Origin of the sequence: Mesorhizobium sp. B2-4-14, from assembly GCF_006442155.1 — a bacterium.
Classification (GTDB): Bacteria; Pseudomonadota; Alphaproteobacteria; order Rhizobiales; family Rhizobiaceae; genus Mesorhizobium.
Genome location: NZ_VFVA01000006.1, coordinates 1 through 55,665, shown reverse-complemented (window position 1 = coordinate 55,665; position 55,665 = coordinate 1). Strand labels below are relative to the sequence as shown.

Sequence of the window (55,665 nt, the reverse complement as noted above, 5' to 3'; positions counted from 1 at the left end):
GCGCTTCGATCGCGCCATAGTTCTTGGTGACGTTGTCGAGCACCAGCAGAGGTTCGCTCATGCCGCGATCTCCTTTATTGTCAGAAGATCGCGACCGCGTTCGCGCTCGGCCGCGAACATCTGGCCGAAGCGGGGCGAAAGCACTCCGGAAACCGCGAGGGCGGCGGCGCCGCGCAGCACCGAATGTTGACCGCCGCGCGCGACCACGACCCGCGGCGTCGTCCGGTCCTTGCGCGCGGAAACGGAGTTGTGCAGGCCGTTGGTGGAACCAGCCAGCCGCTCGAGCAGATCCGTGGACGCCAGCCCGCCGAGGATGACCGTTTCGGGGTCGAACAGGTTCTCGATGATAGCGATGGCATTGTGAAAGATCGGCGCGACATGCGCGACCCAATCGGCCTCGCTGCCGTTCCAGCGCCGGAGCGCCTCGAGCGACAGGTATCGTTCGAGGCAACCCCGGTTGCCGCAGGGGCAAGCCTCGCCACCGGGAACGACCGGGATATGGCCGATCTCGCCGGCATTTCCCCAGGCGCCGCGCAGCGCGCCGCCGTCATGGACCATGACGCCGCCAAGGCCGACGCCGAAATAGAGGTAGTAATATTCGGAGAATTGAGCGCCGAGCCCGTAGAGACGCTCGCCCATCGCGGCCGCCGCCATGTCGGTCTCAAAGAAGGCCGGCAGCCCGGTCGAGGCCGCCAGCCGCTCGCGCAGCGCCACGTCCTTCCAGCCGGTCATGGTGGTCGGGCCAACAAAACTCATGGATTCCACACCGAACGGCCCAGGCAGCGCCATGCCGACCCCCAGAACCCGTCCGCCGACCCGCAATCTGGTCAATTCGACCACCATTGCGCCGATCAGGTCGAAGGCATGGTCCGGCGTCACATTGGGGGCTTCGCGGTAGGTGCTTTCGACCACGTCGCCGCTCAAGTTGGTCAGAGCGGCACCGATGCCGAGCGGCGTCAGGTGGATGCCGACGGCATAGCCACCTTCCGGGTTGATGCGCAGCGTCGCCGGAGGCAGCCCGCGTCCCTTGGGCTCCTCGCGCAGGGACAGGATATAGCCCTGTTCCTCCAGTTCGCGAACGATGGTCGACACCGTCTGGACGGTGAGGCCGACATGTGTGGCGATGTCGCCACGCGCAATGGGACCGTGCCGGCGGATGGACTCCAGCACGATGCGCCGGTTGTAAGGCCGCCCGAACTCCTGATTGGTCCCCCGCAATGCCATGCTTGCGCCCTCGGTTGACGCAAGGTTCGCACCAAAGATTTATTCAGTCAAATGGAATTCAAAAATAGATCGAGCCTAACACCGATGAAATGCATGTTCACCGGGGCGCGGTCGCAGTGGGGGTTGACGATACTGCCATGGTCGTGGGGCCAGTCGTCCGCCGGTCGGTCGAAACGGAGGCCGCATGGATGAGGAGTAACCGGCTCGCCGGATTGGCCGCGGAGCGGGGCAGACTGTTCTGAATTCCCAGGCGGACGAACAGACCAGCGCCTCAGAGAAACTGTGCGACCTTCTTGCCGACTGTGAGAAAGTGCAGAGGATCAATCGCCTCGCCATTGTGGCGGACTTCATAGTGCAGGTGCGGGCCGGTCGAGCGGCCGCTGCTGCCGGTCTTGCCGATGATGGCGCCTGCGTCAAGTTTCTGGCCTACGCTGACGTCGATTTCGCTCAGATGCCCATAACGGGTCGCAAAACCGTTGCCGTGATCGACTTCCACCATGCGGCCATAACCGCCGTTCCAGCCGGCCTTGGTGACGACACCGGGCGCGGTGACCCGGGCGACCATGCCGATGGGCGCCCTGAAATCCATGCCCGAATGCAGCGCGGCGGTGCCGAGGATGGGATCGGTGCGCACTCCGAACGGGCTGGTGACGGAATGGCCGGGAGCGGGGTTGGCAAGCGGCAGCTGGCGCGCTTCGTTCTTGAGATGATCAAGCGTGTCCAGCGCTTCGTCCAGTTCCTTGACCTTGCTGTCGAACATCATTGAACTGTCGAGCGGGATCAGCGGTCCGCCGACATCGCTTTCGTTCTTGCCGAAATCGTTGTCGACCGGCAGTCCGGCCGCCTGCAGCGCCTGCTGGATGGCATCGGCGCTTCTATAGGCATTGTCCGCGAGCGTGCTGATGCGGGTGAGTTGGTCGTTCTCGATGGATTTCAGCGACTGATTGATCGAGACGAACAGCTTGTCGGCACGATCGGCGGCTGAATCGCTGGGCAGCGGATCGGTGCGGGTCGACCACAGGGAGAACGGCCTCGTATCGGCAGCGCCCAGGTCGGCGCTCAGGCTGGCGACCGCATAATTCCGCGCCGGCTGGTTGATGCTGCCGGTCACCTCGGCGCGCTTGTCAGTCTTGGCAGCCGTTGCCGGATCCTCGGCGGGCACCGCTCCGACCTCGTTCTCGGCGCGTTCGAGCAGCGGACCGAGACGGCCGTGACGCTGGCTGAGCTGCGTCTGGCGTTCAAGCAGTTCGCTGACTTTGGTCTCCATCAATTGTTGGTCGAGAAGCTGCCGGCTGGTGATGCGGTCGACCTGCGCACGAAGCGCCGAAATGCGGTCTTCGTAGGCTTGCTGCATGCGCGCCTGGCGCGCGGTGGTGGCGCCGATCAGGTCATCGCGCAGCACGAGATAGGACGTGGCCAGGAGGTAGCCGATGGCGATGGCGGCCAGCGCGGAACCGATGAATGCCGCGAGCCAGGGCCGGATCGTGAAGTGCCGGATCTCGTTGCCCCGTGCGATGATGACCGTGTAGGGTTCCTTGCGCCTGCCGAAGACTGCGGACTGACCGGTTGCGTTCACGGGACCAAGCTTTCGTTTACGACACCACGACAGCTGGATTACACATTATTAGGGTTAACAAAGGCTTGCCGGACCGAATGCGTGGCAACGAATGCACGCCGCGCGGGCGGAAGGTTGCATGAAGACCGCCAACTTGAGGCCCCGGTGTCGCGAAATCCCTGATGATCGGCACCCATGTGCTGGCAGGAGAAGCGACTGTCGCTCGCGCGATAGGGGTTAGTTTCTTAACTGTTTTCGATTGCTTTTAGTTGACGGTTTTCGAGTAAAAGCGTGCCGGGATTTGGGATTCATCATGGCGGTGGGAATACTGAGCGATCTGGTTGGCAAGATCCTCGACAGGATTTCGGGCACTGGTCTGCTGGCGACGGGGCTTTTGCTGCTGACTGCCTTTGTCAGTGCGCTCGTGGCCTATTGGCGCACGGTCGAGAATAAGAGCTGGAAGGAGTTTTTCGAGTTCGTCATCCCGCACGAGGTCATCACCCATCCCTCGGCGAAGGCCGATCTGCTTTTCTGGGTGACGAAGAAGGCCCTGATGCCCTTCCTGATGCTGCCTGCCGGCATTGTCTTCGTCACTGCGGTTGGCTACGCAACCAACTGGCTGTTTTCGACACTCTTCCAATTCCAGCCGCCTCTGGTCGAGGGGCCGGCGGGGCCGGTGATGGTGCTGATCTTCACCATCACCATGCTGCTTGCCTATGACATTTCCTATTATCTCTATCATGTTGCCCAGCATCGCTATCCGCTGCTTTGGGAGTTGCACAAGGTGCATCACTCGGCCGAGGTGATGGTCGGGATCACCAAGGACCGGGTCCACCCGCTCGACGAGCTGATGAATCGGGCTTGGGACGGCCTCATCGTGGGAGTCTGCTTCGGCATCTGGTCGCTGATCTCGCTGAACCTTGTCGAACTGACCGTCTTTGGCGTGAACGTCTATGTCATGCGCAACATCCTGATGATGGATTTCGTCAGGCACACGCATTTCAAGATCTCGTTCGGCCGGCTCAACAATGTGATCCTGTGTCCTCATTGGCACCAGTTGCATCACAGCACCGATCCACGCCACTACGACAAGAATTTCGGCCTGCTGTTCTCGTTCTGGGACCGGCTGTTCGGAACATTGTACGTGCCGAAGCCCGACGAGGACTTCAAGTTCGGACTGATCGACCGCGATGTGCGCGATTATCAGTCGCTCGCAGGCCTCTATGTCATGCCGCTGAAGCGGATGTGGAGGCATATCGCCAGGCGCATGCGCCCTGGAAAACCACGGACCTCACGATCATCGGAAGGGACACGGCCATGAACGCTCCTCCTTTCGTGCTCGCTATCCCGCCGACACGCACCTTCGAAGTCGTAACATCGGCGGAGCGGCTGGCCGAGATCACGCCGGCCTGGAGCGCACTTTGGCGGCGCGTCGGCGGGCTGGTTTTCCAGCACCCAGAATGGATCGCGGCCTGGTGGCGCACGACCCCGCACCAGGAACTGCGCACGCTCAGGATCGGACTGGCCTGGAACGGCGACCGGCTCGATGGCGTGATTGCGCTCGCCACTTTCAAGCGCTCCGGCATCCGCATGCTCGAATGGGCGGCGAAGGATCACAGCGACTATGGCGACGCGCTGTTGGCTCCCGACAACGACCCGCAAGCGCTCTCCCGGCTCTGGCAGTATGTTCTTGATCAGGGTGGATTCGACCTGATCTATCTCAACCGTCTGCTGCCGGATGCCAGTGTTCGTGCTCTGCTGAACCCGACCTCGCGCCATGGCAAGGCGCTACGGCCCAACCACCGCAGCGAAATCAGCTACCGTGTCGCCGGTCCCTGGCAGGGTGGGGCGAAATGGTTCGAGACGCTGTCCAAGAAGGCCCGGCAAAACTACCGTCGTGGCCGCAAGTTCATGGGGGAAGGCGGCGAATTGTGTTTCCGCCTGCTGGATGCGGACGAGCCGCGCGAGCCTGTGCTCGCGCGGGTTGCTGCGCTGAAGCGCCTCTGGCTCGCCCGGCATGGCCGCGTCTCGGACCTGTTCGACGAGGGCTCGCCCGTTCTCGCCGCGCTTGTTTCCGTGCTGGCCGAGCTCGGGCTGTTGCGCATCTTCGTGCTGGAGCTTGACGGCACGATTATCGCCGTCTCCATCAATTTCGAGCAGCACGGCACGATGATGGCTTTCGTCACCACCTACGATCCCGAATACGAGCGCGCCTCGCCGGGTATGGTGCTGATGATGGACTATATCCAGTGGTCGCTCGACCGCGGCTTGGCCAAGGTTGACTTTCTCTGCGGCGGCGAGGACTTCAAGCGCCGCTTCGCCACGCAATCAGTCACGCTATGGTCGATGATGGGCGCGCGCGGTCTGCGCGGCCATCTCGCCGCGCTGGCCGATCATGCGAACCATGTTGCGAAATCCTGGCGGGCGCAGCGGCAGCCGAAGGCGGAAACACCCGACGAGTAAGGCCGGCTCGTGTGAACGTGGCATCGCCGCGCTCAAAGGGCGCGAACCGCCGCGAGCACTTCCTCGGCATGGCCCTTGACCCGGACCTTGCGCCAGATCCTGGCGATCCGGCCGTCGCGGCCGATCAGGAACGTCGCGCGCTCGACGCCCATGTATTTGCGGCCATACATCGATTTTTCGACCCACAGATGGTAGGCCTCGATCACCTTGCGCTCCTCGTCGGCGGCGAAGTCGATGGTGAGGTTGTATTTCGACTTGAACTTGTCGTGCTTCCTGACGGGATCGGGCGACAGGCCGATCACGACGGCGCCGGCCTTCTCGAATTCCGGTTTCAGCTGTGAAAAGCTGATTGCTTCCTGCGTGCAACTCGTCGTGTCGTCCTGCGGATAGAAATAGAGCACCACCGGCTTGCCGGCGGATGCGGCAAGGCTGAGCGAGCCGCCACCATCCCGCGGCAGGTCGAATTGCGGCGCAAGATCACCCACGTCGAGGTCAGCCATACCGATGCCCTTGTTTGAGGTTACGCGCGAAGCCACACCGATATAGTGTCGACCGGGGATTCGTCCACGAGCGAATTTGTACAACGGAAGATTGCGTGGATCAGGAGCAACCGCAGCACGAAAAGATCAGGTTCCGGCGGGATGAAATCACCGACCTGGGGGCCATGCCGTCCGCGTGCCGCGTTCCGCCGCTCGGCCAGGCGTCGATCGGCCGCGGCTTCCGCATCCTTTCGCGCGTGTTCGCCGGCGCGGTCGCGCTCACGCTGCTGGCCGCGGTGGGCGTTTATCTCATAGGCCTTTCCGGCATCGGGGCAGACCGGCTGCGCATCGAGGCGGAGAGCGCCATCGAGAGGCTGGCGGGCGTCGATGTCCATGTCGCGATCGGGCTTGCTCGCATCACGCTCGACGGTTCGAGCTTCATCGCTCTCCAGGTGAGCGATGTCAGTCTGAAGGCCAGCGACGGCAACGCCATGGCCGATGCGGGGCGCGTGCGCTTCGGCGTTCGCCTTGTGCCGCTGCTATGGGGTGAGGTGCGGCTGACCAGCGCCAGGATCTCCGATGCGCGCATCGTCACGGCGGCCATGCCGTCGGGCGGCGACTGGACCGCTGAATTGCGCAATGGCGATGGGCTGATCGACCCGGAAAAACTGTCCGATGCGGTGTTCGGCAACATTGGCAATGCACTCGATGCGGTGCGAGAGGAATCGATGCATCGCATCGATCTTCACAATGTCGAATTCGTCTTGCCCGAGGCTGGTACGATCAAGTCGATCAAGGTGGCCGACGCCACCGTCGTTCAATCCGGGGCTGGCGGTATCGAGCTGTCGTCGCAGGTGGATCTGGACGGCAAGGCGGTGACCATTGCCGCATCCGCGGCACGCGATGCGATGACCAGGCGCGTAACGGCACTGGATGCCACGATCGGGATTGCCGGCGACGGCAACGAAGTCGCGGCGGCGGGTGGTGGCAAGCTGGGCGCGCTCACTCTGAAGCTCAAGGGAGCGCAAGGGGCGGGCGACACCGCCGCGCGGCTGAAGGCGTCCCTGTCGTCCACCGGCTCGGTCCTCGATCTGGGCCCGCGCGGGCTGCTGCCGGCCGATCTCGATGTCGATGCTACGCTTGTCCACGGCAGCAACAAGATTCAGGTCGACCGGCTGTTGCTCAAGACCGGTCGCTCGACCTTCGATTTCGCCGGCTCGATCGGGCCTAAGCCCTCGACTGGCGCCGCGGGCGAGGAGCCAGCCTACCGCTATGACCTGACCAGTGACGGCTCTACACTGGCGCCTTCGGAATCACCCGAGCCCGCACTGACCTTCCTTGCCCGCATCGCCGGCGTCTATCAGACGAAAAGCCACAAATTGGTGGCCGAACAGATCGCCGTCCGGTCCGCCGCTTCCAGCGAGGTGCTTGGCACCGCGGCCGTGGAATTCGTCGACGGCAAGGCTCCCGGAATCAATCTGGCGCTCAACGTCCACGATATGCCGGTCTCTCACGTCAAACAGCTTTGGCCGTGGTTTTCGGCGCGCAATGCGCGGCTCTGGGTGCTGGACAATCTGTTCGGCGGCCGCGTCGTCGATGCCAACCTCCAGTTCCAGGTCGTGCCGGATCGCCTGGGCAACGGCGTGCCGCTTTCGGCGGACGAGGTGTTCGGCCGCTTCCAGATCGAAGGGTCGCGCTTCGACACGGCCGGCCGCATTCCGCCGATACGCGATGCGGTGGGCGTCGTCGGCTTCCACGGCAATGATGTCGATCTCGCGCTCTCTTCGGGCACCGTCTTCATGCCCAGCGGCCGCACCGTGGCGGCGCGCAACGGCACGCTGACGATCAAGGCGGCGAACCGCCCGCCGGTCATCGGCGCACTCGACATCGACGTTGCCGGCGATGCATCCGCCGTCGCCGAACTTGCCTCCTACGAACCGATCAATGCCATGCGCCATGTCGGCTTGCTGCCCGAAGACCTCTCCGGCGGCGTCACCGGTCATGTCAGGGCGGATATCCCGTTGCAATTCGGCGTCGATACCTCGAAGCTCGATTGGCTGGTGTCGCTCGACTACACCGGCCTGTCCCTGGCCAAGCCGTTCGAGGGGCAGACCGTGACGGCTGCCGACGGCTCGATCACGGTCGACCCGGAAAAGGCTGTCATTTCCGCCAAGGCGTCGCTGAACGGCATTCCGGCCGAACTCGATCTCGTCGAGCCGCTGGCGGATGATGGGCCGGCGCGCAGCCGCAAGGTGGCCCTGGTGCTCGACGATAAGGTCCGTGCCGCCGCCATGCCCGGCCTGACGCCGCTGCTCGGCGGAACAGTGAAGGTCGCGATCGACAAGAGCGGCAGCGGCAACCAGAACGTCTCGGCCGACCTGACCAACGCCAGGCTGGACATTCCCTGGGCCGGCTGGAGCAAGGGGGCAGGGGTTCCCGCCAACGTCACCTTCGTCATGACCAAATCCGGCGACACCACGACGCTGTCCGACTTCAACCTCGACGGCAAGACATTCTCCATCGACGGCGGCATCGTGTTGGTCAACGGCGCCCTGTCATCGGCAAAATTCAGCAAGGTCACCTTGAACAGGGGCGACGATGTCGCGGTTTCGGTGAAGCGATCGGGCAAGGGCTATGCGGTCAACATCAGCGGCAACGCCCTGGACGCCCGCTCGCTGATCAAGCAGTTCACCTCGGATGTGGATACGGCCACCAAGACCACTGGCGCTGACGCCATTTCGGTCAGCGCCGATGTCGATCTACTCACCGGGTTCCACGACGAGCAATTGTCCAACCTGAAGCTCGACTACAGCGCGGCCGGTTCGAGGGTGAACGGCCTCAAGGTCAGCGCCACGGCGAGTTCAGGCGCCGCCATAGCGGTCAGCAACACGACCGGCGACGGCCGGCGCGCGCTCAACGTGCAATCGGCGGACGCCGGCGCGATCCTCAGGTTCCTCAACATCTACGAGCATATGGAAGGTGGCTCGATCACGTTGGCGCTGACGGGGGCCAGCGACGGGCCGATGAAGGGCAAGGTCGACACCACCAATTTCTTCGTCGTCAACGAACCGAAACTGGCCTCCATCGTCTCGACTACGCCGGCAGGCGACAGCCGCAGCCTTAACCAGGCGGTCAAAGGCTCTCTCGACACCTCGCGGGTCAAGTTCGAGCGCGGTTATGCCGAGATCGAGAAAGGCAGCGGCTACCTGAAGCTGGCCAACGGCGTGCTGCGCGGCCCGCGCATCGGCACGACGTTCCAGGGCATCCTTTATGACCAGAACAACAATATGGACATGACCGGCACCTTCATGCCGGTCTATGGCCTCAACCGCATCTTCGGCGAACTGCCCATCGTCGGCGCGCTTCTGGGCAACGGCCGCGACCGCGGCCTGATCGGCGTCACCTACCGGCTGAGGGGCAACGCCAACAAGCCGGTGCTCGACGTCAATCCGTTGTCGGTGATCGCGCCGGGCATATTCAGATCGATCTTCGAATATCGGTGAGGGGCCCTCAGACTGGCCGCACCAGGACGTGTTTTTTCCTGCCCAGTGAAAGCTTTACCACGTTTTCCGGACTCAAATCCTGGAGTGTGACCATGCGGCGATCATCGCTGACCGACTGATCGTTCAGGCGCACGGCGCCACCCTGGATGTGCCGCCGCGCCTCGCCATTGGACGAAGCCAACCCAGCCGTGACCAGCAGCGACAGGATGCCGACGCCGGCCTCCAGAGCGGTCTTGTCGGCCTCCACGGTCGGCAATGTTTCGGCGAGCGCGCCTTCCTCGAACGTCTTGCGCGCTGTCTCTCCGGCTTGTTCCGCGGCGGCGCGACCGTGCAGCAAAGCGGTGATTTCGGTGGCGAGGATTTTCTTTGCCTCATTGATCTCGGATCCACTGAGCCGCTCAAGCCGCGCGACCTCGTCCAATGGCAATGTCGTGTAGAGTTTCAGGAAACGGGCAACGTCGGCATCCTCGGTGTTGCGCCAGTACTGCCAGAACTCGTAGGCGCTCAGCATTTCCACATCGAGCCAGACCGCGCCCGAGGCCGACTTGCCCATCTTGGCGCCGGACGAGGTCGTCAGCAGCGGCGTTGTCAGCGCGTAAAGCTGCGCATCCTCCATGCGGCGGCCAAGATCGATGCCGTTGATGATATTGCCCCACTGATCGGAGCCGCCCATCTGCAGGCGACAGCCGAGACGCTTGTAGAGCTCGACGAAATCATAGGCCTGCAGGATCATGTAATTGAATTCGAGGAACGACAGCGACTGCTCGCGATCGAGCCGGAGCTTGACGGAATCGAAGGCGAGCATGCGGTTGACCGAAAAGTGCCGGCCGACGTCGCGCAGGAAATTGACGTAGTTGATCTCCATCAGCCAGTCGGCGTTGTTGATCATCACCGCGTCGTTGGGACCACTGCCGAATTTCAGGTATGGCATGAAGTTACGGCGGATGCCGGCCAGGTTGTCGTCGATGTCCTGGGGCGTCAAAAGTTTGCGCGCCTCGTCCTTGAAGGACGGATCACCGATCATCGAGGTGCCGCCACCCATCAGCGCGATCGGCCGATGACCGGTCTTCTGCAACCAGTGCAGCATCATGATCTGGATGAGTGAGCCGGCATGCAAGCTCTTGGCGGTCGCATCGAAACCGATATAGGCCGTTACCGTCTCCGTGGCGAAAAGCTGGTCGAGACCGGCATCATCCGAGGTCTGATGGATAAAGCCGCGCTCGCTCATCGTGCGCAGGAAGTCGGATTTGAAGGCGGACATTTTTTCTTTCCCGAGAGCGTCGGCGCAACCCGGCGCGGACATATGAACGCGCGCGTTTAGCACCCAAGCGCGATCAGCAAAAGTGGAATCCGGTTTTGCGTCTGATCGCGCGCCAAGCAGAAAGTTGCGATCAGCAAAAGTGGAATCCGGTTTTGCGTCTGATCTCCCTTGTGGCCACCTCGGCAATCATCCCTTGTTGAAACGGCAGGGCGCTCCCTCCGGCACGAATGCTTGCTTCATCGTTTCGGCTGGCGTAATGAGGCGCCGCGCCACAAGGTTCCTGCAACCCCACGACCTCCAACGGCACCGCATGGCATCCATCGAATGCCATACCCGACGACAGAGCCCCACGCGACATGCCGGACGCATTGATATCCATCGTCATTCCTTGCAGGAACGAGGCGGCAAACCTGCCGCTGCTGATCGACGAGATCGAGACGGCGATGACCGGGCGTGATTTCGAACTGATCATCGTCAATGACGGTTCGACCGACGAGACCGCTGCGGTGCTTGCCGAGCAGGCGGCACGTCGGCCATTCCCGGTGCGGGAATTGCGGCACCCGAAATCCGCCGGCCAGAGTCTCTCGGTGCGTTCGGGCGCCTGGGCGGCGCGCGGCGGCATCGTGGCAACGATCGACGGCGACGGACAGAACGATCCGCAATACATTCCCGTGCTCGTCGACGCCTTGCGGCAGGCCGGCCCCGATTTCGGCGCCGCGCAGGGGCAGCGCCTCAAGCGCCGCGACAGCAAGGTCAAGCAACTGGCGTCGCGTTTCGCCAACTGGCTGAGAAACGCCATCCTGCATGATGAGACGCGCGACACCGGCTGCGGCCTGAAAGCGATTCATACCGATGTCTTGCGCAAACTGCCGTTCTTCGACGGCACCCATCGCTTCGTTCCGGCCCTGGTTATCCAGGAGGGGTATCGCGTCGTGCATTGCGACGTCATCGACCGCTCGCGCCGGCACGGGAAATCGAACTACGGCATTTTCGATCGCGGCCTGCAAGGCGTGCTCGATCTTGGCGGCGTCTGGTGGTTGCGCCGCAGGCGTCGCAGAATGCCAAAAGTAGAGGAAATCAGGCGTGGTTAACGTGTTACAGGAACTGGTAACCTGGCTTCACCAGGTTTTCATCAAGCAATTCGACGCCTGGGTTCTGCTCGGTTTCATCGCCCAGTTCTTCTTCACCATGCGCTTCGTCGTGCAGTGGCTCGCTTCGGAAAAGGCCAAGCGCAGCGTCGTGCCGGTGGCGTTCTGGTTTTTCTCGTTGTTTGGCGGCGGCCTGCTTCTGATCTACGCCATCCAGCGCCAGGATCCGGTGTTCATCGCCGGCCAGGCCATGGGCATGTTCATCTACGTCAGAAATCTCTGGCTGATCGCCAACGAGCGCAAGGCGGCGATGACCAAGGTCGATTGAACGGCCCGTCACTTTCGAAAAATGATTAGAGAGGCTGATGCATGGCGTTGAACAGGAACTACATTCTTCTCTTCCTGTTCAGCCTTTTGATGACGATGTCGGGATTGGCATCGATGCCGCCGCTCGACCGCGACGAGCCACGCTTCGTCCAGGCCACCAAACAGATGGTCGAGAGCGGCGACTATGTCGATATCCGCTTTCAGGATGCCTCACGCTACCAGAAGCCGATCGGCATCTACTGGCTGCAATCGGCGGCCGTGGCACTCAGCGGGCAAGGCGCCGGGGCGCCGATCTGGATCTACCGCACGGTCTCCGCGCTTGGCATCGCCATTGCCGTGCTGGCGATTGCATGGACAGGGACCAATCTATTTGGAGCGAGTGCCGGTATTGCCGCCGGCCTGGTGATGGCCGCGATCTTCGCCACCGCTTTCGAAGGCCGCGATGCAAAGACCGATGCGATGCTGCTGGCCTGCTGCGTGGCGGCACAAGGCGCGCTGGCGCAGATCTATCTGGCATCGCGCCGCAACGAACCGGTTGGCGGCCATCTCTGGTGGATCTTCTGGATCGCCCAAGGGGCAGCGATCCTGATCAAGGGCCCGATCGCGCCGCTGCTGTCGGCGCTGACCATCGCGGTGCTGTTCGCCTTCGAGCGTGATGGGCGCTGGCTGTCGAAGCTCAGGGTCGGGCGCGGACTGCTGCTGGTCGTGCTGATCGCGCTGCCTTGGCTCGCCGCGATTACCTGGAAGAGCCACGGCGCCTTCCTGCAGCAGGCGGTCGGCAAGGACATGCTCGGCAAGGTCGCGTCGGGCGAGGAATCGCACGGCCTGCCCCCCGGCTTCTACATGCTGACCTATTCGCTGTTCATGTGGCCGTTCGGCCTGATCGCGGTCGGCGCCGGGCTTCAGGCCCTGAACCGTCTGCGCGACGATATCAGGCTGCGTTTCTGCCTCGCCTGGTATATTCCATTCTGGCTGGTGTTCGAACTGATCCCGACGAAGCTGCCGCATTACGTGCTGCCGGCCTATCCCGGCATGGCGCTGCTGATCGGCTGGTTGCTGACATTGCAACCGCAGGACGCCAATGCACCGCTCAAGCGTTGGCAGCAATGGCTGTGGTGGTCGACCGCGTTTGGTCTGGTGGTGGTCAGCCTCGGCCTTGCCGCGGTCTGCATCGGAGCGCCGATCTACCTTACCCACGCTTTCTCCTGGTGGAGCATTCCGGCGGCAGCCGCCGCGCTCGGCACCGGGTATCTCGCGTTTTCCCGGCAGTTGCAGGTGCCGCTGCCCCGCATCGGCGCCGTCGCGGCTTGTGCCGGCATCACCTATGCCTTGCTGTTCGGGGTCATCGCGCCGTCGCTAAAGCCGATATGGCTGAGCCCGGCGATCAAGGCGGCGGTGCTTGCCAATAAACCTTGCGACACGACGGTGCTGGCCTCGGCGCGCTACCAGGAACCGAGCCTGGTGTTCCTGGTCGGCACGAAAACGGTGCTGACGGATGTCGGCGGCGTTGCGGAACATCTGCTTGCCGACCCTGCCTGCGCGCTGGGGCTGGCGCCGATCGGCGACGAGCAGAAACTCAATGGCATGCTGTCGGTGCGAGGCAAATCGGTGAACCGTGTCGCCAAGATCGATGGCCTCAACTATTCGTCGGGAGACAAACTGTCGCTCGGCCTTTACCGTGTCGCGCAATGACTTCGATGATGGTGTCGAGTTCCCAATGCTCGTAAAATCGCGTCTACCCGTTTCTGGCAAGCTCCTGGGGGTGGGGCGGCGGTCGGTCGACAATTTTCGCGACACGATGCGCATCGCGAAGAGCCGCTTTGCCGCTCGTCCTGCCCGATACCCAGATATAGTGTGGCCGGTTTGGGCAATTGTTTGGGTCTTGCTGACGGCTGCGGCGTTCGTTCGGCTCGACACGCTGGCAGGGCAGATTCATGGCCAGTGGTCGCCCGGCGTCGGCAGGCTTGCGGAATTCCTGACACAGTTCGCGCTCGGTGGCTGGTACCTGATCCCGTCGGCGCTCCTGCTTGTCGCAGCCAACCTGACCGATTGGCGGAGCCTTTCGCGCCGGCGGTTGATGCTCGTCTACAACTGGACCTGCCTGGCGTTTCTCGTGCTCGCCTCGGTCGGCCTGTCCGGCTTGCTGGTGAACGTCCTCAAATATGCGATCGGACGTGCCCGCCCGCTCTATTTCCAGGATTTCGGTGTTCTTGCGCTACATCCTTTTGCCTTCGACGCCCGCTTCGCCGGCTTCCCTTCCGGTCATGCCACGACGATGGGCGCCGTGTTCGGCATCCTGCTGCTCTTGTTTCCGCGGCGCTGGTATATCGCCCTGGCGGTGACGGCCTGCATCGCCTCGACCAGGGTCTTTGTCGGTGCGCACTATCCCAGCGACACGGTGGCCGGCTTCGGCCTCGGCTGCGCCTTCGCGCTTGTCTGCGGGTTGGTTTTTGCCCGCCTCGGCTTCATCTTCCGGCCGGCAGCGACGGGCCTGCCGGTCCGCAAATCGTCATTCCGGCTGGTTGCGCCAGAAAGATAGGCGGTGCCGGGCGCGTGGATGAGCGAAAAGCTTGCCTGATGTGGCCGGCACGCCCGCAAAGCAGATACGGCGAGGCGGACATTGTCCGCCCGCCCATGGAATGACCTGACCTCCTAGCGCAGCCGCTTCGGCCGAGGATCAGACAACTCGCCGGCGAGCCGCCGATCGAGATAGTCGGCACATTCCTCGATCAAAAGGTCTGCGTCATTGGCGAAGAAATGGTTGGCGCCGGGCAAGGTCTTCTGGGTGATGGTGATGCCCTTTTGCGTGTGCAGCTTATCGACCAGGCCTTGCACATCCTTGGGCGGCGCCACTTTGTCGGCATCGCCATGGATGATCAGGCCGGATGACGGGCAGGGCGCCAGGAACGAGAAATCATAGGTGTTCGGCTGCGGCGCGATCGAGATGAAGCCTTCGATCTCGGGCCGGCGCATCAGGAGCTGCATGCCGATCCACGAGCCGAACGAATAACCGGCGACCCAGCAGCTCTTGGAATCCGGATGCAGCGACTGCACCCAGTCGAGAGCGGCGGCCGCGTCAGACAATTCGCCGGTGCCGTGATCGAATTCGCCCTGGCTGCGGCCGATGCCGCGGAAATTGAAGCGCAGCGTGGTGAAATCACGCTTCTGGAACATGTAGAAGAGGTCGTAGACGATCTTGTTGTTCATCGTGCCGCCGAACTGCGGGTGCGGATGCAGGACGATGGCGATCGGCGCGCTCTTTTCCTTGGAGGGCTGATAGCGTCCCTCCAGGCGGCCGGCCGGACCGGTGAAAATGACCTCAGGCATAAAATACTCCACTTGGCATACGAATGCGCGGCGCCCGGAACGTGTCTTCCTCTGGCCTTGACGCAGGGCGAGCGTCTTCTTAGAAGCTAGTTTAGAACTATTCAAAACTAAGTGGCCAGACCTCGAGCCTGGCTACCGCGCCGCAAGCCGCGTAAATAGGACGGCTCGCCTTGGAATTTCAAGGAAATAACGCCATACGACAGCGGAATGGCTTCTGAAGGGACCGACTGGACGAAAATGGCCGCAAAACGCGCCTATCTCGACTACAATGCCAGCACTCCGCTGCTCGCGGCGGCACGCGAGGCTATGGTCGCGGCGCTTGACCTGACCGCCAATCCGTCCTCGGTCCACGCCGAAGGGCGCGCGGCGCGACGCCTGATCGAGACTGCGAGGCGTGAGGTTGCGGCGCTGGTGAATGCCAGGCCCGAGCATGTCGTGTTCACCTCCGGCGCAACCGAAGCGGCCTCGACGCTGCTGACCCCGGACTGGCAGATGGGGCGTGGCAGCGTTCGCATGAGCCGGCTTTACGTGTCGGCGGCCGACCATCCCTGCCTGTTGAATGGCGGGCGCTTCCCGGCAGCGCAGGTGACGCGCATCGGCGTCGATGCCAGTGGCATTGCCGATCTTGTCGCCCTGGCTACCGCGCTTGACGCTCACGACGAGGCCGATGGCCTGCCGCTGGTGGCGATCCATGCCGCTAACAACGAGACCGGCGTCATCCAGCCGATCGATCGTATCGCAGGGATCGTGAAGGCCGCGGGCGGCGTTCTCGTCGTTGATGCGGTTCAGGCCGCGGGCCGTGTTTCAATCGATATGTCAGCGGGTTACGCCGATTATTTGATTCTGTCTTCGCACAAGATCGGTGGCCCCAAGGGCGTTGGGGCCATTGTCGCCGCCGCCGATCTGATGATGCCCAAGCCCCTGATCAACGGTGGAGGCCAGGAAAAGGGCCACCGCGGCGGAACGGAAAACCTCGCCGCCATCGCCGGTTTTGGCGCGGCCGCGCGTGAGGCTTTGGCCGAATTGCAGGCTATGGATGCGGTGCGACAGCGCCGTGACGAGATCGAGGCCATCGTGAAAACGCTGGTGCCCGAGGCGGAAATCTTTGGAACCGGCGCACCAAGGCTTGCCAACACGACATTCTTCGCTATTGCGAACGTCAAGGCGGAAACCGCGCAGATCGCTTTCGATCTGGCCGGTGTGGCGCTGTCGGCCGGCTCCGCCTGCTCGTCGGGCAAGGTCGGGCCGAGCCATGTGCTGAAGGCAATGGGCTACGGCGACAGTCTCGGCGCCTTGCGCGTGTCGATCGGTTCGGCGACGGGCGCCGAGGACATCGAACTGTTCCGCGCCGCGCTGGCGGGGATCGCCGCGCGCCAAGCCGCCAGAGACAAGGCGGATAGGGATAAAGCCGCGTAGCGGTTGGGAGCATCGGACCGAAAAGTGCGTAGCGGTTTTCGGGAAAATCCGATGTTTGGGTAACGTATTCGGGCCTTCGGGCCTGGTAGAGCCGTGCGTTTCATGCTGGCCGGGTGAATTTCCGGTCGAAGCGCACTATATGAAACTTACGCTGCCGCGAATGCCCCTTTTGGTGTCCATTTCGGCGGTGCCATAGTTTGAAAACTGTCGGGCCTTGACCCCGGCGTGGATGGAGAACGCTTATGCCTGCTGTGCAGGAGACGATCGATCGAGTCCGCAAGATCGATGTCGACCAGTATAAATATGGATTCCAGACCGAAATCGCTGTCGACAAGGCCCCCAAGGGCCTGAGCGAAGACATCATCCGTTTCATTTCGGCAAAGAAGGACGAACCGTCCTGGATGCTGGAATGGCGCCTGGAAGCCTATCGCCGCTGGCTGACGCTCGAGGAGCCGACCTGGGCGCGCGTCAACTATCCCAAGATCGATTTCCAGGACATCTATTACTACGCGGCGCCCAAGAGCACGCCCGGCCCGAAGTCGCTGAGCGATGTCGATCCCGAACTGCTGAAGGTCTACGAGAAGCTCGGCATTCCGCTGAAGGAGCAGGAAATCCTGGCTGGCGTCCAGAAGACCGATGCTTCCGAACTCGAGGAAGTCAGCGACAATGTCTATAAATCGGGCCGCGTCGCGGTCGACGCGGTGTTCGATTCCGTCTCGGTCGTCACAACCTTCAAGAAGGAGTTGGCGCAGGCCGGCGTTATCTTCTGCTCGATCTCGGAAGCCATCCGCGAGCACCCCGAACTGGTACAGAAATATCTGGGCTCGGTGGTGCCGACATCCGACAATTTCTACGCCACGCTGAATTCGGCTGTCTTCACCGACGGCTCGTTCGTCTTCGTGCCCAAGGGCGTGCGCTGCCCGATGGAGCTGTCGACTTATTTCCGCATGAACGAGAAGAACACCGGCCAGTTCGAGCGCACGCTGATCATCGCCGAGGAGGGGGCCTACGTCTCCTATCTCGAAGGCTGCACGGCGCCGCAGCGCGACGAGAACCAGCTTCACGCCGCTGTCGTCGAACTGGTGGCGCTCGACGATGCCGAGATCAAATATTCGACCGTGCAGAACTGGTACCCCGGCGATGCCGAGGGCAAGGGCGGCATCTACAATTTCGTCACCAAGCGCGGCGACTGCCGTGGCGACCGTTCGAAGATCTCGTGGACGCAGGTCGAAACCGGCTCGGCCATCACGTGGAAGTATCCGAGCTGCATCCTGCGCGGCGACGATTCCTCGGGCGAATTCTATTCGATTGCGGTGTCGAACGGCTATCAGCAGGTCGACTCGGGCACCAAGATGATCCATCTCGGCAAGAACACGTCGAGCCGCATCATCTCCAAGGGCATCGCCGCCGGCTTCTCCCAGAACACGTATCGCGGCCAGGTCTCGGCGCATCGCAAGGCGACCAACGCCCGCAACTTCACCAACTGCGACTCGCTTTTGATCGGCGACCAGTGCGGCGCCCACACCGTGCCTTACATGGAAGCCAAGAACTCGACGGCGCAGTTCGAGCACGAGGCGACGACCTCGAAGATTTCCGAGGACCAGAAGTTCTACGTCATGCAGCGCGGCATTCCGGAAGAGGAAGCCATCGCGCTGATCGTCAACGGCTTCGTCAAGGACGTCATCCAGCAGCTGCCGATGGAGTTCGCGGTCGAGGCGCAGAAGCTGATCGGCATCTCACTGGAGGGAAGCGTGGGATGACAGGGGAGGCGTGGTTCAGGCCAAAGCGCTTCGGCTACGGCGCAACGCCCGGCAACTGGAAAGGCTGGGCCTTCGTGGTTGTGTTCATCCTCGTGGTTGTCGCGTTGGTGCTGGGCCATATCGCAGCAGCCCTGCCGGCTTGGCTCATTGTCCTCGTTATTCTTGCCCTGACGGGCGCAATCATACCGTTCATCAAAGCCAAAACTGACGGCGAATGACGCTGGCGCTGGCATTGAACGGAAACTTTGTGAAACGGAACGAATATGCTTGAAATCAGAAACCTGCATGCCCGCATCGTCGATGATGGCACCGAAATCATCCGCGGCCTGAACCTGACGGTGAAGGCAGGCGAGGTCGCCGCCATCATGGGCCCGAACGGTTCGGGCAAATCGACGCTGTCCTACATCCTGGCCGGCCGCGAGGACTATGAGGTGACCGAGGGCGACATCCTTTACAACGGCCGGTCGATCCTCGAAATGGACCCGGCCGAGCGCGCCACTTCCGGCATCTTCCTCGCCTTCCAGTATCCGATGGAGATACCGGGCGTGGCGACCATGGAATTCCTGAAAGTGGCGATGAACGAGCAGCGCAAGGCGCGCGGCGAGGAGCCGCTGAAGATCCCGGAATTCCTCAAGCGCGTGAAGGAAGCCGCCGCCTCGCTCAACATGGACATCAACATGCTGAAGCGGCCGCTCAACGTCGGCTTCTCCGGCGGCGAGAAGAAGCGCGCCGAGATTCTGCAGATGAAGCTTCTGGAGCCGAAACTCTGCGTGCTCGACGAGACCGATTCCGGCCTCGACATCGATGCGCTGAAGATCGTGTCCGACGGGGTCAACGCGCTGCGCTCGCCCGACCGGGCCTTTCTGGTCATCACCCATTACCAGCGGCTGCTCGAGCACATCGTGCCGGATACCGTGCACGTGCTGTACAAGGGTCAGGTCATCAAGTCGGGCGACAAGTCGCTCGCACTCGACCTCGAAGCCAACGGCTATGCCGGCGTGATCGGCGAAGCCGCGTGAAATGGCGGAGGCAAGACTGATGAACATGCACGCACAACCGCAGCGGACACCGGCCGAGACAGCGTTGATCGACGCGTTCGGCGATCGGCTGTCGCTGCTGCCGGGTGACGGCGCGGTGATGCTGAAGCGCGACGACGCCATCGAGGCGATCAAGCACGGCCTGCCGACGCGGCGCGTCGAATCCTGGCACTACACCGATCTGCGCCGGTTGTTGAACACGGTTCCGGATTTCGATCCGGCCGCCGCGGCGAAAGCCATTGCGCCAATCGTTGAAGGCTCGACGGTTCTGGCCATGCTGAACGGCGCGTCGAGCGCCAAGGCGCCCGTCGTCGAGGGCGTCAGCGTGCAACGCCTATCGGAAAAGCTGACCGACGGTAGCATTGCGCCGGGCCTCGCTCCTTATGGCAGCGACGACGCTATCGGCGCGCTGAACACGGCCTTTGTCGCCGACGGTTATTTCATCGATATTGCCGACGGCGCCGAGCTGGAAAAGCCGCTCGAATTGCAGAATTTGCAGGCAGGCGGCCAGACCCATGTGCGTTTACCTGTACGCGTCGGCGCTGGCGGCAAGGCAGTTATAGTCGAGCGTCAGGCAGGTGAGGGCGTGGCGCTGGTCAGCTCGGTGAGCCAGCTCGTGCTCGGCGAGGGCGCCGAGGTGACCTGGCTGATCGTGCAGGAGCAGCCGGACACGGCCACGCATCTGGCGCAGTTCAAGGCCCATATCGGCAAGAACGCGAAGCTGACGCTGTTCGTCATGAACGCCGGCGGCAGATTGGTGCGCCAGGAGATCGTGATCAAGACCACCGGCGAGGGCGCCGACTTCAAGTTGCGTGGCATCAATCTGTTGGCGGGCGACACACACACCGATGTGACGATGGTGCTCGACCACGCAGTCCCGCATACGACATCGACGGAAGTGATCCGCAATGTCGTCACCGGCAAAGCGCGCGGTGTCTTCCAGGGCCGCATCAACGTCCATCAATATGCGCAGAAGACCAACGCCAAGATGGCCTGCAACACGCTGCTTCTGTCGGACGATGGCGAGTTCTCGACCAAGCCCGAACTCGAAATCTTCGCCGACGACGTCGTCTGCGGCCACGGCGCGACGGTCACCGAGATCGACCACGACCATCTGTTCTACCTGATGGCGCGCGGCGTCGACGAGAAGACCGCACGGGGCCTTCTGGTGAAAGCGTTCGTCGCCGAGGTGATCGAGGAGATGGATGACGAGACGATCGTCGAGGCGCTGGAAGCGCGGCTCGATGAATGGTTCGTGACACACGGGTAAGCACTCTTCCTTCCCCCTTTGTGGGAGAAGGTGGATTGGCGCGAAGCGCCGAGACGGATGAGAGGTGCTGGACGGAATGAGGCGATGCCTCGGAAGAGCTTATGATGGACCAGAAAGTCGAAACCATCCCCTACGACGTCGAGGCGATCCGCCGCGACTTTCCGATCCTGTCGCGGCAAGTCTATGGCAAGCCTCTTGTCTATCTCGACAATGGCGCCTCGGCGCAGAAGCCGCAGGTGGTGCTGGACACGATCCAGCACGCCTATTCCCAGGAATACGCCAACGTCCATCGCGGCCTGCATTTCCTGTCCAACGCCGCGACCGACGCCTATGAAAAGGCGCGTGAGACGGTGCGCCGTTTCCTCAATGCGCCAAGCACCGACAACATCGTCTTCACCTCGAATACGACCTCGGCGATCAACACGGTGGCTTATGGCTATGGCATGCCCAATATCGGCGAGGGCGACGAAATCGTGCTGTCGATCATGGAGCATCATTCCAACATCGTTCCCTGGCATTTCATCCGCGAACGGCAGGGCGCCAGGCTGGTCTGGGTGCCGGTCGACGATCTCGGTGTCTTCCACATCGAGGAATTCGAAAAGCGGCTGACTAACAGGACAAAGCTTGTCGCCATCACGCAGATGTCGAATGCGTTGGGCACGGTGACGCCGATCAAGGAGATCGTGCGCATCGCGCATGCGCGGGGCATTCCAGTGCTCGTCGACGGCAGCCAGAGCGCCGTGCATATGCCGATCGACGTGCAGGACCTGGATTGCGACTTCTTCGTCTTCACCGGCCACAAGGTCTATGGCCCCTCGGGCATCGGCGTTCTCTACGGCAAGAAGGACATTCTCGGGGGTATGCGCCCCTTCATGGGCGGTGGCGAAATGATCGAGGAGGTGACGGAAGACATCGTCACCTACAACGAGCCGCCGCATCGTTTTGAGGCCGGCACGCCGCCGATTGTGCAGGCGATCGGGCTGGGTGCTGCGCTCGACTACATGGACTCTGTCGGTCGGGAACGCATCGCGGCGCATGAGCAAGACCTCAAGAACTATGCCCATGAACGGCTGCGCGCCATCAATTCGCTGCGCATCTTCGGCGACGCGCCGGGCAAGGGCGCCATCATCTCCTTCGAATTGCAGGGCATTCACGCCCATGACGTGTCGATGGTGATAGACAGGCAGGGTGTGGCAGTGCGCGCCGGTACGCATTGCGCCCAGCCGCTGTTGAAACGCTTTGGCGTAACCTCCACATGCAGGGCATCGTTCGGCATGTATAATACCAGGGCCGAAGTCGACGCTTTGGCCGAGGCGCTTGAAAAAGCGCGCAAGTTTTTCGGGTGACGACCATGGAAGATATCAGCACAGCCACAGAGGCCGCGCCGGAAGCCGGCGTCAATGGCGTCGTCTCCGCCACGGCCATTCCCGCCGACGAACTGGCGCGGCTGACCGACGACATCGTCTCGGCGCTGAAGACCGTCTACGACCCGGAAATCCCGGCCGACATTTACGAGCTCGGCCTCGTCTACAAGATCGACATCGAGGACGACCGCTCGGTCAAGATCGACATGACGCTGACCGCCCCCGGCTGCCCGGTGGCCGGCGAAATGCCCGGTTGGGTGGAAAACGCCGTCGGCGCCGTCGAAGGCGTATCAGGCGTCGAAGTCAACATGACCTTCGACCCGCCATGGACGCCCGACCGCATGTCGGAAGAGGCGCAGGTCGCGGTTGGCTGGTACTAGCGTTGAGCTTGGCACACTTGCACCATGGATAAAACTTCACCATTTTAGGTGAGAATCATTCGGCAGACCTTGAACCTGCACGGAATGGAGAAGGAAAAAGAATGGGACGCTTTGCCGTCATCACCATGACCGAAAAGGCCGCCGAGCGGGTGCGCGAGATCGTCGCCACACGCGAGAAGGCGCATGGCATCCGCCTCGGCATCAAGAAGGGCGGCTGCGCCGGCATGGAATACACGATCGATCTGGTGACCGAGCCCAACGCCAAGGACGACCACATCGAGCGCGACGGCGCACACGTCTATGTCGCGCCGGAAGCGGCGCTGTTCCTGTTCGGCACGCAGATGGATTTCGAGCAGACGACTTTGCGCACCGGCTTCACCTTCCACAATCCGAACCAGAGCTCGGCCTGTGGCTGCGGCGAATCGGTCGAGCTGAAGCCGGCCGACCTGAAGGCGCTGGCAGAGGCGCGCGCCTCCGCCTAAAGCACTTCCTTCGCCCCATTTACGGGGAGGTGAGGAGTGGTCCGCGCAGCGGGCGAAAAGCCAATTGCTTGGCTTTTCGAATGACGAAGGGCCCGAAGGCCGGATGAGGGGCAGCGCCAGCCTCTCCAACATTTGCGCAGTCTGCCTGCCGGCATCTTCGCCCGGTAAATGGGCGAAGAACGTTACGCAACCCACATCCCCACCCGCTTGTGCCAGTCGGCGATCGATTCCTCGGGATAGATGTCGAACGTCTTGTCGCCCTTGCCGACATCAGGCTCTACCCAGCTCGCCTTGTATTTCAGCATCAGGTGCACCTTCTCAGGTGGTTTCGGCAGGTCGCTGTCGATCGCCGAGGCGAAGGGATGCACCAGATCCGGCCATGTCGGATCGTAGAGCCACAACGCCGATCCGCATTTGCGGCAGAAATTGCGTTCCCCCGTCGAGATTTCGCATTGCAAATGCTCGTCATCCTCGATCTCGGCCCGATAGACGCCGAGGCTCCTCTTGCCCCTGATGTTGAGCGTTTTGTAGTCGGCGCCGAGATTGATGGCGAACCCGCCGCCGCCTTGCTGCTTGCGGCAGATCGAGCAGTAGCAGAGCATGAACGGCACGGGCGTATGGCTTTCCACCTCGAAACGCACGGCATTGCAGCGGCAGGATCCCTTGAGCAGAACCGGCATGATAAAAACTCCGACGAAATGTTCCCAGCCCGTCAGCATGATTTGGTTGCGCGATGACAATGTCAAATGCCGATGACATGATCGCGGCATGGACAATGAACGCATCGCCGAACTGTTCGAAGGCCTTGGCCCGGTCAGCATCCGCAGGCTGTTCGGCGGCAAGGGCATCTATTTCGATGGTGTGATCGTCGCCATCGTGCTGCGCGGCGAATTGCTGCTCAAGGCCGACGAGCAAAGCGCGCCCGATTTCGAAGCCGCCGGTTGCCGGCAGTGGACCTATACCGGTTCGCGCCACGGCAAGCTGGTCGCCATGCCTTATTGGAGCATTCCCGACAGCGCTTTTGATGACCCGGACGAAATGACTGTCTGGGCCCGGCGAGCCTATGAGGCCGGGCGGCGCGCGGGCAAGTAGCACGTTGCGGCAGTGCAGGCTTTCTCGGACATGTCGAGGCGCAGAGGGGGGGCGGGAACTCGGCTGATACGTTAATTCTTGCACCGCCTCACATTTGAACCCTACAGCGCCTTGGCGATCTTCGCCGCCAATCTTGCATTGTTCTCGACCAGCGCGATGTTGGTCTTCAGGCTCCGGCCGCCGGTCAGTTCCAGGATTTTTCCCAGCAGGAACGGCGTCACCGCCTTGCCGCTCACGTTGAGCGCCTCGGCGGCCTTCTGTGCTGCTTCGATATAGCCGGCCATCTCTTCCGCCGGGATTTCATGGTTTTCGGGCACCGGGTTGGCGATCAGCACGCCGCCGCCGAGACCGAGCGCTGCCCGCGTCTTGTAGAAATGCGCGATGTCTTCCGGTTTGTGCAAGGTCAACGGCGCGCGGAACGGCGATTGCCGCGACCAGAAGGCCGGCATTGTCTCGCAGCCATGGCCAACCACGGGCACGCCGCGCGTTTCCAGCACCTCAAGCGTTTTTTCGATATCGAGGATGGCCTTGGCGCCGGCCGAGACGACGATGACCGGTGTGCGCGCCAGTTCATCGAGATCGGCGGAAATGTCGAAACTCTTTTCCGCACCTTTGTGCACGCCGCCAATGCCGCCGGTGGCGAACACTTTTATCCCCACCATATGCGCCGCGATCATGGTCGCGGCGACCGTGGTGCCGCCGGTGCGCCCTTGCGCCACTGCAAAGCCGAGGTCGGCGCGCGACAGCTTCATCGCATCGCCGGTCATGGCCAGCGATTCACGCTCGCCGTCGGAAAGACCGATCTTGATGCGGCCGCCAACCACGGCGATCGTGGCGGGCACGGCACCGCCATCGCTGATGATCTTTTCGACATTGGCCGCCATGGCACCGTTGTCGGGGTAGGGCATGCCATGGGTGATGATGGTGCTTTCCAGCGCCACCACGGGACGCCCGGCAGCCAGGGCTTGCGCCACGGGAGCATGGACATCGATGAAGGGGTGGGCGCTCTCTGGGGTCATCTCGAATCTCCAATCGCGGCGCATCCATCAGGACGCGTAAACATCCCTGCGGCGCTGTGAATTTGCCGGTCTCATGCCATTTCCCGCGCATCCGGCACAAGGGCCAGTGCTTCCGCGAAGCTCGCCGCGGTGAATTCTGGCACGGCGTTGGCGCTTTCGATGGCCAGCGTTGCCGCCGCGACGCCTTCGCGCAAGGCCTGGCGCAGTGGCAGACCGCGCAACAGCGCCGCGACCGTCGCACCCGCCAGCGCGTCGCCGGCGCCGGTGACATCGGCGACTTTCCTCGGGGCAGGCGGCAGGATCGAAAACGCGCCTGCTTCATCGAAGCCCAGCACCGGCGCGCTGCCTGCCGTGACCACGCCACTGGCAAGGCCGTTGCATCGCAACCCGTCGATCATCTCTCGCTCGGAGGCACTCGAATTGACGCCAGCCAGTACAACGGCCTCTCGCCGGTTCATGAAGAGTTGCGCCAGTTCGCCGAGCACCGGTATCAGCCGCGTCACCTTGGCCGGCGAAATGGCAATGGCGAAAACCGGTTTGCCGGCAGCAAGTGGTAGCAGCCGCTCCAGAGCCGATGCCGGCAGATTGGCGTCACACAGGATGGCGTCGACGTCGGCGACCACCTCCCGCATCTTGGAGCGCCTGATCTGCTTGGGGAAGGCCAGGTCATAAAGCACCATGTCGGCAAAGCCGACGATCAACTCGCCCTCGCGGTCGATCAACGCCGTGTAGCTCGGCGTGGTGCGGTCGAGGAACACGGCCGACAGGTCCGAAATGCCGGCTTTCGCGATAGCGCGTGACACGGTATCGCCCGCGGCATCGCCGCCGCGGACCGACAGCAGCGAAGCCGAGACACCTCGGCGCACCGTGCTGCGCAACGCGTTGAAGACGCCGCCGCCGACATCCTCGCGCATTGTGCCGGGATTGGACGCCGCTGGCACGTACGGGCCGGCCACCTGGCCACGCCGATCGATATGGGCGCCGCCCACGGCCAGTATCTTCGCGGATTTCACCATGGCGGCGATATGACCTTTGTTATTGGCGCCACACAAGCGCTACACTGCGCGACAGAGCTTCGCATGCAAGGCAGCGATTCGGCGGATCGATACAATCGAGCCGTCTGGCCCAATGCGAGGACATCCCTGCCTCGGTCTGCGAGACAAAAAAAGAACAGATCAGGATATCTCTTGCTTTTTCAGTTGGTTGTCTCCCCTTGTCAAATGAGAACAAAAAAGGTACAAAATGGCAGGGATTGCGGATTGTCCGGCCTTCATTGACGACCAAGGGGTGATGTATCATGGCTCAGAATACTTTGCGGCTTGTAGAGGATAAGGCAGTGGACAAATCAAAGGCTCTGGATGCGGCGCTGTCGCAAATCGAGCGGGCTTTCGGCAAGGGCTCGATCATGCGGCTCGGCGCCAACGAGCAGGTCGTCGAGATCGAAACAGTGCCGACCGGATCGCTCGGCCTCGACATCGCGCTCGGCGTCGGCGGCCTGCCGCGCGGCCGCATCATCGAGATCTACGGGCCGGAAAGCTCTGGCAAGACGACGCTGGCCCTGCACACCGTGGCTGAAGCCCAGAAGAAGGGCGGCATCTGCGCCTTCGTCGATGCCGAGCACGCGCTCGATCCTGTCTATGCCCGCAAGCTCGGCGTCGATCTCGAAAACCTCCTGATTTCGCAGCCCGACACCGGCGAGCAGGCGCTGGAGATCTGCGACACGTTGGTGCGCTCCGGCGCCATCGACGTGCTGGTGGTCGATTCGGTGGCAGCGCTGACGCCGCGTGCCGAAATCGAAGGCGAGATGGGCGATTCGCTGCCTGGCCTGCAGGCCCGGCTGATGAGCCAGGCGCTGCGCAAACTGACCGCTTCGATCTCACGTTCCAACACCATGGTCATCTTCATCAATCAGATCCGCATGAAGATCGGCGTCATGTTCGGTTCGCCCGAAACCACCACGGGCGGCAACGCCTTGAAATTCTATGCATCGGTGCGCCTCGACATCCGCCGCATCGGCTCGGTCAAGGACCGCGACGAGGTCGTCGGCAACCAGACCCGCGTCAAGGTGGTCAAGAACAAGCTGGCGCCGCCCTTCAAGGTGGTCGAGTTCGATATCATGTATGGCGAAGGCGTGTCCAAGACCGGCGAACTGGTCGATCTTGGCGTCAAGGCTGGTGTGGTCGAGAAGTCGGGCGCCTGGTTCTCCTACAATTCGCAGCGCCTCGGCCAAGGCCGCGAGAATGCTAAACTGTTCCTGCGCGACAATCCCGACACCGCGCGCGAGATCGAACTGGCGCTCCGGCAGAACGCCGGCTTGATCGCCGAGAAGTTCCTTGAAAATGGTGGCTCTGAAGGTGGCGACGACGGTTTTGAGGACGAAGCCGGCGCGATGTAGGGCAATGGCCAGAGTTCGGCCATAAATTCAGCCTATCACCTGATGCTTAAGTAACCGAGTTCTTTAGTACCGCGTTCCAAACCGCCGGCCTTCGAGCCGGCGGTTTTCGTTTTCGGCAGATCGGTAAGCTCCTGGATTGGCCCAATTCCGTGTTTCTGGACAGGGTCGGGCGTGCCCGCTAAAAGGCCAAGTCTATTTTCTAAGACGCAGAGACCAGTTTCCGCCGGCTGTGCCGGCGGTTTTCGCGAAAAGGCAGCAGTCATGAGTGGCGTGAACGAGATCCGGTCGACATTTCTCGACTATTTCCGCAAGGAGGGCCATGAGGTCGTGGCCTCGAGCCCGCTCGTGCCGCGCAACGATCCGACCTTGATGTTCACCAATGCCGGCATGGTGCAGTTCAAGAACGTCTTCACCGGTTTGGAGAAGCGGCCCTATTCGCGCGCCACCACCGCCCAGAAGAGCGTTCGCGCCGGCGGCAAGCACAATGATCTCGACAATGTCGGCTATACCGCGCGCCATCTGACCTTCTTCGAGATGCTCGGCAATTTCTCCTTTGGCGATTATTTCAAGGAGCGCGCCATCGAGCTTGCCTGGAACCTGATCATCCGAGAGTTCGGTCTGAAGAAGGACAAGCTGCTGGTCACCGTCTATCATACGGACGACGAGGCGGCTGGCTTCTGGAAGAAGATCGCCGGGTTCTCGGACGATCGCATCATCCGCATCGCAACCTCGGACAATTTTTGGGCCATGGGCGACACCGGACCTTGCGGGCCGTGCTCGGAAATCTTCATCGATCGAGGCGAGCATATCTGGGGCGGACCTCCCGGCAGTCCCGAGGAAGACGGCGACCGGTTTCTCGAATTCTGGAACCTGGTGTTCATGCAATACGAACAGGTGACGAAGGAGGAGCGCATCGACCTGCCGCGCCCGTCGATCGACACCGGCATGGGCCTGGAGCGCATGGCCTCGATCCTGCAAGGGGTGGAAAGCGTCTTCGAGACCGACCTGTTCCGCCACCTGATCGATGCGGCGTCGTCCGCGCTTGGGCGCGCGCCCGACGCGGAAACGGTGGCGTCCTACCGCGTCATTGCGGATCACCTGCGCTCGTCCTCCTTCCTGGTGGCCGACGGCGTGCTGCCGTCGAACGAAGGCCGCGGCTATGTGCTGCGCCGTATCATGCGCCGCGCCATGCGCCATGCGCAGTTGCTCGGCGCCCGCGATCCGCTGATGTGGAAGCTGGTGCCGGCGCTGGTACGCGAGATGGGCCAGGCCTATCCCGAGCTGGTGCGCGGCGAAGAGATGATTACCGAAACCCTGAAACTCGAGGAAACCCGCTTCCGCAAGACGCTGGTGCGCGGCCTTGGCCTGCTGTCGGAGGCGACGGAAAAGCTCCATGCCGGCGACATGCTGGACGGCGAGACTGCGTTCAAACTTTACGACACCTATGGCTTTCCGCTCGACCTGACGCAGGACGCGCTGCGGCAGCGCAACATCTCGGTCGATCTTGCCGGATTCACCGATGCGATGGAGCGGCAGAGGACCGAGGCGCGTGCACACTGGGCAGGCTCCGGCGAGGCCGCGACCGAGACGGTCTGGTTCCCGATCCGCGAGAAGACCGGCGCCACCGAATTCCTCGGCTATGAGACAGAGCAAGCGGAAGGTCTCGTCCAGGCGCTGGTCAGGGAAGGCAAGACCGTGGACAGCGCCGGCAAGGGTGAAGCTGTTGCCGTGGTTGTCAACCAGACGCCGTTCTACGCCGAATCCGGCGGCCAGATGGGCGACACCGGCGTCATTTCGGGCGAGGGGTTCTCGATGGAGGTCTCCGACACGCAGAAGAAGGCGGATGGGCTGTTCGTGCATATCGGCAAGGTGATTAACGGCACGGTCAAGACGGGCGCCGCCGTCGAGCTGAAGGTTGACCATAACAGGCGCTCCAGGTTGCGCGCGAACCATTCGGCGACGCACCTCATCCATGAGGCCTTGCGCGAAGTGCTGGGCACCCATGTCGCCCAGAAGGGCTCGTTGGTCGCGCCCGAGCGGCTGCGCTTCGACATCTCGCATAACAAGCCGATCTCGGCCGAGGAACTCGAAGAAGTCGAGCGCATGGCCAACGAGATCGTCGTGCAGAACAGCCCGGTGACCACGCGGCTGATGTCGATCGACGACGCCATTGCCGAGGGCGCCATGGCGCTGTTCGGCGAGAAATACGGCGACGAGGTGCGCGTCGTGTCGATGGGCACGGGCCTGCATGGCGCCAAGGCTAACCGGCCCTATTCGGTCGAGCTCTGCGGTGGCACCCATGTCAGGGCGACCGGCGATATCGGCCTTGTGCGCATCCTCTCGGACAGCGCGGTCGCCGCCGGTGTGCGCCGCATAGAGGCGCTGACCGGCGAAGCCGCGCGCAAGCATCTCGACGAGCAGGATCGGCGCCTTAAGACGGCGGCGGCAACGCTGAAGATTTCACCGGCCGACGTGCCCGCGCGTGTCGAGGCTTTGCTCGAAGAGCGCAAGAAGCTTGAGAAGGAACTGACCGAAGTGCGCAAGAAACTGGCGCTGGGCGGCGGTGCCGCGGCGGGTGCTCCCTCGGAGAATGAGACGGTCGCGGGCGTCGGTTTCCTCGGCAAGGCGGTTTCCGGTGTTTCGCCGAAGGATCTGAAGCCACTGGCCGACGCCGGCAAGACTTCGCTGGGTTCGGGCGTCGTTGTCTTCGTCGGCGCCGGCGAGGACAACAAGGCGAGTGTCGTGGTTGCCGTGACCGACGATCTCGTTGGCCGCTTCAGCGCCGTCGACCTGGTGCGCGTGGCGTCCGCCGCATTGGGCGGGCAGGGCGGCGGCGGCCGACCCGACATGGCACAGGCCGGCGGTCCGGATGCGTCGAAGGCCAATGACGCGATCGCGGCGGTGAGGGCGGCGCTCGAAGCAGCATGAAAGTCCGATGAACGTCCTCGTTTTAGGCGGCTATGGACTGATCGGAGAGGCCGTCCTTGAACGGTTGCTTCAAGACGGCCACCACCTACTCGGCCTGGGCCGCGATATCGGACAGGCGCGGCGCCGCAGACCCCGCGTCCAGTGGATCGCGGCGGATATGTCGCGACTGCTCTCAGCGGCCGACTGGATTCCCCTGCTTGCCGGCGTGGAAGTGGTGGTGAACGCCGCAGGCGCTTTGCAGGACGGTCCTCGTGATCAGCTGGATGCGATCCACCGGCGTTCGGTCGCCGCGCTCATCGCCGCCTGTGAACAGGTGGGTGTGAACCAATTGGTACAGATTTCCGCGATTGGCGCAGACCTCGCTTCCGACAGCGCCTTCTTCCGGACCAAGGCGGAAGGTGACCGCGCCGTCGCTTCGTCGTCTCTGAACTGGACGATCCTGCGGCCCGGTCTTGTCATCGCTCCCGCTGCCTATGGCGGGACGGCCTTGTTGCGGGCGCTTGCCGCAGCTCCAGCGGTTGTGCCCGCGGTGCTGGTGGATCGGCTGATCCAGACCGTGTCGGTGACGGATGTCGCCGAGGCGGTATCGCGTGCGGTCGCCGGACGTCTGGCGCGCGGGCAGATTATCGATCTGGTCGAGCAACGGGCCAAGCCTCTTGCCGACGTCCTGCTTGAGTTTCGTGCTTGGCTCGGCCTGCCCAAGGCGCCGGTCGTGACGGTGCCGGCAATCGTCGGGAGGCTCGCCAGTGGCATCGCCGATGGACTTGGCGCTCTCGGGTGGCGGTCTCCCTTGCGCAGTGCGGCACTTGCCGCGCTGAAGCATGGCGTTACCGGCAACGCCAAGGCCTGGACCGAAATTACCGGCCGTCCGCCGCAGTCGCTGGAAGCTACGCTGGCGGCAATGCCCGCACATGTTCAGGAGAGGTGGTTTGCGCGCCTGTGGCTGCTGAAACCGGTCGTGTTTGCCGTCCTGTCGATGTTCTGGTTGGCCTCCGGCATCGTCGGCTTCATCAGACAGGATGCAGCTGCGGACATTCTGGCATCGCGCGGCCTGTCGCCCGCTCTTGCGCTCTGGATGGTTCTCGCCGGAAGCGTCGCCGACATCCTGGTCGGCGCCGCCGTTTTGGTACGTTGGCTGGCTCGGGCGGGGCTGATGGCGATGACTGCCATCACCTTGGTTTATCTTGGCGCAGCGACCGTGCTTGCTCCCGATATCTGGCTCGATCCGCTCGGACCGTTGGTCAAGACCGTACCCGCGCTCTGCCTCGTCCTGGTGGCGCTGGCGATCCTGGAAGAGCGATGAACCTCTGGGCCGACATTCTGCGCTGGGTGCATGTCATCGGTGCAACGGTGCTGTTCGGCACTGGCGCTGGAATTGCCTTCTTCGTGCTCATGGCGCAGCGTACCGGCCGGCCTGAGATCGTCGCCCATGTCGCAGGCACCGTCGTCATCGCCGATGCCATCTTCACCGCCACGGCTGTTGTGGTCCAGCCAATCACCGGCGCGCTTCTGGCCCGCGAGATCGGGTGGCCGCTGTCGCAGGGCTGGATCGTGCTTTCCTTGCTGCTCTATGTCGTAACCGGCGCGTTCTGGCTGCCGGTTGTCTGGATACAGTTGCGCATACGTGATCTGGCTCGGCAGGCGGCACGTGAAAACGCGCCGTTGCCGGACGAGGAAAAGCGCCTCTTCCGCATCTGGTTCGTCTGCGGTTTTCCAGCCTTTGCCGCGGTGCTTGCAATCCTCTGGCTGATGGTGACCCGGCCCGAGATCAGATTGTAGCCTCCCGCTCCTGAGCGTGGCCTCCAGGCTTGGTGCTAACCGACCTTCTCGGTTTTGGCAAAGCTCGGGCGAGCGGCGATGCGCGCATACCAGTCGCTTATGTCAGCAAACCGCGCCAGCAGCTCGCGCCCGTCGGCAACCTTGACGAAATAGCCGATAATCGGCGCCGCGTGCAGATCGGCCAGCGTCAGCTGCTCGCCAAGCAGCCAGGATCCTTGGGCCTTGAGGGAGGTCAGCACTGTGAGCACGGTTTCTGCTTGGCGCAGACCGCTAGCGATCAAAGATTCGTCCGGTCGCTCCTTCTCCAGCCGCTCGACGGCGACGTCCCACACCATCGATTTGTAACCATAAGCATCAAGCATGCCGATGATCTGGCCCATCCTGGCGCGGCCGCGCGCATTCGCCGGCTGAAGCGCCGGACCGTCGAACGCCTCGTCGACATAGCGCGCGATCGCACTGGTCTCGAAGAGACGGAAACCATCGTGCTCGAAAGCCGGAATGCGGCCGAACGGATGGCGTTCGAGAAACCACGCCGGAATGCCGTCAGCGGCGAAGATGTCGAGCGGTACGAGCTCGTAGTCGATACCCTTTTCGTCCAGCGCCATCCGTGCGATGCGCACGTAGACGCTATAGTCCGCGCCGTAGAGAACCGGTTTGGTCACGCTGCCAGCCATCGCTTTTGCTCTCGTTGGCCAAAAAGCGAAGGCTCCTTTCGGAGCCTTCGGCGTGTGGAAATTCGGGCTACGCCATCGCCCTTTGCAAATTCTCGTCGATCTTGTCGAGGAAACCGGTGGTCGAGAGCCAGGGCTGGTCGGGGCCGATCAGCAGCGACAGGTCCTTGGTCATGAAACCGGACTCGACGGTCTGGATGCAGACCTTTTCCAGCGTCTCGGCAAAACGCTTCAGTTCGGCGTTGTCGTCGAGCTTGGCGCGGTGCGCGAGACCGCGCGTCCAGGCGAAGATCGAGGCGATCGAGTTGGTCGAGGTCTCCTCGCCCTTCTGGTGCTGGCGATAGTGGCGTGTGACGGTGCCGTGCGCGGCTTCCGCTTCGACCGTCTTGCCGTCCGGCGTCATCAGCACCGAGGTCATCAGGCCGAGCGAGCCGAAACCCTGCGCCACCGTGTCGGACTGCACGTCGCCGTCATAATTCTTGCAGGCCCAGACATAGCCGCCAGACCATTTCAGGCTCGAGGCCACCATGTCGTCGATCAGGCGGTGTTCGTACCATAGCTTCTTCGCCTTGAACTCGGCCTCGAATTCGGCCTCGTAGACCTCCTGGAAGATGTCCTTGAAGCGGCCGTCATAGGCCTTGAGGATGGTGTTCTTGGTCGACAGATAGACCGGGTAGTTGCGCAGCAGGCCGTAATTCAGCGAGGCGCGCGCGAATTCGCGGATCGACTCGTCGAGATTGTACATGGCCATGGCGACGCCGGCACCGGGCGCGTCGAACACGTCATGCTCGATCACCTGTCCGTCCTCGCCGACGAACTTGATCGTCAGCTTGCCCTTGCCGGGAAAGCGGAAATCGGTGGCGCGGTATTGGTCGCCGAAGGCATGGCGGCCGACGATGATCGGCTTGGTCCAGCCGGGCACCAGACGCGGCACGTTCTTCATGATGATCGGCTCGCGGAAGATGGTGCCGCCGAGGATGTTGCGGATGGTGCCGTTCGGCGACTTCCACATCTTCTTCAGCTTGAATTCCTCGACGCGCTGCTCGTCGGGGGTGATCGTCGCGCATTTCACGCCGACGCCGTATTTCTTGATGGCGTTGGCCGAATCGATGGTCACCTGGTCGTTGGTGGCGTCGCGGTGCTCGATGCCGAGGTCGTAATATTCGAGCTTCAGATCGAGATAAGGGTGGATCAGCTTGTCCTTGATGAACTGCCAGATGATGCGGGTCATCTCGTCGCCGTCGAGTTCGACGACCGGGTTCGCCACCTTGATCTTCGCCATGGAAAGAATGCCTCGTTGCTGGGAATGTACGGCCTTGCCAGCATGGCATTCGGCCGGGGGATGCCGCCCGTATATCAAAGCGCTTTTGGCCGCGCAAACGGCGATCGGTCACGAATTGGAGCCTGGACGGTCGCCATTTGCGAATGCTTCATTTTCGCGGCCGAATATGGCAGGGGACGCTGAAATGCCGCAAACAGCAGTTCATTGACAATCATGCCCGTCACCAAAGATCCCGATAACGCTTCAGCCGCCGGTCCGGCGATCATCCTCGTCGAGCCGCAACTCGGCGAGAACATCGGCATGGTCGCCCGCGCCATGGCCAATTTCGGCCTGTCCGAACTCCGCCTGGTCAATCCGCGCGACGGCTGGCCGAGCGAGAAGGCGCGCGCCGCCGCCAGCCGCGCCGACCATGTCATCGATGCCGTCACCGTGTTCGACGATCTGGCCTCGGCGCTTGCCGACCTGAACTTTGTTTTCGCGACCACGGCCAGGCAGCGCGATGGCTTCAAAGCCGTGCGCGGGCCGGTGGAGGCGGGCAGGGTGCTGCGGGCCCGTCACGGAATGGGGCAGCGCACCGGCATCCTGTTCGGCCGCGAGCGCTTCGGCCTCTACAATGACGAGGTTGGCCTCGCCGACGAGATCGTCACCTTTCCGGTCGATCCTGATTTCTCCTCACTCAACATCGCCCAGGCGGCCCTGCTGATGTCCTACGAGTGGATGAAGTCCGGCCTGGAAGACGAGACCAAAACCAACTTTGCGGGTCCGGACATGAAGCCGGCAAGCAAGGAAGAACTGCACGGCCTGTTCGCCTATCTGGAGGGCGCGCTCGAAGCGCGCGGCTACTTCCGCCCCGCACCGAAGAAGCCGAAGATGGTCGACAATCTGCGCGCCGTGCTGACGCGGGCCGGCTTTGCCGAGCCGGAACTGAAAGTGCTGCGCGGTATCATTTCCTCCCTCGACAGGTTTTCGCCGGCGATGCCGCGCGGCGACGGCTCTCCGGGCGATGATCCGAGACGATTGCCGGCCGCCGCCGCGCGTGCGCGCAAGGCGGAGGTTGATCGCCCGGCGCCCAATGGCGACGACAACGACGCGCCGCCGCTGGGTGGCAAGGGAACCGACAATGACTGACCGGCCGATCCTGATGTTCGATTCCGGCGTTGGTGGGCTGACAGTGCTGCGCGAGGCGCGCGTCCTGATGCCGGACCGGCGCTTCATCTATGTCGCGGACGATGCGGCCTTTCCTTTCGGTGCCTGGGAAGAGCCGGCGCTGCGGACCCACATACTCAATCTCTTCGCCAAGCTGCTCGACCGCTTTGCGCCGGCAATTTCCGTCATCGCCTGCAACACCGCCTCGACGCTGGTGATCGATGCGCTACGCGACAGATTTCCTGACCATCCCTTTGTCGGCACCGTGCCGGCGGTCAAGCCGGCGGCCGAGCGCACGCGTTCGGGTCTGGTCTCGGTGCTGGCGACGCCGGGCACCGTGAAGCGGCAATACACACGCGACCTGATCAGCAAATGGGCGCAGAAATGCCATGTTCGCCTGGTCGGCAGCGACAGGCTGGCGGGGCTTGCCGAAGTCTATATGCGCGAGGGCTTTGTCGACGAGGAGGCCGTACGCGCCGAGATCGCGCCCTGCTTCATGGAACATGACGGTCTCAGGACCGACATCGTGGTGCTGGCCTGCACACACTACCCCTTTCTGGTCAACCGCATGCGCAAGACCGCGCCCTGGCCGGTCGACTGGATCGATCCGGCCGAAGCGATTGCCCGGCGAGCCCTTTCGCTGTTGCCGCCTCTCGATGGATCGCCGCCGCAAGGCGAGCCCGATATCGCAGTATTCACCTCCGGCAAGGCGGATTTCGCCGTCAGCCGGCTGATGCAGGGCTTTGGATTATCCGTCCGCCACTAGAGCAATTCCAGGAAAAGTGCGTGGCGGTTTTCCGTTCGGGATTGCGTAAAAACAAAGGGCTAGAGCGGGTCAACGACTCTATCGAACGCTGAACCGCTCTAGGTGGTGGAAACGTTCGCCGCTCAAACAGGTTCGAACACGATGCTGCGTCGGTCCGGATCGGCCAGGACCAGCCTCAGCGCAAGACCGTCGCCCTGTTTGAGCCCAGTGGCCTTTACGATGGCAACGACAGGCATATCGGAAAGCTGAACGCGCACGCCGTGGTCGACGAAGTCGGTGACAACGGCTTTGAACGTTTCCCCCTCGCGTCCCTTCAGCATTACCGCCTCCGCAAGATCGATGGCCGCATGGTTGATCTGCGAAGCGCGGCTATCCGCGCGTCCCATCACCTTCGGCAATCTGGCGAACGCATCAATGACGGCCTGCGGCACGGGCTGGCCGTTTGCGATGGCCAGTGCGCAGCGCACGACATAGCGATCGGCCAATCGCCTGAGTGGCGCGGTTGCATGGGCATAGGTTGCGGCCATTGCCTCATGCCAGGGGACAATGCCCTCCTGGTAGGGCTGGTATGACGCGCCGGGGCTAGCATGTCGGATTTCCAGCATTAGCGCCGCCTGTTGCGGATCGCTGGGATCGAGGGTTTGCTGATAGTCCCGCAAGCTGGTGGAGTCTGGCCAAGACAGGCCGAGGGCCTGTGCGGCGTTGCGCAGTCTTTTCACCTTGAAGGCGTCCGGCTCCGACATCACCCGGAACAACCCGGTATGGTGCGCAAGCATGGCGTCGGCAATCGCCATGTTGGTCGCCAGCGAAAGCGCGGCATTGTCTTGTTCGGATTGGAGCAGAGGTCTGAATGAAAGCCGGAATGTGCCGTCTGCCAGCCTTTCAACCTCTTGCTCGGGAGGGTCGACGCGCGAAGCGCCACGACGCTTCTCGTTCATCGCCATGCGCCGCGCCAGCTCGGCGAAGCCGAACGGGAGATCGGAAGACTGCACACTTTCATAGGCGAGCTTAGCGCGGCTTTGAATGATCGACCGCTCCGCGCCGTCCAATGCCGCCGCGCCATCCTCGGCAACCCGAACGGTGAAGACGACCGCTGGGCGTGGTCCATCCGACAGCAGACTCGCCGCCCCCTCGGCAATTATCGGCGGGTAGAGTCCGGCCTTGCCGTCCGGCAAGTACAGCGTCTCGCCCCGCGTCCAGGCTTCGAGATCTATTGCGTCGCCGTCCGCGACGAACCAAGCCACGTCGGCAATGGCATACTGCAGCAGAAGATCACTGCCGCTCACCTCGATCGAGAACGCCTGGTCAAGATCGGTGGAGGCAGCCGGATCGAGCGTGACGAACGGCATCGCCGTTCGATCGGCATGCTGGTTCGGCACACGCCTGGCCGCCGCCTGCGCCGCTGCCAATACGTCAGCCGGAAACCCGTCAGGCACGTGGAGTTCGTCGCGGATTTTCGCCAGGCCGGTGGAAAGAGCTTGAGGGGGATCTGTCAGAGACTTCATCCAGCCGTCCTACACCGGAGCTTTGGACACGGGAAGGCCGCCAGGAAAATTGCCAAAGCCGGCCGGCTGCCGGCCTGGCAGCAGCGGATGTGGAACCGGGCCGCTGCTGCTGGAACTAAGGCCGGAGGCTCGGCGTTTTCTCCTGACAGCAAAGGAGAACGGCCATGCCAGCCACCTCGAAAGCCCAACAGAAAGCCGCCGGAGCCGCACTCTCCGCCAAGCGCGGCGAGACGAAAAAGAGCGAACTCAAGGGCGCTTCCAAGGGAATGTACGATTCCATGAGCGAGAAGCAGCTCGAGGAGTTCGCCGAGACGAAGCGCAAGGGACTTCCCGAGAAGAAATCGAAAGACTGAAATCCTGTCGGTTGCGTTTGAAGACGTAGCGCCGAACAAACGAAAGCCCGCAGCGCAACTGCGGGCTTCATATCAGAGGCTGAAATTCCCGCCTAGATTACCAACGGTGGCAGCGCCGCACTCTTTCGACGATCACCCGGCGGTGACCATGCCGCCACACCACCCTCTTTTTCACGATGACGCGGCAGACCTGTTTATGCCCGTGCCAGTGGCGGGCCATTGCCGGTTCCGGCGCCACCGCCATCGAACCTGCAAGTACCGCGGCGCCTGCCAGGGTAAGGAATAACTTCTTCGTAAGAATTGCGCTCCTCTCGCTCCAGTCCCTTCCTGGTGCCGTTGGCGCAACAACCTCCCGCCACATCCGGCACTGCATCAACGCGCGAAACGCTATATCGTTGTTTTGCCCGGCACCAGTCATAAGCTTGACACCGGTTAAATCTCGGTTTAACCAGCCGCCAACGCCGGGCAGCGATGTCCGGTGTTTGTTTTGTATACGCAAGATCAGTTACCCCGGTTGTCTCTGGTCTTGTTTGAACTGACGTGTCCCGTGGGTTTTCCGCCGCGTTGCGTGGGAAAACCCTGTCAGGTCTCGAAAACGGAGGCCAGAGGAGGGCGCGTTTCCTTCACCCGGACCATGAGGTGCCGGGTGTGTTGTTTTGAAAAGGGAATGCGATGAGCAAGCGCGAATCCGCGAAATACAAGATCGACCGCCGTCTTGGCGAAAATATCTGGGGCCGCCCGAAGTCCCCGGTCAACAAGCGTGAATACGGCCCCGGCCAGCATGGCCAGCGCCGCAAGGGCAAGCTTTCCGATTTCGGCCTGCAACTGCGCGCCAAGCAGAAGCTGAAGGGTCACTATGGCGACGTTTCGGAAAAGCAGTTCCGCAAGGTCTACGAAGAGGCCGACCGCCGCAAGGGCGACACTTCGGAGAACCTGATCGGCCTGCTCGAGTCGCGTCTCGACGCGGTCGTCTACCGCGCCAAGTTCGTGCCGACCATTTTTGCCGCCCGTCAGTTCGTCAACCATGGCCACATCAACGTCAACGGCAAGCGCGTCAACATCGGCTCGTATCGCTGTAAGCCGGGCGACGTCGTCGAAGTGCGCGAGAAGTCGAAGCAACTGGTGATCGTTCTGGAATCGGTCGCACTCGCCGAGCGCGATGTGCCTGATTACATCGAGGTCGATCATAACAAGATGGTCGCGACCTTCGGGCGTATCCCGGGCCTGTCGGACGTTCCGTTCGCCGTCCAGATGGAGCCGAACCTGGTCGTCGAATTCTACTCGCGCTAAGCGAACATCTTTTGCCATACCATCGAAAGGCCGCCCCTCGAGGCGGCCTTTTTGTTCGCGCATTCGCTTTGGCGTTTCGATTTTCCAACCGATGCGCTAATCCGGGCGAAACTCACATCCGGGGCCGCCGCGCCATGAACATGCAGCCAGACATCGAGACGCTTGAACCGATCGCCGAGGGCGGCTCCCATCCGTTGTTCGCCGATGTGCCGTCCTCGGTCGAATTCAACAAATTGCGCAAGCGGCTGCTGCGGCTGACCCGCCAGGCGATCGAGGATTTCTCGATGGTCAAGCCGGGCCAGCGCTGGCTGGTTGCACTGTCGGGCGGCAAGGATTCCTACGGTCTGCTCGCAATGCTGCTCGATCTCAAATGGCGTGGCCTGCTGCCGGTCGAACTGCTGGCCTGCAATCTCGACCAGGGCCAGCCGAATTTTCCCAAGCACATCCTGCCCGATTATCTCGACGCCAACGGTATCGCGCACCGCATCGAATACCGGGACACCTATTCAGTCGTCACCGATAAGCTGCCGCAAGGCAGCACCTATTGCTCGCTCTGCTCGCGGCTGCGGCGCGGTCATCTCTACCGCATCGCACGCGAGGAGGGATGCTCGGCGCTGGTGCTCGGCCATCACCGAGAGGACATCCTCGAAACCTTCTTCATGAACCTGTTCCATGGCGGCCGGCTTGCCGCCATGCCGCCAAAACTGCTCAACGACGAAGGCGACGTCATGGTGCTGCGGCCGCTGAGCTATTGCGCCGAAGCAGATCTCGAGAAATTCGCAGCGGCGATGCGGTTTCCGATCATTCCCTGTGACCTCTGCGGCAGCCAGGAAGGCCTCCAGCGCAATGCCATGAAGGCGATGCTGGAGGATATAGAAAGACGCATGCCTGGGCGCAAGGACACGATGATCCGCGCGCTGTCCAACACCAGGCCGTCGCATCTCCTTGACAGGAACCTTTTCGATTTCGCCGCTCTGAACCAAACCCTCATCACAGGACAAGACGCTTCCGATGACATTTGATGATAACGCGATCGACTGGCTGGCCAGCTTGCTGGCCGAGGCGGCCGACATCGAAATCATGCCCCGCTTTCGCCGGCTGGGCGACGGCGACATCAGACAGAAGACCTCGGCAGCCGATCTGGTGACGGAAGCGGACGTGAATGCGGAGCGGCTCATCACGGCCCGGCTGCGCAGCCATTACCCCTCCGCCATGGTTGTCGGCGAGGAAGCCTGTTCCGACAATCCGGCGCTGCTTGATGGCCTGGGAGAAGCCGACCTGGCTTTCGTCATCGACCCGGTCGACGGCACGTTCAACTTCGCATCCGGCGTGCCGCTGTTCGGCGTGATGCTTGGCGTCGTCGTCAAGGGCGAGACGGTCGCCGGCATCATCCACGATCCCGTCGGCAAGGACTGGCTGATCGGCGCCAGGGGCTCCGGCAGCCACATCCGCCACGCACACGGCGCGCTGGAGAAAGTGCGGGTTGCCGCGCCCGCGCCGATTTCACAGATGACAGGCGCGGTCTCCTGGCAGTACATGGCGGAGCCCGAGCGCACGCGGCTGGCCTGCAACCAGACCAAGACGCTGTCGCAATTCAACTATCGCTGCGCCGCGCATGAATACCGCTTGCTGGCAAGCGGCCATGGCCATTTCGTCGTCTACAACAAGCTGATGCCCTGGGATCATCTCGCCGGCGTGCTGATCCACGCAGAAGCCGGTGGCCATGCCGCGCGTTTCGACGGCAGCGCCTATCTGCCGGCGCATGTCGGTGGCGGCTTGCTGGTCGCGCCGGACAAGGAAAGCTGGCAGGAGCTGCGCCGCGAGCTCTGGGCGGAGTAGGATCGACCGGGTTGTGCGACCGAAGGATAGATGCGATCTCATGCCAATCGAGAGGGTTCCGTAGATGAAGTCTCGGTCCACGATTGTCGTAGCGGCCCTCGCCATCATCTTGGTTGTCGGCTCCAACCAGGCGAGATCGCAGCAGCGCCCATGCCGCAGTCCCGATCCTGTTGATACGATAAAGGAGATGTCCGCCGCGATCTTCGCTTGTTGGCAGCCGCCGCCTGGAACAGCAGGCATGTCCCTGACGTTGCGGTTTTCGCTTCGCCGAAACGGTACGCTGATTGGCAAACCTCGCGCCACCTATTCCAAACTGGGAAGCGACGACGCGCTCAGCCGCGCTTTCGTCGCTTCCATTCTCGAGGCTCTCGACAAGGCCTTGCCGTTGCCCGTTTCAGACAGCATGGGCGAGGCAATCGCAGGACGTATGCTTGCTCCTCGCTTTACGGCAGCCCTTGTAGGCTCATCCTGATGCACCTCGCTCGAGAGCGTGTCGCCCGCCCAGAGCGTGCCGTGGTTGGGGCAACGACACGCGCAAAACGACAATTCAATGCAGATCGGTGACGTGCCCTGAAACGGGTGGGTTGTGTGGCTGGAACATCTTGCCGCGCTCGGCAACAAAAATCATCAGCAGCGCCGCGACCGAGACGCCGCAGAAGCCCGCCGCAAGCGGCGTCACCGTGCCGTTGAAGGCTTGGCCGATCAGCGTGCCGAGAATGCCGCCAAGAAAAGTCTGCATGAAACCCAGGATTGATGACGCCGTGCCGGCCAATTGACCGAGCGGCTCCATGGCCAGGGCGTTGAAATTGGCTCCAAGCGCACCAAAGGGCAGCATGGCGCCGGCAAAGAAGGTGATGAACAGCCAAAGCGGCATCTTCGTTTCCAGCGAAACGACCAGCCACGCCAGGCTGATGACCAGAAACAGCAGCAGCGCGCTCTGCGACAGGCGGCGCATGCCGATACGGCCGACAAGGCGCGAGTTAAGGTAGTTGGAGAAGGCGAGCACGCCGGCGACCCCGGCGAAGATCACCGGAAACATTTCGCCGACGTTGAAGACGTTGACGTAGATCTGCTGCGCCGAGGCGATGAAGCCGAACATGGCGCCGAAAATGAAAGTGCTGGCAAAGGCGTAGCAGAGCGCGATGCGGTTGGTGAGCACGATGCGGAAGCCGCCGAGGATGGAGGAGGCCGTCAATGGCCGGCGATATTCAGGATGCAGCGTCTCGGGCAGACGCAGCAGCGACCATGCCGAGACGATCAGGGCACCAATAGCCATGGTGACGAAGATCCAATGCCAGGTCGCGAACAGCATGATGAACTGACCGATGCCGGGAGCAATGACCGGTATCGCCATGAACACCATGAAGATCAGCGACATCACTTCGGCCATGCGGCGGCCATCGAATGTGTCGCGTACGATCGAGACCGCGATGACGCGCGTCGCCGCCGCGCCAATACCCTGCACGGCGCGGCAAAGCAGAAGGGTTTCAAAACTTGGTGCAATGGCGGCCGCGGCGGCCGCCGCCACGTAGATGATCAGGCCGGCGACAAGTGGCGAGCGGCGCCCGTAACGGTCCGAGATCGGGCCGAAGAAGAGCTGGCCGCCGCCAAAGCCCAGAATATAGGCGGTGACGACATATTGCCGGTGGTTTTCATTCTCGACGCCGAGCGAGGCGCCGATCTGTTGCAGCGCCGGCAGCATGATGTCGATGGCCAGTGAATTGAGCGCCATCAGAGCCGCGCACAGCGCAATGAACTCCCAGCGCGGGATGGGCAAAATGGTTGCCCGTTGCGGCGCTTCTTTCTGCTGGTCCACGGCAAGTCCGATCTCTCAAACGAAAACGCGCCGGCGGGCCGGCGCATTGGCTCGTCTTGGTCCTAGCGTCAGGACATAAAAAATTGCGGCGGTGGGGTCGCCCGGATGCTCAGTGCAGTCGTTATGACATGCCCGAAACCGAAATCAGGCGGCGCCTTTGACGCTGACGCCCTTTTCGACCAGGAAGTCCTGCAACTCGCCGGCCTGGAACATCTCGCGCACGATGTCGCAACCGCCGACGAACTCGCCCTTGACGTAGAGCTGAGGGATGGTCGGCCAGTTGGAATAATCCTTGATGCCCTGGCGCAGTTCGGCTGAGTCCAGCACGTTCACGCCTTTGTAGTCGGCGCCGATATAGTCGAGGATCTGCACGACCTGACCGGAGAATCCGCACTGCGGAAAACCGGGCGTGCCCTTCATGAAAAGGACAACGTCGTTGCCCTTCACTTCATTGTCGATGTAGTCGTTGATACCGCTCATGGAAAATCCTTTCCCGCCTGTGGGAGTCAGGCTCGAAACATGTCCTTCAAATAAACCCATAGGTTGCCCGAAACAAGACATTAGCCGCGCCGGGGCCGAAATGGCGCAAAGGATGGGCCGTTTTGGGCCAAGCGGGTATCGAGTTGGTTGATCCTCAGTCGGGAACGCTGGTCTGCAGCGCAAGTGCGTGCAGCACGCCGCCCATATTGCCCTTCAGCGCGTCATAGACCATCTGGTGCTGCTGGACGCGGCTCTTGCCGCGAAAGCTCTCGGCCACGACTTCGGCGGCGTAATGGTCGCCATCGCCGGCGAGGTCTCGGATCGTCACGCGGGCGTCCGGAATGCCGTCCTTGATCAGTTTTTCGATGTCGCGGGCGTCCATTGCCATTGCAGAATTTCCTGTTTCGGGCGGGCGGCGACGTGGCTGCCCATGCGATGAGAGTCGGGGTAAACCTAAAGCCTTTCCAGCCGGGATTGAAGCCGTTCCGTCCACCATCGGAGCGATTGTCGGCTACAAGGCATTCTCATCGTGATGGATCGCATCGTCTGTGGGCTCGTCTTCGCGCATCGAGAAGGCGCGGCCAAGGCTGAAGACCAGCACATAGAGTGGAAGATTGACCGCCAAATTAGCGATCGGCAGGTAGCTGGTCATCCGCCAGGCGGGCGAGAAAAACGGTTGGCCGTAGCCATCGCAGACAAGCGAAGAGCCATATTCCCACAATGCCCCCAGCACGGCCGCTAGGGCGAAAAGCTTGATGCAGATGACGACCTGACCTGTTCGCGTGTTGTCTGGCAGAAGCCGGGTCCAAAGCAGCAGACAGATGATCGGAACCGCGTAGATGAGGTTCTGCAGCACCAGCATCGGAAGCGCGCCATTGGCCGCCGCGAGGAACTCGGCGCGCGTTTCCAGTCTGGGACAAACCTCGCTCGAGGTCGTCGACAGCAGGAAGAAGACGAACGGTCCGAGGAACCAGAAGAAGAACAGCGACGGCCAGAAGACGACTGCGAGCAGCGCCCGGGCGGCCAGTCTCGTCAACTGGCCTGGTCCATGAAGCGCGGGAACCAGCCTTCATGCGCGGCGGTCAAGTCGCTGACCGGGATCGCCCTGGCGTCACCGAGTTTCAGCGCGGCGCCGCCGGTCGAGCCGATCCAGGGCGCGAAGATGCCGAGTTCGCCCTGCTGCTTGCGGATGGCGTCCCATTCGTCGCCATGCGGGTCGATCGACAGCGTCAAGAGATAGCGGCCCTGATCCTCGCCGAACCAGACCGGGATCGGATCGGTGCCGACCAGTCCGGGAACGGTCGCGCCGATGCCCGACGCCATCGCCATTTCGGCCAAGGCGACCGCAATGCCGCCGTCCGAAACATCATGCGCCGCCGTGACGGTACCGGACGCGATCAGCGAACGCACATGGTCGCCGACGCGCTTCTCGTGCTCGAGGTCGACCGGCGGCGGCGGGCCGTCGGTGCGGCCATGGATGTCTCTGAAATAGACGGACTGGCCAAGATGCGTGCCCCAGGAGGCGGGAGCACCGACCAGCAGAATCATCTGGCCCTCGGCCGCGAAGCCGATCCGTACCATCTTAGACCAGTCGGCGATCAGTCCGACGCCGCCGATGGTCGGCGTCGGCAGGATGCCTCGGCCGTTGGTCTCATTGTAGAGCGAGACATTGCCCGACACGATCGGGAAGCCAAGCGCGCGGCAGGCATCGCCGATGCCTTTCACCGAGCCGACCAGCTGGCCCATGATCTCGGGCCGTTCCGGGTTGCCGAAATTGAGGTTGTCGGTGGCGGCTAGCGGCAACGCGCCGGTGGCGGTCAGGTTGCGCCAGCATTCGGCCACGGCCTGCTTGCCGCCCTCATAGGGATCGGCTTCGCAATAGCGCGGCGTCACGTCGGAGGAAAAGGCGAGCGCCTTGGTCGGATGGCCCTCGACGCGGACCACGCCGGCATCGCCGCCGGGAAGCTGCAGCGAATTGCCCTGGATCAGCGTGTCGTATTGCTCCCAGACCCAGCGACGCGACGAAAGATCCGGTCCGCCAAGCAGTTTCAGCAGTGCATCGGCGACATCGGCCTGCGGAATATCGTTGGCGGCAAGCGGCGCCGGCTTCCTGGGTTCGATCCAGGGGCGGTCGTATTCGGGTGCCTTGTCGCCGAGATCCTTGATCGGCAGGTCGGCGACCTGATCCCCCTGATGCAACACACGGAAACGCAGATCGTCGGTGGTCTTGCCGACAATGGCGAAGTCGAGGCCCCATTTGTGGAAGATCGCCTCGGCTTCCTTTTCCTTTTCGGGACGTAGCACCATCAGCATGCGCTCCTGGCTTTCTGACAGCATCATCTCGTAGGCGCTCATGCGCTCTTCGCGCACCGGCACCTTGTCGAGGTCGAGCTCGATGCCAAGGTCGCCCTTGGCACCCATCTCGACCGCCGAACAGGTAAGCCCTGCGGCACCCATGTCCTGGATGGCGATGACGGCGCCGGAGGCCATCAGCTCGAGGCAGGCCTCCAGCAGGCATTTTTCGGTGAAGGGGTCGCCGACCTGCACGGTCGGGCGCTTCTCGTCGATCTTGTCGTCGAATTCCGCCGAGGCCATGGTGGCGCCGCCGACGCCGTCGCGGCCGGTCTTGGCGCCGAGATAGACAACCGGCAGGCCGACGCCCTTGGCTTCCGACAGGAAGATGGCGTTGGTCTTGGCAAGGCCGGCCGCGAAGGCGTTGACCAGGATGTTGCCGTTGTAGCGGGCATCGAAATTGACCTCGCCGCCGACCGTCGGCACGCCAAAGGAGTTGCCATAGCCACCGACGCCGGAAACCACGCCGGCGACGAGATGCCTGGTCTTGGCGTGGTCGGGAGCGCCGAACCGCAACGCATTCATCGCCGCGATCGGCCGCGCCCCCATGGTAAAGACGTCGCGCAGGATGCCGCCGACGCCGGTCGCGGCTCCCTGGTAGGGCTCGATGAAAGACGGGTGGTTATGGCTTTCCATCTTGAAGACGACGCAGTCGCCGTCGCCGATGTCGACCACGCCGGCATTCTCGCCCGGTCCCTGGATGACCTGCGGCCCGGTGGTGGGCAGCGTGCGCAGCCATTTCTTGGAAGATTTGTAGGAGCAGTGCTCGTTCCACATCGCCGAGAAGATGCCGAGTTCGGTGAAGCTCGGCTCGCGCCCGACGAGATCGAGAATGCGCTGGTACTCATCGGGCTTCAGCCCATGCGCGGCAATGAGTTCTGGGGTGATCGGCACGGAATTGGAAATGGTCATGGGCGGCGATGTATGTCCATGGAGCTTGGATTTTGAGTCCCCTCTTATCGCAAGCTTTGTGGCCGATACACCCGTCGATTGGCGAAAACGCACGAAAACCCGACAAAGCCACAGGGCAGCCTGATGGCTGGCTTCCGAAGCGCTTCGCGGTTCAGGAGAAGCTGTCGTAGCCCGCGCGGCCCTCATCGAGGAGGCGCCTGATGACCGCAACGCCGTCGGCGACGTCTCCACGACGTCTCGGCTGCGAAACACCGAAACGGACGCCATGAAAGACCTGTTCCGAGCGGCCGGCCTTGAACTCGTCCTCGTCGTCGATCAGCACGCCGTGTTCCAGGCAGGCGTTCTTGAAGGTGCCGGAAAGCCAGGGGTCGGGCAGGGTGAGCCAGACAAAGGGCACCTTGTCATGTGACTTGAACGCGAAGCCGGCCAAGGTTTCGCGAACGATCGCGATGCGGGCGCTGATTTCGGCGATGCTGCGCTTGCGGATATCGCTGGCCTGTCCCGAAAGCACCAGACGGGCATTCACCTCCGCCAGCAGGAACGGCATGCCGCCGGTCATCATCTTGTGGGCGACGCGGATACGGTGGCGATAGGCGGGCGGGCAGGCGAGCCAGCCACCGCGCATGCCGGCCGCCACCGATTTCGACAGGCCGCCGGCAACGATGGTGCGTTCGGGGGCGAATTCGGCCAGCAGCGGTGTCGGATCGTCGGTCAGATTGCCGTAAAGGTCATCCTCGATCATGACGACATTGTAGTCGCGTGCAACCCGCGCCATCGCCTCGCGGCGCGCGGCCGACAGTGTCGCCAGTGTCGGATTCTGCGCGGTCGGCATCAGGAAGATCATCCTGGGATGCTTTTGTGCGCAGACGCGCTCGAAATCGTCGGGGTCGATGCCTTGGTCATCCGATGCCACCAGCGCGGTGCGCCGGCCGATCAGCCCAGCACTGCGGGATATCTGAGAATAGGTGAGGTGTTCGAAGGCGACATAGTCGCCAGGCGTTGTCAGCGCAGCGATCGCGCCCATCACCGCGGCATGGGTGCCGAGCGTCGGAACGATGGCGTCGGCGGCTGGTCGAAAGGAATTGCGCGACAGCCAGCGGACGCCGGCTTCGTACCAGCGGTCCGGAAAATCGCGCGTATAGCTCGAAATTTCGTGCGGATGATCCTGTGCGGTGCGCGACAGCACATCGGCAACATCAGCGCCCTGGCCGATATCGGGTGCCGCGGTGCTGTCGAAACGCAGCTTGTCCTTGGGCGCGTCGACATAGCGCGTGCCTTCCACGCTGACGTCGGGGGCCTCCGGCTTCACGCCGCCGGCACGCTGGCCGAGCACATAGGTTCCTCGCCCCACTTCGCCGCTCACCAGCCCGCGCTCGTGCAGCAATTGATAGGCCCGGCCGACCGTGCCGACGGTGGTGCCGATGTCATAGGCGAGGTCGCGCTGCGGCGGCAGTTTCGCGCCGGCATCGATCACGCCCCGGTCGATATCTGACTCAATGCTGTCAGCAAGGCGCTGATAAAGAGGACCGGAACCGGCAGTGAGGTCTGGAAGCCAACTTGTCATGGTGACAATTTTGTATATTGCACCGCATTGTGAGTCAATACATATCGAAAAAGCGTGCCCGAGAGGGGTACAATCGAGAAGTCTGGTTGATAAAAATGGATACAATCGCGACAATCCGTCATTCGAGACCCGAGCTATCAGACCAGGCGCTACGCCCGTCCGGCCAGCGCGGCTTTGTCGGCAGCATGGTGCGTGTGATCAGGTCATTGGCGAGATGGATCGACCATTTGCTGGAGCGCCGACGCAGTCGGCTGGCGTTGCTGGAGATGACCGACGATCAGCTCAAGGACATCGGCATCTCCCGCTGCGATGCCCACCGTGAGGCCATCAGGCCTTTCTGGGAGTAGGCTGGTCTTAGCGGACATCGTTGGTCCGCAGACGCGCGACGCCGTGATCGACGAAAACGGCGACAACGCAGATCATCAGAAACATCGCCGTGACGGCCAGCGCCGCCGTGGCGACACTGGCTGCACCGTTCTTGGCGACGTTGAGGAAGGGGTAGGGCACCTCGCCGGCAAGCGGCGCGCGCGTCAGCGCATAGGCCAGATAAGCGACGGGATAGAGCATCCACCACGAAATGTCGCGCCAACGCGTTCTGCCGTCGGCGCCTGCTATCAGCCACCACAGCACGAACAGCACGGGCGTCACGTAATGCAGCAGCACATCGCAGAGCAGAAAGAGGCCCTGCGGGTGCCATAGCCGCGCCAGGACCGTGACGTAGACGATGGAGACCAGGGTGATGGAAACAGCGACGCCTGCACGCATCCTTGGTCCAGCGAAGGCCGGCAGCCACGCATAGCCGGCCGGTGACAGCAGCGACGTGTGCACCAGCACGGCGCCAATGTTGGTCAGGATGGTGAAGAAGCTGAAATAGAACACGATGGAGCCAAGCAGGCCGCGGCCGGCTTCCATCGACGCCGGAATGGTGATGCAGAACTGCAGGACGAGCGCGATCAGGCCGAAGGCCAGACCCGCCACCTGCAGAAAGCGGCCCATGGATTAGGCAGTTGCCGCGCAGGCCGGGTTGCCGGCCTGCCAGCGGGCGATGTCGGCCCCGATGCGTGCGCCAAGCGGGTCGTTCATCAGCGGTCCGAACACGTCGACACGGCTCGAATTGCCTTGCGCCTGCACGACCAGCAAAGGCTTGCCGCCATAATGCTTGGCCGGCACCAGCAGGAAGCGCGGCGTGCCGCTGAACGAGTTCAGCTCATTGGCCATCTGATATTGCCTGAAGGCCGGGTCCTTGCTGGCGATCCAGCATTTGTGGGCCGCGATCGCCACCTGTTCCATGGCCAGCAGCGCCGCACTTTTGCCCGAGGGCACGGGCGTGCTCTTCGGGCTCGATTGGCACGATGCCAGGGCAAAGCCCGCTGCGGCAACGAAGGCGATCGTCTTGCTCTTGATCAAGCGGCACCCATCTCGAGTTCGGACAGAAAGATCTTCAGGCCGTCGGTCATCTCGCCCAATACACGCGACAATGCCGGATGCTGCAGGGCGATCTGCTCATAGGCATCGAACTTGGGATAGGCGTCGAGCAGGTCGTGGCGGCCTGTCATGGCGCGGAAGTTGTTGAAGATGAAGCGCGTCGGCGTCAGCCAGGCGTCGGCGAAGCTGATGTCGCTGCCGAGCGCGAAGGGACCTTGCGCCATGCGCGCCTCGATCGCCGCCAGCCCGTGGTGCAGGCGGGCGAATTGGGCTTCGATCTCGGCGTCGTTGCGCTTCGGCACGAAATGCAGCTCGAACAGCTTCATCGTCGGCGTCAGCACATCGAGATCGGTGATGCGGGCGAACATGCGCACCAGCGCGCGATCCTTGGAATCAGCCGGCAGCAGCGCCGGTTCAGGAAACCGTTCCTCCAGATACTCGGCGATGACGACCGATTCGACGATCGTTTCGCCCGAGCCGGTGATCAGCACCGGAATCCGGTTCATCGGCGAGATGGCGCGAAATTCTTCGGGGATTGGAAAACCCGGCGGTGGCGCGATGATCTTGACCGGCACGTCCTTGATATAGGCCAGCGCCCGCACGATCGAAGAGTAGGGCGACAACGGTCGCGAATAGAGTTTCATGACAGTCTCTCCCCAGTGACGCGGACTTTTCCATTGGAATGGCTGGAATGCCCGGCTTGTTTCAAGGCTTTCGCCTCAGTGGTTATCAGGCGGCGATGCCGAGGGCGCCTTCGAAGAGCGCGCGGCCGTCGCTGCCGCCATGGGCGGCCTCGATCAGGTTTTCAGGATGCGGCATCAGGCCAAGCACATTGCCTTGTTCGTTGATGATGCCGGCGATGTCGTTGATCGAACCGTTGGGATTGGTGCCTTCGGCATAGCGGAACACCACCTGGCCTTCGCCTTCGACGCGGGCAAGCGTCTCTGTGTCGGCAAAATAGTTGCCGTCATGGTGCGCCACCGGCGAGCGAATGATCTGGCCGGGCTGATAGCGGCGCGTGAACATGGTGTTGGCGTTGGCAATCTGCAGTTTCACCTGCCGGCAGACGAATTTCAGCGATGAGTTGCGCATCAAGGCGCCCGGCAGCAGTCCGGCCTCGACCAGGATCTGGAAGCCGTTGCAGACGCCGATGACCATGACGCCCTTCGCCGCCTTTTCGGCAACCGCCCGCATGACCGGCATGCGCGCGGCGATCGCGCCGCAACGCAGATAATCGCCGAAGGAGAACCCGCCCGGAATGGCGATAAGGTCGACGTCGGGGATTTCGGTATCGGTCTGCCAGACGGTAGCCGGCGCATGTCCCGAAATCTTGGTCAGCGCCGCGATCATGTCGCGGTCGCGATTGAGTCCAGGCAGGAGGACGACGGCTGATTTCATTTTGGTTCGAAAGGCCTCTGAGATTCGGCGAGTTCGCGCAGGTCGAGACGGCGGTCAATGCGTTCAAGCCGATCATCCTGGCGGGCGAGAATTCCGTAGATGTTGTGGATATCGCTTTGCGTTGCCACCATGTGACCTCGCATTACATTCAATTCCCGTTTCGTCTCGGAGACATCCTGACGAAGTTCGCCGATTTCGTGATGCACACGCTTCATAAGCTCAAACATCAGTTCGTTCGTGACTTCCGCCATCATGCCCTCCGACACAACCTCAGGTAAGCGTCACACTATAATTCTCAATCACCGTATTCGCCAGCAGCTTGTCGCACATGGCCTTGAGATCAGCCTCGGCCTTGCCCTTGTCGGCCCCGGCCAGCTCGACATCGAACACCTTGCCTTGCCGCACCGTGCCGACGCCATCGAAGCCAAGCCCCGACAGCGCGTGTTCGATCGCCTTGCCCTGAGGGTCGAGCACGCCATTCTTGAGGGTGACGGTAATGCGGGCCTTGATCACGCTGGACATGCTCCTGCTCGAATAGTGGTCTTGGTTAGTGCGGCTTGCCCTTGAGGCCATCGGTCGAGGCGACGAGCACCGGACCGGTCGGGCGAGGCGGCTCGTTCTCGTTCATGATGCCCAGGCGGCGGGCGACTTCCTGGTAGGCTTCGACGAGGCCGCCCATGTCACGGCGGAAACGGTCCTTGTCGAGCTTGTCCTGCGTCGCCACGTCCCACAGGCGGCAGGAATCCGGCGAAATCTCGTCGGCCACGACGATGCGCATCATGTCGCCCTCGAACAGGCGGCCGCACTCGATCTTGAAGTCGACGAGCTGGATGCCGACGCCCATGAACAAGCCGGAGAGGAAATCGTTGACGCGGATGGCGAGTGCCATGATGTCGTCGATCTCCTGCGGGCTCGCCCAGCCGAACGCGGTGATGTGCTCTTCCGACACCATCGGATCGTCGAGCGCGTCGGCCTTGTAATAGAATTCGATGATCGAGCGCGGCAAAACGGTGCCTTCCTCGATGCCGAGGCGCTTGGACAGCGAACCGGCGGCGACATTGCGCACCACCACTTCGAGCGGGATGATCTCGACTTCCTTGATCAGCTGCTCGCGCATGTTGAGCCGGCGGATGAAATGGGTCGGGATGCCCATGCGGTTCAGATGGTTGAAGATGTGCTCGGAAATACGGTTGTTGAGCACACCCTTGCCGTCGACGACCTCGTGTTTCTTCTTGTTGAAAGCGGTGGCATCATCCTTGAAGAACTGGATGAGCGTGCCCGGCTCGGGCCCCTCATAGAGGATCTTGGCCTTGCCTTCATAAATGCGGCGGCGATTTTTCATCTGATTTTTTCTCTGGATTTGCGGGCAGGCGGCAAGCGACCAGTTCCTGTCCGTCTGCCTAAATTAGTGCGGCGACGGGGGCGTTCAATGCCGGGTCTATCCCAATCACATCGTTTGCTCAATCGGCAAATCCTTTCAATCAACCGCTTTCAGGACTGAAATGCCGCAGCGCAGCATGCGACGAAGCATATTGACCGGCTCGCGACCTTTTGGTTTGTGCTTTGGCAATACACATATCCATCGCCAACGAATCGGATTTGACCCGGAGGGAAGCCATGAGCAGCATGAAGGATCGCGAAGAGGGCTTTGAGCGCAAGTTTGCCTTCGATGAGGAACTCCGGTTCAAGGCCTCGGCGCGCCGCAACAAGGCGCTTGGTCTGTGGGCTGCTGAAAAGCTTGGAAAATCGGGCGCCGACGCCGATGCCTACGCCAAGGAAGTCGTTGTTTCGGATATCGAGGAAGCCGGCGATCATGACGTGTTCCGCAAGATCCGCAGGGATTTCGATGCCGCGGGCGTCGCCCAGTCGGACCATCAGATCCGCCGCACCATGGACGAACTGATGGCGCAGGCCATCGAGCAGATCAAGAACACCTGATCCGGGCCGAGGCAGGTTTCCGCAAAAGCGTCCCACGGTTTTGCGGCAGAACCTGCGACGAACCCAGGAATGACTGGACCAATCGACCGCCCGGCCGTTCCGGGCGGTTTTTCTTTGCCTTTGTCGCACTTTCCGGCTGAACTGCTCATGCTAACAAGGAAAGAGATTAGATGTCCCTGAAGTCCCGCCTTGCCGCCGATGAAACGCTGGTTACCGCCTGGTCCGGCGTGCCGGATGCCTTGACCGTCGAGATTCTCGCCAAACAGGGGTTCGATGCGGTTACGCTCGACATGCAGCATGGCGGCCATCACGAGGACAGCGTGCTTCGCGGCCTTATGCCGGTGCTCGCCGCAAACAAGCCGGCGCTGGTGCGCATTCCTGTCGGCCGTTTCGATATGGCAAGCCGGGCGCTCGATTTCGGCGCCGAGGCGGTCATCGCGCCGATGGTGAATTCGGTTGCCGACGCAAGGCTGTTCGCCGCGGCCATGAAATATCCGCCGCTCGGCGAGCGCTCGTGGGGCCCGACCTATGCCTTCCCGCGCCATGGCAAGGGCGACCAAGCCGAATGGCTGCGCGACACCAACCAGCGCACGATGGCCTTTGCAATGGTCGAGACGCGCGCCGCACTCGATGCGCTCGACGGGATCCTCGACACGCCGGGCATTGACGGCGTTTTCCTCGGGCCATCGGATTTCTCGATCGCCTGGACCAATGGCGCCACGGTCAATTCCAGGCTGGAAAGCATGATGGAGACGGTGGCGTCGGTTGCCGAGCGCACCCGCAAGACCGGAAAACATGCCGCGATTTATGTCGTCGAGCCAGCAATTGCCGGCCGCGTCGTGTCGATGGGCTATCGCCTGCTCGCCACCGGGTCCGAGCATGCGCTGATTTCGCTGGGGGCAAAGACCCTGCTCAAGGGCATCAAGGATTCGATCGACGCCTGACGCGGCGCGACCGCTAAGCCTTCAGGTCCGTCAGGAACTTGGCGAAGGTCATGGATCCTTCGGGCCACGGGCCGAAGCCTGAATCCGCATTGAGATGACCGGTCTCGCCGGCATCGATGAACAGCGAGCCCCAGGCGCCGGCAATGTCCTCGGCGACATCGAAGGCGCAGAAGGGGTCGTTGCGGCTGGCAATCACGATCGAGGGAAAAGGCAACGGCTCGCGCGGGTAGGGACCGAAGGTCATCAGGTGCTTCGGCTTGATCTTCGGATTGGCGACATCGGGCGGCGCAACGAAGAAGGCTCCGGCGACCGGCCTCACGAATTGCGGAATGGCTTGCACGGCCGCCGCGACCCCAAGCGAGTGCGCGACGATGACCACCGGCCTCTCGGCCGCGTTGACAGCGTTGGCCACGCTCGCCGTCCAGTCCTCGCGCACCGGCTTCGACCACTCCGCCTGCTCGACGCGCCGCGCCGTCGACAGTTTCGATTGCCAGCGGGTCTGCCAATGCTCGGGTCCGGAATTGGTGTAGCCCGGAACGATCAGAATATCTGCGTCTTTGACTTTCATGGTGGTGAGATAGCGAGCGCGATTGCCGCATGCAACCGTTGATGGATGTGCTCCTGCTCGTAATGGTGAACACCATGTTCGCTTTTCGGCGTCTTGTGTGAACGATCGCGATGGACGATCTGTCGTCAGGAGAGAACCAGCCGTGGAGGACCGGGATTTTGGCGCTGACACGGCGTACAATGATCGGTGGCGCCGGGTTCCTGGCTTTGGGAGCTTCCTCGAGTGTTGCCAAAACGGAGACAAGAATGAGCGAACTGCCATTTGCCGCCACCACGCCGGTGAGCGTTGCCCGTGTCGGGCTGAAGGCGCGCGATGCCGAAAGCCTCGCTGCGTATTACCGCCGGGTTGTCGGCCTGCAGGAATTGAGCCGCGCCGACGGCGCGATCATCCTGGGCGCCGCCAACCGTCCATTGCTTATTCTCGAGCCGGATGCCTCCGCCAAGCCGGACGATCCGCGCAGCGCGGGCCTGTTCCACACGGCTTTCCTGCTTCCCAGCCGTGCCGATCTCGGCCGTTGGATCAACCACGCCATATCAGACAAGATCGCCGTCGAGGGTGCTTCGGACCATCTAGTCAGCGAAGCGCTCTACGTGACCGACCCGGAAGGCAACGGCATCGAGATCTACGCCGACCGCCGTCCACAGGACTGGACGTGGAACGGCGACAGGATCGCCATGGCGACCGAACGGCTGAACATTCCTTCCGTCGTTGCCGAGGTGCCGGCTGGCGATGCGGGCTGGCAGGGCGCGCCGGAAAACAGCGTCATTGGGCACGTCCATTTGCGCGTCGGCAGGCCGGAAGAGGCCGAAGCCTGGTGGAACCAGGAATTCGGCTTCGACACGGTGGCTAAATATGGCGGCCAGGCGGTGTTTCTGTCGTCAGGCCACTACCATCATCATATCGGCGCCAATGCCTGGCAGAGCGCCGGCGCCGGCCGCCGTGATCCCTCCCGCTCGGGCCTTGCCTGGGTCGAGATGCGCTCGGACAATGTGACCAGCGAAACGACCCGCCAGGATCCCTGGGGCACGGTGATCAGGACAGTCCCAGGCAAGGCCTGATCGGGCGTCAACACAGCTTCTTTCTCCCCGTAAACGGCAGGGCTATCGCACATGGAGGCCGAGACTTTCGCCCTACGAGTACCCCACCCCTAACCCCTCCCCACAAGTGGGAGGGAATGTTGCCGCGCGCATCTTACTTCCGCCCCGGCATCGAAAAACATGCTCAATCAGCCAGGATCGGCATCAACGGAAGTCCCCCTCCCCTTTGT

Annotated in this window: 57 protein-coding genes (1 of these 57 only partly in view); 31 read left to right on the top strand and 26 right to left on the bottom strand. The window is 62.5% G+C overall.

The features are described 5' to 3' along the window. The 3 genes from FJ938_RS07765 to FJ938_RS07755 form a co-directional block, all read right to left on the bottom strand. Positions 1-61, bottom strand: the beginning of a protein-coding gene (locus tag FJ938_RS07765) for an ATP-binding cassette domain-containing protein (protein ID WP_140692552.1). 704 nt of this gene lie to the left of the window's left edge; only the first 61 of its 765 coding nucleotides appear in the window; the start codon lies at positions 59-61; its stop codon lies off the left edge, out of view. Further along, positions 58-1,224 (bottom strand): ROK family transcriptional regulator, encoded by a 1,167-nt coding sequence (locus tag FJ938_RS07760; RefSeq protein ID WP_140692549.1) that lies wholly within the window; start codon positions 1,222-1,224, stop codon positions 58-60. Before FJ938_RS07760 ends, FJ938_RS07765 begins: the two co-directional genes overlap by 4 nt. A gap of 271 nt (positions 1,225-1,495) precedes the next feature. Beyond that, positions 1,496-2,800 carry a M23 family metallopeptidase gene (locus FJ938_RS07755; protein WP_140692546.1) on the bottom strand — a complete coding sequence of 435 codons (1,305 nt, stop codon included), beginning with the start codon at positions 2,798-2,800 and terminating at the stop codon, positions 1,496-1,498. Positions 2,801-3,092: 292 nt separating this feature from the next. Here FJ938_RS07755 and FJ938_RS07750 point away from each other — a divergent pair, with 292 nt between their 5' ends. Both FJ938_RS07750 and FJ938_RS07745 read left to right on the top strand, forming a co-directional pair. Next, positions 3,093-4,100, top strand: a complete 1,008-nt coding sequence (locus tag FJ938_RS07750; RefSeq protein ID WP_181169032.1) for a sterol desaturase family protein — start codon at positions 3,093-3,095, stop codon at positions 4,098-4,100. Next, entirely contained in the window at positions 4,097-5,242 is a 1,146-nt protein-coding gene (locus FJ938_RS07745) for a GNAT family N-acetyltransferase (protein WP_140692544.1), read from the top strand. The genes FJ938_RS07750 and FJ938_RS07745 overlap by 4 nt, the downstream gene beginning before the upstream one ends. A 32-nt stretch (positions 5,243-5,274) precedes the next feature. On the opposite strand, the gene FJ938_RS07740 is transcribed toward FJ938_RS07745, so the two are convergent. Then, positions 5,275-5,742, bottom strand: coding sequence for a peroxiredoxin (locus FJ938_RS07740; RefSeq protein ID WP_140692541.1), 468 nt, complete (start codon positions 5,740-5,742; stop codon positions 5,275-5,277). A gap of 95 nt (positions 5,743-5,837) precedes the next feature. Between FJ938_RS07740 and FJ938_RS07735 the strand changes: the two genes are divergently transcribed. Next, on the top strand, positions 5,838-9,224 hold the full coding sequence (locus FJ938_RS07735) for a DUF3971 domain-containing protein (RefSeq protein ID WP_140692539.1): 3,387 nt from the start codon (positions 5,838-5,840) through the stop codon (positions 9,222-9,224). A 7-nt stretch (positions 9,225-9,231) separates the two neighbouring features. On the opposite strand, the gene tyrS is transcribed toward FJ938_RS07735, so the two are convergent. Continuing rightward, on the bottom strand, positions 9,232-10,485 hold the full coding sequence (gene tyrS, locus FJ938_RS07730; protein ID WP_140692536.1) for a tyrosine--tRNA ligase: 1,254 nt from the start codon (positions 10,483-10,485) through the stop codon (positions 9,232-9,234). A gap of 356 nt (positions 10,486-10,841) precedes the next feature. Between tyrS and FJ938_RS07725 the strand changes: the two genes are divergently transcribed. The 4 genes from FJ938_RS07725 to FJ938_RS07710 all read left to right on the top strand — a co-directional run bounded on the left by FJ938_RS07725 (position 10,842) and on the right by FJ938_RS07710 (position 14,439). Continuing rightward, the gene (locus FJ938_RS07725) at positions 10,842-11,576 is read left to right on the top strand and encodes a glycosyltransferase family 2 protein (RefSeq protein WP_140692533.1); all 735 of its coding nucleotides are present in this window, start codon (positions 10,842-10,844) and stop codon (positions 11,574-11,576) included. Further along, complete coding sequence (locus FJ938_RS07720; RefSeq protein WP_140609439.1) at positions 11,569-11,901, top strand: lipid-A-disaccharide synthase N-terminal domain-containing protein; 333 nt, start codon at positions 11,569-11,571, stop codon at positions 11,899-11,901. The genes FJ938_RS07725 and FJ938_RS07720 overlap by 8 nt, the downstream gene beginning before the upstream one ends. Before the next feature lie 41 nt (positions 11,902-11,942). After that, on the top strand, positions 11,943-13,592 hold the full coding sequence (locus tag FJ938_RS07715; RefSeq protein ID WP_181169031.1) for a glycosyltransferase family 39 protein: 1,650 nt from the start codon (positions 11,943-11,945) through the stop codon (positions 13,590-13,592). Between the two features lie 190 nt (positions 13,593-13,782). Then, complete coding sequence (locus FJ938_RS07710) at positions 13,783-14,439, top strand: phosphatase PAP2 family protein (RefSeq protein WP_246671481.1); 657 nt, start codon at positions 13,783-13,785, stop codon at positions 14,437-14,439. Positions 14,440-14,552: 113 nt separating this feature from the next. Here FJ938_RS07710 and FJ938_RS07705 read toward each other — a convergent pair whose 3' ends face one another. Beyond that, on the bottom strand, positions 14,553-15,227 hold the full coding sequence (locus FJ938_RS07705) for an alpha/beta hydrolase (protein ID WP_027042409.1): 675 nt from the start codon (positions 15,225-15,227) through the stop codon (positions 14,553-14,555). 237 nt (positions 15,228-15,464) lie between these two features. Here FJ938_RS07705 and FJ938_RS07700 point away from each other — a divergent pair, with 237 nt between their 5' ends. The 8 genes from FJ938_RS07700 (at position 15,465) to sufA (ending at position 22,936) form a co-directional block, all read left to right on the top strand. Further along, the gene (locus FJ938_RS07700) at positions 15,465-16,643 is read left to right on the top strand and encodes a cysteine desulfurase family protein (protein WP_140692785.1); all 1,179 of its coding nucleotides are present in this window, start codon (positions 15,465-15,467) and stop codon (positions 16,641-16,643) included. Positions 16,644-16,885: 242 nt separating this feature from the next. Beyond that, positions 16,886-18,403 (top strand): Fe-S cluster assembly protein SufB, encoded by a 1,518-nt coding sequence (gene sufB, locus FJ938_RS07695; protein ID WP_140609433.1) that lies wholly within the window; start codon positions 16,886-16,888, stop codon positions 18,401-18,403. Then, positions 18,400-18,621: a hypothetical protein gene (locus FJ938_RS07690; protein WP_140692527.1), complete on the top strand. Its 222-nt coding sequence runs from the start codon at positions 18,400-18,402 to the stop codon at positions 18,619-18,621. The genes sufB and FJ938_RS07690 overlap by 4 nt, the downstream gene beginning before the upstream one ends. Before the next feature lie 45 nt (positions 18,622-18,666). Beyond that, entirely contained in the window at positions 18,667-19,422 is a 756-nt protein-coding gene (gene sufC / locus FJ938_RS07685) for a Fe-S cluster assembly ATPase SufC (protein ID WP_140692524.1), read from the top strand. Between the two features lie 19 nt (positions 19,423-19,441). Beyond that, a complete protein-coding gene (gene sufD / locus FJ938_RS07680) occupies positions 19,442-20,710 on the top strand; it encodes a Fe-S cluster assembly protein SufD (protein WP_140609425.1) in 1,269 nt (422 codons plus the stop codon). A gap of 104 nt (positions 20,711-20,814) precedes the next feature. Then, positions 20,815-22,056, top strand: coding sequence for a cysteine desulfurase (locus FJ938_RS07675; RefSeq protein WP_140692782.1), 1,242 nt, complete (start codon positions 20,815-20,817; stop codon positions 22,054-22,056). A gap of 5 nt (positions 22,057-22,061) precedes the next feature. Beyond that, positions 22,062-22,454, top strand: coding sequence for an SUF system Fe-S cluster assembly protein (locus tag FJ938_RS07670; protein WP_140609423.1), 393 nt, complete (start codon positions 22,062-22,064; stop codon positions 22,452-22,454). A 101-nt stretch (positions 22,455-22,555) separates the two neighbouring features. Continuing rightward, positions 22,556-22,936: a Fe-S cluster assembly scaffold SufA gene (sufA, locus tag FJ938_RS07665; protein WP_140609421.1), complete on the top strand. Its 381-nt coding sequence runs from the start codon at positions 22,556-22,558 to the stop codon at positions 22,934-22,936. A 182-nt stretch (positions 22,937-23,118) separates the two neighbouring features. Here the strand turns inward: sufA and FJ938_RS07660 are convergent, their stop codons facing one another. Then, on the bottom strand, positions 23,119-23,616 hold the full coding sequence (locus FJ938_RS07660) for a GFA family protein (RefSeq protein ID WP_140609419.1): 498 nt from the start codon (positions 23,614-23,616) through the stop codon (positions 23,119-23,121). An 88-nt stretch (positions 23,617-23,704) separates the two neighbouring features. Between FJ938_RS07660 and FJ938_RS07655 the strand changes: the two genes are divergently transcribed. Continuing rightward, positions 23,705-24,028: a TfoX/Sxy family protein gene (locus tag FJ938_RS07655; RefSeq protein WP_140609417.1), complete on the top strand. Its 324-nt coding sequence runs from the start codon at positions 23,705-23,707 to the stop codon at positions 24,026-24,028. Positions 24,029-24,129: 101 nt separating this feature from the next. Here FJ938_RS07655 and FJ938_RS07650 read toward each other — a convergent pair whose 3' ends face one another. Both FJ938_RS07650 and FJ938_RS07645 read right to left on the bottom strand, forming a co-directional pair. Further along, the gene (locus FJ938_RS07650) at positions 24,130-25,047 is read right to left on the bottom strand and encodes a pseudouridine-5'-phosphate glycosidase (RefSeq protein WP_140609414.1); all 918 of its coding nucleotides are present in this window, start codon (positions 25,045-25,047) and stop codon (positions 24,130-24,132) included. Positions 25,048-25,118: 71 nt separating this feature from the next. Then, complete coding sequence (locus FJ938_RS07645) at positions 25,119-26,063, bottom strand: carbohydrate kinase family protein (RefSeq protein WP_140692521.1); 945 nt, start codon at positions 26,061-26,063, stop codon at positions 25,119-25,121. Positions 26,064-26,344: 281 nt separating this feature from the next. Between FJ938_RS07645 and recA the strand changes: the two genes are divergently transcribed. From recA to FJ938_RS07625, 4 genes are all read left to right on the top strand, one after another. After that, a complete protein-coding gene (gene recA / locus FJ938_RS07640; RefSeq protein ID WP_027028105.1) occupies positions 26,345-27,442 on the top strand; it encodes a recombinase RecA in 1,098 nt (365 codons plus the stop codon). A gap of 261 nt (positions 27,443-27,703) precedes the next feature. Continuing rightward, positions 27,704-30,370, top strand: a complete 2,667-nt coding sequence (gene alaS / locus FJ938_RS07635) for an alanine--tRNA ligase (protein ID WP_140692518.1) — start codon at positions 27,704-27,706, stop codon at positions 30,368-30,370. 7 nt (positions 30,371-30,377) lie between these two features. Then, positions 30,378-31,673, top strand: coding sequence for an SDR family oxidoreductase (locus tag FJ938_RS07630; protein WP_140692517.1), 1,296 nt, complete (start codon positions 30,378-30,380; stop codon positions 31,671-31,673). Next, complete coding sequence (locus FJ938_RS07625; protein ID WP_140692515.1) at positions 31,670-32,149, top strand: DUF2269 domain-containing protein; 480 nt, start codon at positions 31,670-31,672, stop codon at positions 32,147-32,149. Before FJ938_RS07630 ends, FJ938_RS07625 begins: the two co-directional genes overlap by 4 nt. A gap of 35 nt (positions 32,150-32,184) precedes the next feature. On the opposite strand, the gene FJ938_RS07620 is transcribed toward FJ938_RS07625, so the two are convergent. Both FJ938_RS07620 and FJ938_RS07615 read right to left on the bottom strand, forming a co-directional pair. Next, on the bottom strand, positions 32,185-32,811 hold the full coding sequence (locus FJ938_RS07620; protein WP_140692514.1) for a glutathione S-transferase family protein: 627 nt from the start codon (positions 32,809-32,811) through the stop codon (positions 32,185-32,187). Between the two features lie 79 nt (positions 32,812-32,890). Beyond that, positions 32,891-34,102 (bottom strand): NADP-dependent isocitrate dehydrogenase, encoded by a 1,212-nt coding sequence (locus FJ938_RS07615; protein WP_140692513.1) that lies wholly within the window; start codon positions 34,100-34,102, stop codon positions 32,891-32,893. A gap of 213 nt (positions 34,103-34,315) precedes the next feature. Between FJ938_RS07615 and FJ938_RS07610 the strand changes: the two genes are divergently transcribed. Both FJ938_RS07610 and murI read left to right on the top strand, forming a co-directional pair. Further along, on the top strand, positions 34,316-35,230 hold the full coding sequence (locus FJ938_RS07610) for an RNA methyltransferase (RefSeq protein ID WP_140692511.1): 915 nt from the start codon (positions 34,316-34,318) through the stop codon (positions 35,228-35,230). Next, the gene (gene murI, locus FJ938_RS07605; RefSeq protein WP_140609398.1) at positions 35,223-36,014 is read left to right on the top strand and encodes a glutamate racemase; all 792 of its coding nucleotides are present in this window, start codon (positions 35,223-35,225) and stop codon (positions 36,012-36,014) included. The genes FJ938_RS07610 and murI overlap by 8 nt, the downstream gene beginning before the upstream one ends. Before the next feature lie 122 nt (positions 36,015-36,136). Here murI and FJ938_RS07600 read toward each other — a convergent pair whose 3' ends face one another. Next, positions 36,137-37,519 carry an RNB domain-containing ribonuclease gene (locus tag FJ938_RS07600; RefSeq protein WP_140692510.1) on the bottom strand — a complete coding sequence of 461 codons (1,383 nt, stop codon included), beginning with the start codon at positions 37,517-37,519 and terminating at the stop codon, positions 36,137-36,139. A gap of 164 nt (positions 37,520-37,683) precedes the next feature. On the opposite strand from FJ938_RS07600, the gene FJ938_RS07595 reads away from it, so the two are divergent. The 5 genes from FJ938_RS07595 (at position 37,684) to FJ938_RS07570 (ending at position 41,473) form a co-directional block, all read left to right on the top strand. Beyond that, positions 37,684-37,872 (top strand): DUF3008 family protein, encoded by a 189-nt coding sequence (locus tag FJ938_RS07595; RefSeq protein ID WP_140609394.1) that lies wholly within the window; start codon positions 37,684-37,686, stop codon positions 37,870-37,872. A 672-nt stretch (positions 37,873-38,544) separates the two neighbouring features. Continuing rightward, complete coding sequence (gene rpsD / locus FJ938_RS07585; RefSeq protein WP_140609390.1) at positions 38,545-39,162, top strand: 30S ribosomal protein S4; 618 nt, start codon at positions 38,545-38,547, stop codon at positions 39,160-39,162. Between the two features lie 134 nt (positions 39,163-39,296). Next, positions 39,297-40,184 carry a tRNA 2-thiocytidine(32) synthetase TtcA gene (gene ttcA, locus FJ938_RS07580; RefSeq protein WP_140609388.1) on the top strand — a complete coding sequence of 296 codons (888 nt, stop codon included), beginning with the start codon at positions 39,297-39,299 and terminating at the stop codon, positions 40,182-40,184. Then, on the top strand, positions 40,174-41,001 hold the full coding sequence (locus tag FJ938_RS07575) for an inositol monophosphatase family protein (protein WP_140609386.1): 828 nt from the start codon (positions 40,174-40,176) through the stop codon (positions 40,999-41,001). Before ttcA ends, FJ938_RS07575 begins: the two co-directional genes overlap by 11 nt. Positions 41,002-41,188: 187 nt before the next feature. Beyond that, positions 41,189-41,473, top strand: a complete 285-nt coding sequence (locus FJ938_RS07570) for a hypothetical protein (protein WP_246671479.1) — start codon at positions 41,189-41,191, stop codon at positions 41,471-41,473. 75 nt (positions 41,474-41,548) lie between these two features. On the opposite strand, the gene FJ938_RS07565 is transcribed toward FJ938_RS07570, so the two are convergent. The 6 genes from FJ938_RS07565 to FJ938_RS07540 all read right to left on the bottom strand — a co-directional run bounded on the left by FJ938_RS07565 (position 41,549) and on the right by FJ938_RS07540 (position 48,125). Further along, positions 41,549-42,817 carry a multidrug effflux MFS transporter gene (locus FJ938_RS07565; protein ID WP_140609383.1) on the bottom strand — a complete coding sequence of 423 codons (1,269 nt, stop codon included), beginning with the start codon at positions 42,815-42,817 and terminating at the stop codon, positions 41,549-41,551. A 144-nt stretch (positions 42,818-42,961) separates the two neighbouring features. After that, positions 42,962-43,297, bottom strand: a complete 336-nt coding sequence (grxD, locus tag FJ938_RS07560) for a Grx4 family monothiol glutaredoxin (RefSeq protein ID WP_140609381.1) — start codon at positions 43,295-43,297, stop codon at positions 42,962-42,964. 154 nt (positions 43,298-43,451) lie between these two features. Further along, positions 43,452-43,685: a BolA family transcriptional regulator gene (locus FJ938_RS07555; RefSeq protein WP_056562227.1), complete on the bottom strand. Its 234-nt coding sequence runs from the start codon at positions 43,683-43,685 to the stop codon at positions 43,452-43,454. Positions 43,686-43,808: 123 nt separating this feature from the next. Beyond that, positions 43,809-44,333, bottom strand: a complete 525-nt coding sequence (locus FJ938_RS07550; protein WP_140609379.1) for a hypothetical protein — start codon at positions 44,331-44,333, stop codon at positions 43,809-43,811. Then, positions 44,330-46,561, bottom strand: coding sequence for a phosphoribosylformylglycinamidine synthase subunit PurL (gene purL / locus FJ938_RS07545; RefSeq protein ID WP_140609377.1), 2,232 nt, complete (start codon positions 46,559-46,561; stop codon positions 44,330-44,332). Before purL ends, FJ938_RS07550 begins: the two co-directional genes overlap by 4 nt. A 151-nt stretch (positions 46,562-46,712) precedes the next feature. Next, positions 46,713-48,125: a PLP-dependent aminotransferase family protein gene (locus FJ938_RS07540; RefSeq protein WP_140609375.1), complete on the bottom strand. Its 1,413-nt coding sequence runs from the start codon at positions 48,123-48,125 to the stop codon at positions 46,713-46,715. Positions 48,126-48,220: 95 nt separating this feature from the next. On the opposite strand from FJ938_RS07540, the gene FJ938_RS07535 reads away from it, so the two are divergent. After that, positions 48,221-48,472 carry a DUF1127 domain-containing protein gene (locus tag FJ938_RS07535; RefSeq protein WP_140609373.1) on the top strand — a complete coding sequence of 84 codons (252 nt, stop codon included), beginning with the start codon at positions 48,221-48,223 and terminating at the stop codon, positions 48,470-48,472. A gap of 7 nt (positions 48,473-48,479) precedes the next feature. Here the strand turns inward: FJ938_RS07535 and FJ938_RS07530 are convergent, their stop codons facing one another. The 7 genes from FJ938_RS07530 to purC form a co-directional block, all read right to left on the bottom strand. Then, complete coding sequence (locus FJ938_RS07530) at positions 48,480-49,121, bottom strand: Pr6Pr family membrane protein (RefSeq protein WP_140692507.1); 642 nt, start codon at positions 49,119-49,121, stop codon at positions 48,480-48,482. Between the two features lie 3 nt (positions 49,122-49,124). After that, positions 49,125-49,532, bottom strand: coding sequence for a hypothetical protein (locus tag FJ938_RS07525; RefSeq protein WP_140609369.1), 408 nt, complete (start codon positions 49,530-49,532; stop codon positions 49,125-49,127). Beyond that, a complete protein-coding gene (locus FJ938_RS07520; protein ID WP_140609367.1) occupies positions 49,529-50,194 on the bottom strand; it encodes a glutathione S-transferase family protein in 666 nt (221 codons plus the stop codon). Before FJ938_RS07520 ends, FJ938_RS07525 begins: the two co-directional genes overlap by 4 nt. Positions 50,195-50,279: 85 nt before the next feature. Beyond that, positions 50,280-50,948, bottom strand: a complete 669-nt coding sequence (gene purQ / locus FJ938_RS07515; protein WP_140609365.1) for a phosphoribosylformylglycinamidine synthase subunit PurQ — start codon at positions 50,946-50,948, stop codon at positions 50,280-50,282. After that, positions 50,945-51,199 (bottom strand): hypothetical protein, encoded by a 255-nt coding sequence (locus tag FJ938_RS07510; RefSeq protein WP_140609363.1) that lies wholly within the window; start codon positions 51,197-51,199, stop codon positions 50,945-50,947. Before FJ938_RS07510 ends, purQ begins: the two co-directional genes overlap by 4 nt. A gap of 19 nt (positions 51,200-51,218) precedes the next feature. Beyond that, positions 51,219-51,461 (bottom strand): phosphoribosylformylglycinamidine synthase subunit PurS, encoded by a 243-nt coding sequence (purS, locus tag FJ938_RS07505; RefSeq protein WP_140609559.1) that lies wholly within the window; start codon positions 51,459-51,461, stop codon positions 51,219-51,221. A gap of 34 nt (positions 51,462-51,495) precedes the next feature. Then, positions 51,496-52,290: a phosphoribosylaminoimidazolesuccinocarboxamide synthase gene (gene purC / locus FJ938_RS07500; RefSeq protein WP_140609361.1), complete on the bottom strand. Its 795-nt coding sequence runs from the start codon at positions 52,288-52,290 to the stop codon at positions 51,496-51,498. A gap of 275 nt (positions 52,291-52,565) precedes the next feature. Between purC and FJ938_RS07495 the strand changes: the two genes are divergently transcribed. Together FJ938_RS07495 and FJ938_RS07490 are read left to right on the top strand one after the other, a co-directional pair. Further along, the gene (locus tag FJ938_RS07495) at positions 52,566-52,886 is read left to right on the top strand and encodes a DUF1476 domain-containing protein (RefSeq protein WP_140609359.1); all 321 of its coding nucleotides are present in this window, start codon (positions 52,566-52,568) and stop codon (positions 52,884-52,886) included. 170 nt (positions 52,887-53,056) lie between these two features. Then, positions 53,057-53,830 carry an HpcH/HpaI aldolase/citrate lyase family protein gene (locus FJ938_RS07490; protein WP_140692505.1) on the top strand — a complete coding sequence of 258 codons (774 nt, stop codon included), beginning with the start codon at positions 53,057-53,059 and terminating at the stop codon, positions 53,828-53,830. 13 nt (positions 53,831-53,843) lie between these two features. Here the strand turns inward: FJ938_RS07490 and FJ938_RS07485 are convergent, their stop codons facing one another. Continuing rightward, complete coding sequence (locus FJ938_RS07485; protein ID WP_140692503.1) at positions 53,844-54,398, bottom strand: alpha/beta hydrolase; 555 nt, start codon at positions 54,396-54,398, stop codon at positions 53,844-53,846. 245 nt (positions 54,399-54,643) lie between these two features. Between FJ938_RS07485 and FJ938_RS07480 the strand changes: the two genes are divergently transcribed. Then, positions 54,644-55,456 carry a VOC family protein gene (locus tag FJ938_RS07480; RefSeq protein ID WP_140692501.1) on the top strand — a complete coding sequence of 271 codons (813 nt, stop codon included), beginning with the start codon at positions 54,644-54,646 and terminating at the stop codon, positions 55,454-55,456. Positions 55,457-55,665: the final 209 nt, after the last annotated feature.

Excerpts from the sequence above, each read along its gene's own strand:
- FJ938_RS07650 (WP_140609414.1), bottom strand. The coding sequence starts at position 25,047 with ATGACCCCAGAGAGCGCCCACCCCTTCATCGATGTCCATGCTCCCGTG.
- FJ938_RS07705 (WP_027042409.1), bottom strand. The coding sequence starts at position 15,227 with ATGCCTGAGGTCATTTTCACCGGTCCGGCCGGCCGCCTGGAGGGACGC.
- FJ938_RS07480 (WP_140692501.1), top strand. The coding sequence starts at position 54,644 with ATGAGCGAACTGCCATTTGCCGCCACCACGCCGGTGAGCGTTGCCCGT.
- FJ938_RS07600 (WP_140692510.1), bottom strand. The coding sequence starts at position 37,519 with ATGAAGTCTCTGACAGATCCCCCTCAAGCTCTTTCCACCGGCCTGGCG.
- FJ938_RS07645 (WP_140692521.1), bottom strand. The coding sequence starts at position 26,063 with ATGGTGAAATCCGCGAAGATACTGGCCGTGGGCGGCGCCCATATCGAT.
- alaS (WP_140692518.1), top strand. The coding sequence starts at position 27,704 with ATGAGTGGCGTGAACGAGATCCGGTCGACATTTCTCGACTATTTCCGC.
- murI (WP_140609398.1), top strand. The coding sequence starts at position 35,223 with ATGACTGACCGGCCGATCCTGATGTTCGATTCCGGCGTTGGTGGGCTG.
- FJ938_RS07625 (WP_140692515.1), top strand. The coding sequence starts at position 31,670 with ATGAACCTCTGGGCCGACATTCTGCGCTGGGTGCATGTCATCGGTGCA.
- FJ938_RS07760 (WP_140692549.1), bottom strand. The coding sequence starts at position 1,224 with ATGGCATTGCGGGGGACCAATCAGGAGTTCGGGCGGCCTTACAACCGG.
- FJ938_RS07575 (WP_140609386.1), top strand. The coding sequence starts at position 40,174 with ATGACATTTGATGATAACGCGATCGACTGGCTGGCCAGCTTGCTGGCC.
- FJ938_RS07715 (WP_181169031.1), top strand. The coding sequence starts at position 11,943 with ATGGCGTTGAACAGGAACTACATTCTTCTCTTCCTGTTCAGCCTTTTG.
- FJ938_RS07535 (WP_140609373.1), top strand. The coding sequence starts at position 48,221 with ATGGATACAATCGCGACAATCCGTCATTCGAGACCCGAGCTATCAGAC.
- FJ938_RS07615 (WP_140692513.1), bottom strand. The coding sequence starts at position 34,102 with ATGGCGAAGATCAAGGTGGCGAACCCGGTCGTCGAACTCGACGGCGAC.
- FJ938_RS07610 (WP_140692511.1), top strand. The coding sequence starts at position 34,316 with ATGCCCGTCACCAAAGATCCCGATAACGCTTCAGCCGCCGGTCCGGCG.
- FJ938_RS07670 (WP_140609423.1), top strand. The coding sequence starts at position 22,062 with ATGGAAGATATCAGCACAGCCACAGAGGCCGCGCCGGAAGCCGGCGTC.
- FJ938_RS07570 (WP_246671479.1), top strand. The coding sequence starts at position 41,189 with ATGTCCGCCGCGATCTTCGCTTGTTGGCAGCCGCCGCCTGGAACAGCA.
- FJ938_RS07700 (WP_140692785.1), top strand. The coding sequence starts at position 15,465 with ATGGCCGCAAAACGCGCCTATCTCGACTACAATGCCAGCACTCCGCTG.
- FJ938_RS07555 (WP_056562227.1), bottom strand. The coding sequence starts at position 43,685 with ATGGCAATGGACGCCCGCGACATCGAAAAACTGATCAAGGACGGCATT.
- FJ938_RS07630 (WP_140692517.1), top strand. The coding sequence starts at position 30,378 with ATGAACGTCCTCGTTTTAGGCGGCTATGGACTGATCGGAGAGGCCGTC.
- FJ938_RS07520 (WP_140609367.1), bottom strand. The coding sequence starts at position 50,194 with ATGAAACTCTATTCGCGACCGTTGTCGCCCTACTCTTCGATCGTGCGG.
- grxD (WP_140609381.1), bottom strand. The coding sequence starts at position 43,297 with ATGAGCGGTATCAACGACTACATCGACAATGAAGTGAAGGGCAACGAC.
- sufC (WP_140692524.1), top strand. The coding sequence starts at position 18,667 with ATGCTTGAAATCAGAAACCTGCATGCCCGCATCGTCGATGATGGCACC.
- FJ938_RS07530 (WP_140692507.1), bottom strand. The coding sequence starts at position 49,121 with ATGGGCCGCTTTCTGCAGGTGGCGGGTCTGGCCTTCGGCCTGATCGCG.
- purL (WP_140609377.1), bottom strand. The coding sequence starts at position 46,561 with ATGACCATTTCCAATTCCGTGCCGATCACCCCAGAACTCATTGCCGCG.
- FJ938_RS07675 (WP_140692782.1), top strand. The coding sequence starts at position 20,815 with ATGGACCAGAAAGTCGAAACCATCCCCTACGACGTCGAGGCGATCCGC.
- FJ938_RS07655 (WP_140609417.1), top strand. The coding sequence starts at position 23,705 with ATGGACAATGAACGCATCGCCGAACTGTTCGAAGGCCTTGGCCCGGTC.
- rpsD (WP_140609390.1), top strand. The coding sequence starts at position 38,545 with ATGAGCAAGCGCGAATCCGCGAAATACAAGATCGACCGCCGTCTTGGC.
- purC (WP_140609361.1), bottom strand. The coding sequence starts at position 52,290 with ATGAAAAATCGCCGCCGCATTTATGAAGGCAAGGCCAAGATCCTCTAT.
- sufD (WP_140609425.1), top strand. The coding sequence starts at position 19,442 with ATGAACATGCACGCACAACCGCAGCGGACACCGGCCGAGACAGCGTTG.
- sufB (WP_140609433.1), top strand. The coding sequence starts at position 16,886 with ATGCCTGCTGTGCAGGAGACGATCGATCGAGTCCGCAAGATCGATGTC.
- sufA (WP_140609421.1), top strand. The coding sequence starts at position 22,556 with ATGGGACGCTTTGCCGTCATCACCATGACCGAAAAGGCCGCCGAGCGG.
- purQ (WP_140609365.1), bottom strand. The coding sequence starts at position 50,948 with ATGAAATCAGCCGTCGTCCTCCTGCCTGGACTCAATCGCGACCGCGAC.
- ttcA (WP_140609388.1), top strand. The coding sequence starts at position 39,297 with ATGAACATGCAGCCAGACATCGAGACGCTTGAACCGATCGCCGAGGGC.
- tyrS (WP_140692536.1), bottom strand. The coding sequence starts at position 10,485 with ATGTCCGCCTTCAAATCCGACTTCCTGCGCACGATGAGCGAGCGCGGC.
- FJ938_RS07660 (WP_140609419.1), bottom strand. The coding sequence starts at position 23,616 with ATGCCGGTTCTGCTCAAGGGATCCTGCCGCTGCAATGCCGTGCGTTTC.
- FJ938_RS07490 (WP_140692505.1), top strand. The coding sequence starts at position 53,057 with ATGTCCCTGAAGTCCCGCCTTGCCGCCGATGAAACGCTGGTTACCGCC.
- FJ938_RS07485 (WP_140692503.1), bottom strand. The coding sequence starts at position 54,398 with ATGAAAGTCAAAGACGCAGATATTCTGATCGTTCCGGGCTACACCAAT.
- FJ938_RS07510 (WP_140609363.1), bottom strand. The coding sequence starts at position 51,199 with ATGGCGGAAGTCACGAACGAACTGATGTTTGAGCTTATGAAGCGTGTG.
- recA (WP_027028105.1), top strand. The coding sequence starts at position 26,345 with ATGGCTCAGAATACTTTGCGGCTTGTAGAGGATAAGGCAGTGGACAAA.
- FJ938_RS07725 (WP_140692533.1), top strand. The coding sequence starts at position 10,842 with ATGCCGGACGCATTGATATCCATCGTCATTCCTTGCAGGAACGAGGCG.
- FJ938_RS07495 (WP_140609359.1), top strand. The coding sequence starts at position 52,566 with ATGAGCAGCATGAAGGATCGCGAAGAGGGCTTTGAGCGCAAGTTTGCC.
- FJ938_RS07740 (WP_140692541.1), bottom strand. The coding sequence starts at position 5,742 with ATGGCTGACCTCGACGTGGGTGATCTTGCGCCGCAATTCGACCTGCCG.
- FJ938_RS07745 (WP_140692544.1), top strand. The coding sequence starts at position 4,097 with ATGAACGCTCCTCCTTTCGTGCTCGCTATCCCGCCGACACGCACCTTC.
- FJ938_RS07690 (WP_140692527.1), top strand. The coding sequence starts at position 18,400 with ATGACAGGGGAGGCGTGGTTCAGGCCAAAGCGCTTCGGCTACGGCGCA.
- FJ938_RS07540 (WP_140609375.1), bottom strand. The coding sequence starts at position 48,125 with ATGACAAGTTGGCTTCCAGACCTCACTGCCGGTTCCGGTCCTCTTTAT.
- FJ938_RS07595 (WP_140609394.1), top strand. The coding sequence starts at position 37,684 with ATGCCAGCCACCTCGAAAGCCCAACAGAAAGCCGCCGGAGCCGCACTC.
- FJ938_RS07750 (WP_181169032.1), top strand. The coding sequence starts at position 3,093 with ATGGCGGTGGGAATACTGAGCGATCTGGTTGGCAAGATCCTCGACAGG.